General features: G+C 72.2%; 50 protein-coding genes, 1 tRNA gene and 1 pseudogene. 16 read left to right on the top strand and 36 right to left on the bottom strand.

The genetic code is table 11. The annotated features are described in order from the left end of the window. Positions 1–226: 226 nt before the first annotated feature. A complete protein-coding gene (locus tag ACGFYY_RS10600) occupies positions 227–1,990 on the bottom strand; it encodes a biotin carboxylase N-terminal domain-containing protein (RefSeq protein ID WP_365267458.1) in 1,764 nt (587 codons plus the stop codon). Positions 1,991–2,597: 607 nt separating this feature from the next. Here ACGFYY_RS10600 and ACGFYY_RS10605 point away from each other — a divergent pair. Both ACGFYY_RS10605 and ACGFYY_RS10610 read left to right on the top strand, forming a co-directional pair. Further along, positions 2,598–4,169 (top strand): MFS transporter, encoded by a 1,572-nt coding sequence (locus ACGFYY_RS10605; RefSeq protein ID WP_393708191.1) that lies wholly within the window; start codon positions 2,598–2,600, stop codon positions 4,167–4,169. A gap of 132 nt (positions 4,170–4,301) precedes the next feature. Next, positions 4,302–4,790, top strand: a complete 489-nt coding sequence (locus ACGFYY_RS10610) for a hypothetical protein (RefSeq protein ID WP_365267454.1) — start codon at positions 4,302–4,304, stop codon at positions 4,788–4,790. On the opposite strand, the gene ACGFYY_RS10615 is transcribed toward ACGFYY_RS10610, so the two are convergent. The 4 genes from ACGFYY_RS10615 to ACGFYY_RS10630 form a co-directional block, all read right to left on the bottom strand. Next, a complete protein-coding gene (locus tag ACGFYY_RS10615; RefSeq protein ID WP_365267452.1) occupies positions 4,771–5,394 on the bottom strand; it encodes a nucleoside triphosphate pyrophosphatase in 624 nt (207 codons plus the stop codon). The genes ACGFYY_RS10610 and ACGFYY_RS10615 overlap by 20 nt on opposite strands. Positions 5,395–5,435: 41 nt before the next feature. Beyond that, positions 5,436–5,570 (bottom strand): morphogenic membrane protein MmpB, encoded by a 135-nt coding sequence (gene mmpB / locus ACGFYY_RS10620; protein WP_266353118.1) that lies wholly within the window; start codon positions 5,568–5,570, stop codon positions 5,436–5,438. A gap of 80 nt (positions 5,571–5,650) precedes the next feature. After that, a complete protein-coding gene (locus ACGFYY_RS10625) occupies positions 5,651–5,857 on the bottom strand; it encodes an acyl-CoA carboxylase epsilon subunit (protein ID WP_393708537.1) in 207 nt (68 codons plus the stop codon). 21 nt (positions 5,858–5,878) lie between these two features. After that, positions 5,879–7,471 (bottom strand): acyl-CoA carboxylase subunit beta, encoded by a 1,593-nt coding sequence (locus ACGFYY_RS10630; RefSeq protein ID WP_365267450.1) that lies wholly within the window; start codon positions 7,469–7,471, stop codon positions 5,879–5,881. Positions 7,472–7,602: 131 nt separating this feature from the next. Here ACGFYY_RS10630 and ACGFYY_RS10635 point away from each other — a divergent pair, with 131 nt between their 5' ends. From ACGFYY_RS10635 to hutH, 5 genes are all read left to right on the top strand, one after another. Next, positions 7,603–8,469: a biotin--[acetyl-CoA-carboxylase] ligase gene (locus tag ACGFYY_RS10635; RefSeq protein ID WP_365267449.1), complete on the top strand. Its 867-nt coding sequence runs from the start codon at positions 7,603–7,605 to the stop codon at positions 8,467–8,469. A 196-nt stretch (positions 8,470–8,665) separates the two neighbouring features. Continuing rightward, the gene (locus ACGFYY_RS10640) at positions 8,666–9,829 is read left to right on the top strand and encodes an adenylate/guanylate cyclase domain-containing protein (protein ID WP_365267447.1); all 1,164 of its coding nucleotides are present in this window, start codon (positions 8,666–8,668) and stop codon (positions 9,827–9,829) included. Between the two features lie 139 nt (positions 9,830–9,968). Beyond that, positions 9,969–10,772 (top strand): enoyl-CoA hydratase/isomerase family protein, encoded by an 804-nt coding sequence (locus ACGFYY_RS10645; RefSeq protein ID WP_393708196.1) that lies wholly within the window; start codon positions 9,969–9,971, stop codon positions 10,770–10,772. Positions 10,773–10,892: 120 nt separating this feature from the next. Then, positions 10,893–12,008, top strand: coding sequence for a GGDEF domain-containing protein (locus tag ACGFYY_RS10650; RefSeq protein ID WP_365267443.1), 1,116 nt, complete (start codon positions 10,893–10,895; stop codon positions 12,006–12,008). A gap of 107 nt (positions 12,009–12,115) precedes the next feature. Then, positions 12,116–13,657, top strand: coding sequence for a histidine ammonia-lyase (gene hutH, locus ACGFYY_RS10655; RefSeq protein WP_393708539.1), 1,542 nt, complete (start codon positions 12,116–12,118; stop codon positions 13,655–13,657). Positions 13,658–13,720: 63 nt separating this feature from the next. On the opposite strand, the gene ACGFYY_RS10660 is transcribed toward hutH, so the two are convergent. Next, entirely contained in the window at positions 13,721–14,089 is a 369-nt protein-coding gene (locus tag ACGFYY_RS10660) for a hypothetical protein (RefSeq protein ID WP_393708199.1), read from the bottom strand. Positions 14,090–14,196: 107 nt separating this feature from the next. Between ACGFYY_RS10660 and ACGFYY_RS10665 the strand changes: the two genes are divergently transcribed. The 3 genes from ACGFYY_RS10665 (at position 14,197) to ACGFYY_RS10675 (ending at position 17,026) form a co-directional block, all read left to right on the top strand. Next, positions 14,197–14,538 (top strand): hypothetical protein, encoded by a 342-nt coding sequence (locus ACGFYY_RS10665; protein WP_052873263.1) that lies wholly within the window; start codon positions 14,197–14,199, stop codon positions 14,536–14,538. Between the two features lie 134 nt (positions 14,539–14,672). Continuing rightward, on the top strand, positions 14,673–15,941 hold the full coding sequence (locus ACGFYY_RS10670) for an Ig-like domain-containing protein (protein WP_393708202.1): 1,269 nt from the start codon (positions 14,673–14,675) through the stop codon (positions 15,939–15,941). A gap of 116 nt (positions 15,942–16,057) precedes the next feature. Then, positions 16,058–17,026, top strand: coding sequence for a GNAT family N-acetyltransferase (locus ACGFYY_RS10675; RefSeq protein WP_393708204.1), 969 nt, complete (start codon positions 16,058–16,060; stop codon positions 17,024–17,026). Here the strand turns inward: ACGFYY_RS10675 and ACGFYY_RS10680 are convergent. Further along, positions 17,016–17,900: a helix-turn-helix transcriptional regulator gene (locus ACGFYY_RS10680; RefSeq protein WP_365267435.1), complete on the bottom strand. Its 885-nt coding sequence runs from the start codon at positions 17,898–17,900 to the stop codon at positions 17,016–17,018. The genes ACGFYY_RS10675 and ACGFYY_RS10680 overlap by 11 nt on opposite strands. Positions 17,901–18,062: 162 nt before the next feature. Here ACGFYY_RS10680 and ACGFYY_RS10685 point away from each other — a divergent pair, with 162 nt between their 5' ends. Further along, entirely contained in the window at positions 18,063–19,163 is a 1,101-nt protein-coding gene (locus ACGFYY_RS10685) for an NAD(P)-dependent alcohol dehydrogenase (RefSeq protein WP_393708207.1), read from the top strand. A gap of 39 nt (positions 19,164–19,202) precedes the next feature. On the opposite strand, the gene ACGFYY_RS10690 is transcribed toward ACGFYY_RS10685, so the two are convergent. The 5 genes from ACGFYY_RS10690 to ACGFYY_RS10710 form a co-directional block, all read right to left on the bottom strand. After that, positions 19,203–19,817: a hypothetical protein gene (locus tag ACGFYY_RS10690; RefSeq protein WP_393708209.1), complete on the bottom strand. Its 615-nt coding sequence runs from the start codon at positions 19,815–19,817 to the stop codon at positions 19,203–19,205. Beyond that, positions 19,814–20,482 (bottom strand): peptide-methionine (S)-S-oxide reductase MsrA, encoded by a 669-nt coding sequence (gene msrA, locus ACGFYY_RS10695; protein WP_393708211.1) that lies wholly within the window; start codon positions 20,480–20,482, stop codon positions 19,814–19,816. The genes ACGFYY_RS10690 and msrA overlap by 4 nt, the downstream gene beginning before the upstream one ends. Before the next feature lie 79 nt (positions 20,483–20,561). Beyond that, positions 20,562–21,722, bottom strand: a complete 1,161-nt coding sequence (locus ACGFYY_RS10700; RefSeq protein WP_393708213.1) for a hypothetical protein — start codon at positions 21,720–21,722, stop codon at positions 20,562–20,564. After that, positions 21,719–23,317, bottom strand: coding sequence for a M48 family metallopeptidase (locus tag ACGFYY_RS10705; RefSeq protein WP_393708215.1), 1,599 nt, complete (start codon positions 23,315–23,317; stop codon positions 21,719–21,721). The genes ACGFYY_RS10700 and ACGFYY_RS10705 overlap by 4 nt, the downstream gene beginning before the upstream one ends. A gap of 163 nt (positions 23,318–23,480) precedes the next feature. Further along, the gene (locus ACGFYY_RS10710) at positions 23,481–24,587 is read right to left on the bottom strand and encodes a hypothetical protein (RefSeq protein ID WP_393708217.1); all 1,107 of its coding nucleotides are present in this window, start codon (positions 24,585–24,587) and stop codon (positions 23,481–23,483) included. A gap of 74 nt (positions 24,588–24,661) precedes the next feature. Here ACGFYY_RS10710 and ACGFYY_RS10715 point away from each other — a divergent pair, with 74 nt between their 5' ends. Beyond that, on the top strand, positions 24,662–25,819 hold the full coding sequence (locus ACGFYY_RS10715; RefSeq protein ID WP_030765172.1) for a cystathionine gamma-synthase: 1,158 nt from the start codon (positions 24,662–24,664) through the stop codon (positions 25,817–25,819). Between the two features lie 337 nt (positions 25,820–26,156). On the opposite strand, the gene ACGFYY_RS10720 is transcribed toward ACGFYY_RS10715, so the two are convergent. The 12 genes from ACGFYY_RS10720 to hrcA all read right to left on the bottom strand — a co-directional run bounded on the left by ACGFYY_RS10720 (position 26,157) and on the right by hrcA (position 36,780). Further along, complete coding sequence (locus tag ACGFYY_RS10720) at positions 26,157–26,513, bottom strand: cytidine deaminase (protein ID WP_030957667.1); 357 nt, start codon at positions 26,511–26,513, stop codon at positions 26,157–26,159. A 59-nt stretch (positions 26,514–26,572) separates the two neighbouring features. After that, complete coding sequence (locus ACGFYY_RS10725; protein ID WP_393708220.1) at positions 26,573–26,926, bottom strand: MmcQ/YjbR family DNA-binding protein; 354 nt, start codon at positions 26,924–26,926, stop codon at positions 26,573–26,575. After that, positions 26,923–28,227, bottom strand: coding sequence for a hemolysin family protein (locus tag ACGFYY_RS10730; RefSeq protein ID WP_030011941.1), 1,305 nt, complete (start codon positions 28,225–28,227; stop codon positions 26,923–26,925). The genes ACGFYY_RS10725 and ACGFYY_RS10730 overlap by 4 nt, the downstream gene beginning before the upstream one ends. After that, positions 28,224–28,721 carry an rRNA maturation RNase YbeY gene (gene ybeY / locus ACGFYY_RS10735; RefSeq protein WP_030715653.1) on the bottom strand — a complete coding sequence of 166 codons (498 nt, stop codon included), beginning with the start codon at positions 28,719–28,721 and terminating at the stop codon, positions 28,224–28,226. The genes ACGFYY_RS10730 and ybeY overlap by 4 nt, the downstream gene beginning before the upstream one ends. Before the next feature lie 13 nt (positions 28,722–28,734). Further along, a complete protein-coding gene (locus ACGFYY_RS10740) occupies positions 28,735–29,784 on the bottom strand; it encodes a PhoH family protein (protein ID WP_365281471.1) in 1,050 nt (349 codons plus the stop codon). Between the two features lie 135 nt (positions 29,785–29,919). Continuing rightward, positions 29,920–31,089: a carbohydrate kinase family protein gene (locus ACGFYY_RS10745; protein ID WP_393708225.1), complete on the bottom strand. Its 1,170-nt coding sequence runs from the start codon at positions 31,087–31,089 to the stop codon at positions 29,920–29,922. A 137-nt stretch (positions 31,090–31,226) separates the two neighbouring features. Further along, positions 31,227–32,132 carry a ribonuclease Z gene (locus ACGFYY_RS10750; RefSeq protein WP_393708227.1) on the bottom strand — a complete coding sequence of 302 codons (906 nt, stop codon included), beginning with the start codon at positions 32,130–32,132 and terminating at the stop codon, positions 31,227–31,229. 3 nt (positions 32,133–32,135) lie between these two features. Beyond that, positions 32,136–32,495: a histidine triad nucleotide-binding protein gene (locus ACGFYY_RS10755; RefSeq protein WP_365277902.1), complete on the bottom strand. Its 360-nt coding sequence runs from the start codon at positions 32,493–32,495 to the stop codon at positions 32,136–32,138. 137 nt (positions 32,496–32,632) lie between these two features. Then, complete coding sequence (locus tag ACGFYY_RS10760; RefSeq protein ID WP_365277905.1) at positions 32,633–33,379, bottom strand: 16S rRNA (uracil(1498)-N(3))-methyltransferase; 747 nt, start codon at positions 33,377–33,379, stop codon at positions 32,633–32,635. Next, positions 33,376–34,467 (bottom strand): nitronate monooxygenase, encoded by a 1,092-nt coding sequence (locus ACGFYY_RS10765; RefSeq protein WP_365277908.1) that lies wholly within the window; start codon positions 34,465–34,467, stop codon positions 33,376–33,378. The genes ACGFYY_RS10760 and ACGFYY_RS10765 overlap by 4 nt, the downstream gene beginning before the upstream one ends. 156 nt (positions 34,468–34,623) lie before the next feature. Continuing rightward, on the bottom strand, positions 34,624–35,763 hold the full coding sequence (dnaJ, locus tag ACGFYY_RS10770; protein ID WP_030010180.1) for a molecular chaperone DnaJ: 1,140 nt from the start codon (positions 35,761–35,763) through the stop codon (positions 34,624–34,626). Next, positions 35,764–36,780: a heat-inducible transcriptional repressor HrcA gene (gene hrcA, locus ACGFYY_RS10775; protein ID WP_030715666.1), complete on the bottom strand. Its 1,017-nt coding sequence runs from the start codon at positions 36,778–36,780 to the stop codon at positions 35,764–35,766. It abuts the gene before it with no gap. A gap of 148 nt (positions 36,781–36,928) precedes the next feature. On the opposite strand from hrcA, the gene ACGFYY_RS10780 reads away from it, so the two are divergent. Further along, the gene (locus tag ACGFYY_RS10780) at positions 36,929–37,654 is read left to right on the top strand and encodes an MBL fold metallo-hydrolase (RefSeq protein ID WP_365277911.1); all 726 of its coding nucleotides are present in this window, start codon (positions 36,929–36,931) and stop codon (positions 37,652–37,654) included. A gap of 28 nt (positions 37,655–37,682) precedes the next feature. Then, the gene (locus ACGFYY_RS10785; protein WP_393708232.1) at positions 37,683–38,480 is read left to right on the top strand and encodes a DUF3097 domain-containing protein; all 798 of its coding nucleotides are present in this window, start codon (positions 37,683–37,685) and stop codon (positions 38,478–38,480) included. Between the two features lie 108 nt (positions 38,481–38,588). On the opposite strand, the gene hemW is transcribed toward ACGFYY_RS10785, so the two are convergent. The 3 genes from hemW to lepA form a co-directional block, all read right to left on the bottom strand. Next, a complete protein-coding gene (hemW, locus tag ACGFYY_RS10790) occupies positions 38,589–39,821 on the bottom strand; it encodes a radical SAM family heme chaperone HemW (RefSeq protein WP_365277916.1) in 1,233 nt (410 codons plus the stop codon). A gap of 91 nt (positions 39,822–39,912) precedes the next feature. Continuing rightward, positions 39,913–41,805, bottom strand: coding sequence for an AMP-dependent synthetase/ligase (locus tag ACGFYY_RS10795; protein ID WP_393708235.1), 1,893 nt, complete (start codon positions 41,803–41,805; stop codon positions 39,913–39,915). Between the two features lie 236 nt (positions 41,806–42,041). After that, positions 42,042–43,907, bottom strand: coding sequence for a translation elongation factor 4 (gene lepA, locus ACGFYY_RS10800; protein ID WP_365277922.1), 1,866 nt, complete (start codon positions 43,905–43,907; stop codon positions 42,042–42,044). A 255-nt stretch (positions 43,908–44,162) separates the two neighbouring features. On the opposite strand from lepA, the gene rpsT reads away from it, so the two are divergent. Then, positions 44,163–44,429, top strand: a complete 267-nt coding sequence (gene rpsT / locus ACGFYY_RS10805) for a 30S ribosomal protein S20 (protein WP_030010251.1) — start codon at positions 44,163–44,165, stop codon at positions 44,427–44,429. A gap of 262 nt (positions 44,430–44,691) precedes the next feature. Here the strand turns inward: rpsT and holA are convergent, their stop codons facing one another. Further along, positions 44,692–45,687, bottom strand: coding sequence for a DNA polymerase III subunit delta (gene holA / locus ACGFYY_RS10810; RefSeq protein ID WP_365277924.1), 996 nt, complete (start codon positions 45,685–45,687; stop codon positions 44,692–44,694). Positions 45,688–45,748: 61 nt separating this feature from the next. Here holA and ACGFYY_RS10815 point away from each other — a divergent pair, with 61 nt between their 5' ends. Continuing rightward, a complete protein-coding gene (locus ACGFYY_RS10815; protein WP_033224017.1) occupies positions 45,749–45,991 on the top strand; it encodes a hypothetical protein in 243 nt (80 codons plus the stop codon). Positions 45,992–46,011: 20 nt separating this feature from the next. Here ACGFYY_RS10815 and ACGFYY_RS10820 read toward each other — a convergent pair whose 3' ends face one another. The 8 genes and pseudogenes from ACGFYY_RS10820 to ACGFYY_RS10855 all read right to left on the bottom strand — a co-directional run bounded on the left by ACGFYY_RS10820 (position 46,012) and on the right by ACGFYY_RS10855 (position 56,249). Beyond that, positions 46,012–46,893, bottom strand: a complete 882-nt coding sequence (locus ACGFYY_RS10820) for a YceI family protein (protein WP_393708239.1) — start codon at positions 46,891–46,893, stop codon at positions 46,012–46,014. Between the two features lie 136 nt (positions 46,894–47,029). After that, positions 47,030–49,255 (bottom strand): annotated as a pseudogene (locus ACGFYY_RS10825) (ComEC/Rec2 family competence protein); the annotation flags it as partial. 146 nt (positions 49,256–49,401) lie between these two features. Then, positions 49,402–50,211 carry a helix-hairpin-helix domain-containing protein gene (locus tag ACGFYY_RS10830; protein ID WP_393708241.1) on the bottom strand — a complete coding sequence of 270 codons (810 nt, stop codon included), beginning with the start codon at positions 50,209–50,211 and terminating at the stop codon, positions 49,402–49,404. A gap of 347 nt (positions 50,212–50,558) precedes the next feature. Further along, positions 50,559–51,404, bottom strand: coding sequence for a DegV family protein (locus tag ACGFYY_RS10835; RefSeq protein ID WP_393708243.1), 846 nt, complete (start codon positions 51,402–51,404; stop codon positions 50,559–50,561). A gap of 353 nt (positions 51,405–51,757) precedes the next feature. Further along, a complete protein-coding gene (locus ACGFYY_RS10840) occupies positions 51,758–52,534 on the bottom strand; it encodes a hypothetical protein (protein WP_393708245.1) in 777 nt (258 codons plus the stop codon). Positions 52,535–52,656: 122 nt separating this feature from the next. Next, a complete protein-coding gene (leuS, locus tag ACGFYY_RS10845) occupies positions 52,657–55,527 on the bottom strand; it encodes a leucine--tRNA ligase (protein WP_393708247.1) in 2,871 nt (956 codons plus the stop codon). 284 nt (positions 55,528–55,811) lie between these two features. Further along, positions 55,812–55,884 (bottom strand) — tRNA-Ala (locus ACGFYY_RS10850). 131 nt (positions 55,885–56,015) lie between these two features. After that, positions 56,016–56,249 carry a hypothetical protein gene (locus tag ACGFYY_RS10855; RefSeq protein WP_008738908.1) on the bottom strand — a complete coding sequence of 78 codons (234 nt, stop codon included), beginning with the start codon at positions 56,247–56,249 and terminating at the stop codon, positions 56,016–56,018. Between the last annotated feature and the right edge of the window lie 106 nt (positions 56,250–56,355).

Below are 56,355 nucleotides of genomic sequence, written 5' to 3' on the forward strand. Positions count from 1 at the left end.
GGACGGTTCGGTGTCGTACTGCCGTCGGGTGGGTGCGGGTGATCAGGTGTTGTGCGATCGGTTCGACGGAACGGCGTGGACCTCGTCGATGTCGCCGCACTACGACCTCGGCTACCCGGACACGTTCGCGTAACCGGGCGGGGTCCGCATCGCGGACCTGAAAACGAGGAACGCCGGCGGGGCTGGATCTCTCCAGCCCCGCCGGCGTTCAAGGTGCTGCGGGACGTCAGTCCTTGATCTCGCAGATCGTCGCGCCCGAGGTGACCGACGCGCCGACCTCGGCGGTGAGGCCGACGACGGTGCCGGAGCGGTGCGCGTTCAGCGGCTGCTCCATCTTCATGGCCTCGAGTACGACGACCAGGTCGCCCTCGTTGACCTGCTGGCCCTCCTCGACCGCGACCTTGACGATCGTGCCCTGCATCGGGGAGGCGAGGGTGTCGCCGGAGGCGGCGGGCCCGGACTTCTTGGCCGCGCGGCGCTTCGGCTTCGCGCCGCCGGCGGCGGCGGTGCGGGCCAGGGTCATGCCCAGCGACGAGGGGAGCGAGACCTCGAGGCGCTTGCCGCCGACCTCGACGACGACCGTCTCACGGCCCGGCTCGTCCTCGGTGTCGTCCGCCGCCGGGGCCGAGAACGCAGGGATCTCGTTGACGAACTCGGTCTCGATCCACCGGGTGAAGACGGTGAACGGGGTGCCGTCGGTGGGGGCGAACGCCGGGTCGGCGACGACCGCACGGTGGAAGGGGATGGCCGTGGCCATGCCCTCGACCTCGAACTCGGCGAGCGCGCGGGCGGCACGCTGCAGGGCCTGCTCGCGGGTGGCGCCGGTGACGATCAGCTTGGCCAGGAGCGAGTCCCAGGCCGGGCCGATCACGGAGCCGGACTCGACGCCCGCGTCGAGGCGGACGCCCGGGCCCGAGGGCGCGGCGAACTTCGTCACCGTGCCGGGCGCCGGGAGGAAGCCGCGACCCGGGTCCTCGCCGTTGATGCGGAACTCGATGGAGTGACCGCGCAGGACCGGGTCGCCGTAGCCGAGCTCCTCGCCGTCGGCGATGCGGAACATCTCGCGGACCAGGTCGATGCCGGAGACCTCTTCGGTGACCGGGTGCTCGACCTGGAGGCGGGTGTTGACCTCGAGGAAGGAGATCAGGCCGTCGGCGGAGACCAGGAACTCGACGGTGCCGGCGCCGACGTAGCCGGCCTCCTTCAGGATCGCCTTGGACGCGGCGTACAGCTCCGCGTTCTGAGCGTCGCTCAGGAACGGGGCCGGGGCCTCCTCCACGAGCTTCTGGTGGCGGCGCTGGAGCGAGCAGTCACGGGTCGAGACGACGACGACGTTGCCGTGCGAGTCGGCCAGGCACTGGGTCTCGACGTGGCGGGGCTTGTCGAGGTAGCGCTCGACGAAGCACTCGCCGCGCCCGAAGGCGGCGACGGCCTCACGGACGGCCGATTCGTAGAGCTCCGGCACCTCTTCGAGGGTGCGGGCGACCTTCAGACCGCGACCGCCACCACCGAAGGCGGCCTTGATGGCGATCGGCAGGCCGTGCTCCTTGGCGAAGGCGACGACCTCCTCGGCCCCGGAGACCGGGTCCGGCGTGCCGGCGACCAGCGGCGCCCCGGCGCGCTGGGCGATGTGACGGGCGGCCACCTTGTCGCCGAGGTCACGGATGGCCTGCGGCGGCGGACCGATCCAGGTCAGGCCGGCGTCGATCACGGCCTGGGCGAAGTCGGCGTTCTCGGACAGGAAGCCGTATCCGGGATGGATGGCGTCCGCACCGGAGTCGGCGGCGGCCTGGAGGACCTTGGAGATGTCCAGGTAGCTGGCGGCCGGGGTGTCACCGCCCAACGCGAAAGCTTCGTCGGCCGCGCGGACGTGCAGAGCGTCCCGGTCCGGATCGGCGTAGACGGCTACGCTCCCGATCCCGGCGTCCCGGCAGGCCCGAGCAACGCGGACAGCGATTTCGCCACGGTTGGCGATGAGCACCTTGCGCACGATGGCTCCCTCCTTGAAACAAGCTGAGTTTAGGGACAGCCCACACGGCCTTTCGACCCTTCCCCGGTGGTGACCTTGCCCACACAGAGTGTGATGCGAGGGTCGAACCGGCGGAGAACCCTTGTGGCGCCCCAGGTCAGGGGGATCCCCGACTGCACAGTAACCCCGTCATGTATCCAAGGTCTCTGTCCCCCCGGTCAGCGGCCCCGGGTGATTCTTTGTCGAGTCCCTACGAACGGCCCAGAGTTTCTTTGCGGTCGTGAGAGGAGTTGTCCCCTTGTTTACTGATTGGTAGCCCGGTCGTCCCGCAGGGCGAACAGGGACAACACCGTACCCACAGCGAGGTGGCGCGGACGGGCCCGGGCGGGCGGCAGCGCGCCGGGCGTGTCCTACGGATGGACGACAGCGGGCCCGCGATCGGCCGACGCCGGGGACACCGGCGAGTTGGCAACCCGGGCGGTCCGAACGGCGTCCTCCACACGGCGTGGAAAAGGGACGACCAGCGAGACGAGGACGAGGAGATGGCCTTGGCAGGCTACTTACCGGGGCTCCTTCCCGGCCGATCCGACGCGGCCGGGGTCGGGCGGCGCCCACCGGCCGTCGCGGCGTGAGCGCCGGGACGAAGTCGCCCGCGGATCCGGCCGGGCGCCGCGTCCTGTCGGCGGCGCTGTGCGCGAGCGCCCCGGCGGAGGTGCTCGATTTCCTGCTGCCGCTGTGGGCGGGGTCGACGCTGCGCGCCGGGGCCTCCGTGGTCGGCGCGCTGATCGCCTTCGAGGCGGTGGTCTCGCTGGTCGTGCGCCCGCTCGCCGGGGAGCTGGCCGACCGCTTCGACCAACGCCGGGTGGCCGCGGCCGGCGCGGGTCTGTACGCCCTCTCGTTCGCGGGCTTCGCGCTCGCCGACTCACTGGCGCCGGCCTTCGTCGCGGCGGGCCTGGGCGGCGCCGGCGGGGCCCTGTTCTGGGTCGCGCTGCGGGCCTGGACCGGGCAGCGGTCGCGGGAGGGCGACGGCACCTCCGCCTACGGCAGATTGCTGTCCGCGGAGGGTCAGGGCGCCTTCGTCGGCTACCTGGTGGCGTTCTCCCTGCTGGAACGGGGTGGCTATCCGCTGCTGTTCTGGCTGGGCGCCGCTGCCTGCCTGGTGGCCATGGCCTCGCTGCTGCGCGGGCCCCGCCAGGAGCGGGCCGGGGCGGTGACCGGGCGCCGGGAGCGGTGGGGCGCCGCGGAGCGCCGGCTGCTGCCGCTGATGGTCGTGTCGGCGGTGACGGCCGCGGCCGAGGCGGGGCTGTGGATGCTCCTGTTGCTCCGGCTCCAGGCGGATCTGGAGCTGTCCCCGAACGAGATCGCGCTGGTCTTCACCCCCGGCTTCGTGGTGTTCGTCCTGCTCCCGGCGCACGCGCACCACCTCACCGGCCGGCTGGGCCGTACGCCGACCGTGGTCGCCTCGTTCGCGGCGAGCGCGCTGTTCGCAGCGGGGCTCGCGGTGGTCTCCACGCCGCCCGCCGTCGCCGTCCTCTGGACCGTGGCCGCCGCCTGCTTCGCCGCGCAGATCCCGGTGGAGCAGGCGACCGTGGCCGCCGCCTCCGGAGGGCGGATCGGTCGGGCCATGGGTCTGTACGAGAGCGCCCGGCTGGCCGGTGTGGTGGTCGGCCCGCTGGTGATGGGTGTGCTCTACGAGGGGGCCGGCTGGGTCGCCGCCTGCGTGGCGGCCGCGGCCACCTCGGCCCTGGGGGCGCTCGTGGCGCCGTACGCGATCCGCACCCTGGGCCTGCCGCCGGAGCGCGGGCACCCGTCGGGCCGGACCGACGACGAGACCGACATCAAGACCGACAGCGCCATCGACAGCGACATCGACAGGGGGAGGAGCACCGACATGAGTGAGCGGGAGACGGCGGGGCAGCCGTCGGCGGGGACCGTTCCCGGGCCGAAGGCCCACGCCCGCAAGGAGCGGCGGGACTGGTACATCCACACGGCGGCGTTCGCGCTGGGGCAACTGGTCCTGTGGGCCCTGGACTCCAGCTGGCTCGTCTGGCAGATCACGGACGGCGCCGTGCCCGACGAGCAGCGCGGACCGCTGGTCTGGTTCGGCCGGATCTGGCTGACCGTCTGGGTGATCGACACCATCTGGTCCTGGTCGTACACCCTCTGGCCGCGGGAGAAGAAGCCCAAGTCGTCTTCGTAGCGGCGCCGTACGGCGGTCCGTGGGCCGCGAGGCGTCCGCAACCCGGGTGTGCGCATGTCTTGCCCGCCGAGCTACCCGTTAGTAGCCTCCAGGCGTCGAACGGGCTTGTGACACGTGGGGGGTGGCGGCATCGTGCTGCGAAGACTCGTGGCCGGACTGGCCGCGATCGTGCTCGTCGCGGAAGCGGCGCTGCTCGTGCTCGTCCACATCGTGCTGGGCCGGACCACGGCGAACCAGTCGATGTCGATAGCGGGCAGCGACCCTGACGTCATGTCCAAGGCGACCTACGGCATGGGGGCGGCCATGGGCGCCTTCCTCGTCCTGTGCGCCGTGATCGCCGCCGTCACCGCGATCCGCGACCGCGCGCCGGGCCGCTTCGGCCGCGTCGTGCTCATCAGCGGCGCCGTCACCCACGGGGTGCTCGGCATGCTCTCCGTCGCGCTGGTCGGCTGGGCCGCCTTCGCGACGCTGATGCTGATCCTGTGCCTGCTCGTGCTGACCCTGATGTCCTACGCCGCCCGGCCCGGCGGCGGTGCCGGCGCCGAGGGCGACGCGGGCGAGGACGGCCCGCCGCTGCCGCCCACGCCGCCGTACGGGGAGCTCAAGCCCACAAGTCCGTGATGGACACGTCCAGTTCGCCCAGCAGGGAACGCAGCAGCGGCAGCGACAGGCCGATGACGTTGCTGTGGTCCCCGTCGATGCCGTCGACGAACGGCGCCGACAGCCCGTCCAGGGTGAACGCCCCAGCCACGTGCAGGGGCTCCCCGCTCGCCACGTACGCGGCCACCTCCGCGTCCGTGGGCTCGCCGAACCGGACCGTCGTCGAGGCCGTGGCCGAGACCTGACGGCCGTCCGCCGTGTCGATCACACAGTGCCCGGTGCGCAGCACGCCCGACCGCCCGCGCATCGACTTCCAGCGCGCGGTGGCCTCCTCGGCGTCCGCCGGCTTGCCCAGCGCCTCGCCGTCCAGCTCCAGCACCGAGTCGCAGCCGATCACCAGGGCGCCCGCGGCCTCGTCCAGCCCCGCCACGACGGCGGCCTTCGCCTCGGCCAGCGCCAGCGCCAGGGCGGCCGGCTCGTCGTGGTTCAGGGTGTCCTCGTCGAAACCGCTGACGATCACGTGCGGGGCGAGCCCGGCCTGCCGCAGCAGGTTCAGCCGGGCGGGGGAGGCGGAGGCGAGGACGAGCTTGCGCCCGGTCGTCGAGGGCTCAGGTGTCGCAGTCATGGGGGCCATCGTAGGCGCGGCCCGCACCCCCGTCACCGGGCCTAGAAGTGGCCCACACCCAGGACGTACACCACCACGAGCATGGCGAGGGCGAGCACCACGGTCAGCCGCCGGATCATCGCCTGCGCGTCGCGCATGTCCTTGGGCGGCTCGTTCTTCGGGTCGGACCAGAGCATGCCCTGATCCTGGCCCGGAAAAGGGGTGTGGCGCCTGAGTACGGGTACTCAGGCGCCACCGTCCGTTCACCCCGGTTCGGCTACGCGGGCCAGTACGTACGGCCCCACGCCCGCGGCCCCGGATGCGGAACCCGCCGCCGGGCCACCCTGGCCGGCGCCGACCACTCGTCCGCGACCGTGGGGGCGAGCGACGGTGCCATGGCCAGCATCGCCGCCCGCGCCTGGACCACCGCCAACGCGGCGGCCAGCTCCTCCGGGGTCGGATTGCCCTTGACGACCTTGATCACCACAGAGTCCTCCTGGAGGGGCTAGAGCGGAATGTTGCCGTGCTTCTTCGGCGGCAGGGACTCCCGCTTGGTACGCAGCTGCCGCAGCCCCTTCACCACGTGCGCCCGGGTCTCGGACGGCATGGTCACCGCGTCGATGTAGCCGCGCTCGGCCGCCGTGTACGGGTTGAGCAGCGCGTCCTCGTACTCGGCGATGAGCCGGGCCCGGGTCTCCTCCACCTCCTCGGGAGCGGCCTCCGCGATGGTGCGGCGGTGCAGGATGTTCACGGCGCCCTGCGCACCCATGACGGCGATCTGCGCGGTCGGCCAGGCCAGGTTCAGGTCGGCGCCGAGGTGCTTGGAGCCCATGACGTCGTACGCGCCGCCGAAGGCCTTGCGGGTGATGACGGTGATCAGCGGAACGGTGGCCTCGGCGTACGCGTAGATCAGCTTCGCGCCGCGTCGGATGATTCCGTTGTACTCCTGGTCGGTGCCCGGAAGGAAGCCCGGGACGTCCACGAAGGTCAGCACCGGGATGTTGAAGGCGTCGCAGGTCCGCACGAACCGCGCCGCCTTCTCGGAGGCGTCGATGTCCAGGCAGCCGGCGAACTGCATCGGCTGGTTGGCGACGACGCCCACCGGGTGGCCCTCGACCCGGCCGAAGCCGGTCAGGATGTTCGGCGCGAAGAGCGACTGGGTCTCCAGGAACTCCGCGTCGTCGAGCACGTGCTCGATCACGGTGTGCATGTCGTACGGCTGGTTGGCGCTGTCCGGGATCAGTACGTCGAGCTCCCGGTCGGCGTCGGAGACCTCGGTGTCCGACTCCTCCGGGAAGGAGGGCGGCTCGGAGAGGTTGTTCGACGGCAGGTACGCGAGCAGTGACTTCACGTACTCGATGGCGTCCTTCTCGTCACCCGCCATGTGGTGGGCGACGCCGGACGTGCTGTTGTGCGTGCGCGCCCCGCCCAGCTCCTCGAAGCCGACGTCCTCGCCGGTGACCGTCTTGATGACGTCCGGGCCGGTGATGAACATGTGCGAGGTCTGGTCGACCATGACCGTGAAGTCGGTGATGGCCGGGGAGTACACGGCGCCGCCCGCGCAGGGCCCGACGACGAGGCTGATCTGCGGGATCACGCCGGACGCGTGGACGTTGCGGCGGAAGATCTCGCCGTACATGCCGAGGGCGCTGACGCCCTCCTGGATCCGGGCGCCGCCGGAGTCGTTGATGCCGACGAGGGGGCATCCGGTCTTCAGCGCGAAGTCCATGACCTTCATGATCTTCTGGCCGTAGGTCTCGCCGAGGGCTCCGCCGAAGACGGTGAAGTCCTGCGAGAACACGGCGACCGGGCGGCCGTCCACCGTGCCGTAGCCGGTGACGACGCCGTCGCCGTAGGGGCGGGTCTTCTCCAGCCCGAAGTTGGTGGACCGGTGCCGGGCGAACTCGTCGAGCTCGACGAAGGATCCCTCGTCCAGCAGGAGGGCAACCCGCTCACGCGCCGTCAGCTTGCCCTTGGCGTGCTGCTTCTCCACGGCGCGGGCGGAGCCGGCGTGGGTGGCTTCGTCGATGCGGCGCTGCAGATCCGCGATCTTGCCCGCGGTGGTGTGCATGTCGATCGGCTCTGACGGATGTGACATCGGGGTCGCGGCTCCCTGCGTGGTGTCAACTGCCTGGTCAATTGATTGACTACTGCTGGCTACTGGTGCGTAGCGTATCGGCGGGCATGGCGCTCGGCAGTGCGGCGTTTGACACACCTACATTGGGTTGCATGACGCCATCAGATGCCTCAGCAGGAGCTTCCGCCGGTCGCTGGTCGAGCCTGGACCGGCCGCCGCTCAACGCCGCCGCCCTTCAGAGGGCCCTCGTCACCGAGGGCGCGCTGTGGACCTCCGTGGAGGTCGTTCCCACCACCGGGTCCACCAATACCGACCTTGCCACGCGGGCGGCGCGGTTGCCCGAGGGGGCCGTACTCGTCGCCGAGGAGCAGAGCGCCGGACGCGGGCGGCTGGACCGGAACTGGGTGGCGCCCGCCCGGTCGGGGCTGTTCTTCTCCGTCCTGCTCAAGCCGGGCGACGCGGTACCGCAGGAGCGGTGGGGCTGGCTGACCCTGCTGGCGGGGGTGGCCACCGCGACCGGCCTGTCCCGGGCGGCGGGCGTGGACACCGCCCTCAAGTGGCCCAACGACCTGCTGGTCAGCGTGGACGGCGAGGAGCGCAAGACCGGCGGGATCCTCGCCGAGCGGGTCGAGGACGGCGTGGTCCTGGGGATCGGGCTCAACGTCACCCTGACCGAGGACGAGCTGCCGGTACCGGCCGCGGGGTCGCTGGCGCTGGCCAAGGCCTCCGTGACCGACCGGGACCCGCTGCTGCGGACCGTCCTGCGGTCCCTGGAGGAGTGGTACGGGCGCTGGCGCGAGGCGGCGGGCGACCCCGCGGCCAGCGGCCTCCAGGAGACCTACGCGGCGGGCTGCGCGACCCTGGGCCGGCACGTCCGCGCGGAGCTGCCCGGCGGGCGCACCCTCACCGGAACGGCCGAAGCGGTGGACACCGATGGTCGCCTGGTGATCCGTACGGCCGAGGGCAGGCACGAGACGGTGGGCGCGGGCGACGTCATCCACCTGCGTTCCGTGCACTGACACGGGCCGGGGCCGCCGGGTGCGGCGCCGCACCGGGGTCGCGGCCCCGGACCCCGCACCCAGGTCGCGGGCCGGCGGGAAGTGGGGAGGGGGAGTGAGCTACGGCACACCTGCCGTATGGTTTAGGCGATCCCGGTGCTCGTGGTGATCAACCGGTTCGCAGGGCAGTGCGCACGGAATGGACAGGAGGCGGCCCTTGACCGTCGACGACCCTACGTCCGGCGCGTCCGCCGGTGGCGGCTCCGCGTCCGGCCCGGGCACCCCGATCGGCCGTGACCAGCACACCCCGCACCACGAGGTCGATCACACGGCCCAGCCGACGGCGGATCCCCTCGCCATCCGGCTGGAGCAGCTGATCCTCGGTGCCGAGCGGCGGTACACGCCGTTCCAGGCCGCCCGGAGCGCGGGCGTGTCCATGGAGCTGGCCTCGCGCTTCTGGCGGGCCATGGGCTTCGCCGACATCGGGCAGGCCCGGGCGCTGACCGAGGCCGACGTGCTGGCCCTGCGCCGGCTGGCCGGTCTGGTGGAGGCCGGGCTGCTGTCCGAGCCGATGGCCGTGCAGGTCGCGCGGTCCACCGGGCAGACCACCGCCCGGCTGGCGGAGTGGCAGATCGACTCGTTCCTGGAGGGGCTGACGGAGCCGCCGGAGCCGGGCATGACCCGTACGGAGGTCACGTACCCGCTGGTGGAGCTGCTGCTGCCCGAGCTGGAGGAGTTCCTCGTCTACGTGTGGCGGCGCCAGCTGGCGGCCGCGACCGGGCGCGTGGTGCAGGTGGCCGACGACGACGAGATGGTCGACCGGCGGCTAGCGGTGGGCTTCGCCGACCTGGTGGGCTTCACCCGTCTGACGCGGCGGCTGGAGGAGGAGGAGCTCGGCGAGCTGGTCGAGTCCTTCGAGACGACGGCGGCGGACCTGGTGGCGGCGCACGGCGGCCGGCTGATCAAGACCCTCGGTGACGAGGTGCTGTACTGCGCCGACGACGCGGGGACGGCGGCGGAGATCGCGCTGCGGCTGATCGAGACGATGGAGCTCGACGCGCAGATGCCCGAGCTGCGGGTCGGGATCGCCTTCGGCACGGTGACCACCCGCATGGGCGATGTCTTCGGGACCACGGTGAACCTGGCCAGCCGGCTGACCTCCATAGCCCCCAAGGACGCGGTCCTGGTGGACGGGGCGATGGCCGAGGAACTCTCCCGGACCGGGGCCGCCCCGGTGTCGGAGAAGGAGGCCGAGACGGCCCCCGACGAGGGCGCGTCCTACCGCTTCGCGCTGCAGCCGATGTGGCAGCGGCCCGTGCGTGGACTCGGGGTCGTGGAGCCCTGGTCGCTGACGCGGCGCAAGCGAGCGGGTACCGGCTAGCCGGGCCGGACGCGGTACCGGACACCGCCGGGCCCGCCCGTCGACACCGGCGGGCCGACCGTCGCTGCTGGCGGGCCTGCCGCCGGCGGCCGACACCCCCTAGGATCCCGGGTAACGTTCGTTAACCGGGAGGGTTCCTATGGCGTCCGAGGCCGTGTCCGAGTCGGAGTTCGTGGCGGTACGCCGCCACGAGGGCGGGGTCGCCGAGTTGGTCCTGGACCGCCCCAAGGCGATGAACGCGGTGTCGACCGCGATGGCCCGGGCCCTCGGCGCGGCCTGTGCCGAGCTGTCCGCCGACCGGTCCGTACGCGTGGTCGTGCTCTCCTCGACGTCGGAGCGGGCCTTCTGCGTCGGGGCGGACCTCAAGGAGCGGAACTCCTTCTCGGACGTCGAGCTGGTCCGGCAGCGGCCGACCACGCGGGGCGCGTACGGGGGCGTGCTGGCACTGCCGATGCCCACGATCGCGGCGGTGCACGGGTTCGCGCTGGGCGGCGGCTTCGAGCTGGCCCTGGCCTGTGACGTGATCGTCGCCGATGAGACCTCGGTGGTCGGCCTGCCCGAGGTGTCGGTGGGTGTCATCCCCGGCGGTGGCGGTACGCAGCTGCTGCCGCGCCGGGTGGGTGCGGCGCGGGCCGCGGAGCTGATCTTCACGGCGCGCCGGGTGGAGGCGGCCGAGGCGCTGTCCCTGGGGCTGGTGGACTCGGTGGTCCCGGCCGGTCAGGACACGGCGGAGGCGCTGGCGCTGGCGTCCCGGATGGCGGCGAACTCCCCGGTGGGTCTGCGGGCGGCCAAGCGGGCGCTGCGGCTGGGCCACGGGATGGACCTGGAGGCCGGTCTGGAGATCGAGGACGCGGCCTGGCGGACGGTGGCCTTCTCCGGTGACCGGGTGGAGGGCGTCGCGGCGTTCAACGAGAAGCGCAAGCCGAACTGGCCGGGGGAGTAGCCGGACGGGCGCTTCCGCGGGCCACCCACCCCCTAGCGTCGATCGCTCTTGGTGATCTTGGTGGTACCGAATGTCGCGCTCATTGTCCCCAAATCGGACAAAAGTCCCTAACCTGGGGTGATGGGAGTTGACGGGCGGCTACGGGCCGTGGTGGAACTCGCCCAGGCGATGGCCGCGGCGTGCGCGCCCCGGGACAGCGTGCGGGCGGCCGCGCGGGGCGCGCGCGTGGCGCTGGACGGCTCGTTCGCCGCGATCTCCGCGTGGGAGCGGGAGCGGGGGCGTCTGCGGGTCCTCGTGAACGAGGGAGAGCGGCGGGCGGGCGAGGAGGAGTTCCCCGAGGACGAGTCCTACCCGGTGCACGACTTCCCCGAGATCACCGAGTTCCTGCACGAGCTCTGGGTGGGCGGCGGCGGCCCGCACGCCTGGGTGGAGAGCGCCGTCGGTGACCGGCCGGGACGCCGCGGGGACGCCCTGCGCCGCCGTGGCCGCGGGACCTGTGTGGTCGCGCCCATCGTGCTGAGCGGCCGCGCCTGGGGCGAGCTGTACGTCGCCCGGGACGAGGGGCTGCCCGACTTCGACGAGGGCGACGCCGACTTCGCCACCGTGCTCGCCGCGGTGGTCGCGGCCGGCCTCGCGCAGAACGAGCGGCTGGAGGAGGCCCGGCGGCTCGCCTTCACCGACCCGCTGACCGGGCTCGCGAACCGGCGGGCGGTCGACATGCGCCTCGACGAGGCCCTGGAGGAGCACCGGCGGACCGGTGTGGTGGTCAGCCTCGTCGTCTGCGACCTGAACGGGCTGAAGAAGGTCAACGACACCCTCGGGCACGCCACGGGCGACCGCCTCCTGGAACGGTTCGGATCGGTCCTCAGTCTGTGCGGGGCGATGCTGCCCGGATCGCTGGTGGCCCGCCTCGGCGGCGACGAGTTCTGCCTGGTCGGGGTCGGCCCGACGGCGGACGAGGTCGTGCGCGTCACCGAGGAGGTGTGTACCCGGGCGGCCGAGCTGGAGCTCGGTGAGGGGGTGGCCTGCGGGGTGGCTTCCACCGGGGACCCGATCGGGCTGGTGAAGTCCTCCCGGCGGCTGTTCCGGCTGGCGGACGCAGCCCAGTACAAGGCGAAGGCGGCGCGCTCGCCGAAGCCCGTCGTGGCGGGCCGGGACACCGCGGTGGTCCGGCTCGCGGACGCCGCCGCCGAGGAGGCCCCCGGGGAGCGCCGCCGGTTCCGGGGCCGCCAGTGACCGGTCGCCCGCGGCGTCGACCCGTAAGGGGTCCAGCCGCGTCGCGATCGTGACAGTTCCTCCTAGTGACATGAAGCGATTCAATCCGTAGGGTGCTGAATATGGATATGCACACTGTCGTGGTGGGGACGTCCGGGACCACCGCCGAGGACGTCATCGCCGTAGCCCGCGGCAACGCGCGCGTCGAGCTCTCCGCGGAAGCCCAGGACGCCCTCGCCCGGGCCCGCGAGATCGTCGATGCCCTCGCCGCCAAGCCCGAGCCCGTCTACGGCGTGTCCACCGGGTTCGGTGCGCTCGCCTCCCGGCACATCAGCCCCGAGCTGCGTGCCCAGCTCCAGCGCAACATCGTCCGCTCGCACGCCGCCGGCATGGGCCCGCGCGTCGAGCGGGAGGTCGTCCGCGCGCTGATGTTCCTCCGCCTCAAGACCGTCGCCTCCGGTCACACCGGCGTCCGCCCCTCCGTCGCGCAGACCATGGCCGACGTGCTCAACGCCGGGATCACCCCCGTCGTCCACGAGTACGGCTCCCTGGGCTGCTCCGGCGACCTCGCGCCGCTGTCCCACTGTGCGCTCGCCCTCATGGGCGAGGGCGACGCCGAGGGTCCCGACGGCACCGTCCGCCCCGCCGGCGAGCTGCTCGCCGAAGCCGGCATCGAGCCCGTCGTGCTCCGCGAGAAGGAGGGCCTCGCGCTCCTCAACGGCACCGACGGCATGCTCGGCATGCTGGTCATGGCCCTCGCCGACCTCGGCAAGCTCTACACCTCCGCCGACATCACCGCCGCGCTGACGCTGGAGGCGCTGCTCGGCACGGAGAAGGTGCTCCAGCCCGAGCTGCACGCCATCCGTCCGCACCCGGGGCAGGGTGCCTCCGCCGCGAACATGGCCGCCGTCCTGAAGGGTTCCGGGCTCGTCCGGCATTACCAGGAGGAGACCGCCCCGCGCGTGCAGGACGCCTACTCCGTGCGCTGCGCCCCTCAGGTCGCCGGCGCGGGCCGCGACACCATGGCGCACGCCGCCCTGGTGGCCTCCCGCGAGCTGGCCGCCGCCGTCGACAACCCGGTGGTGCTGCCCGACGGGCGCGTGGAGTCCAACGGCAACTTCCACGGGGCCCCGGTCGCCTACGTGCTGGACTTCCTCGCCATCGCGGCCGCCGACCTCGGTTCCATCGCCGAGCGCCGTACCGACCGGCTGCTCGACAAGAACCGCTCGCACGGCCTGCCGCCGTTCCTCGCGGACGACGCCGGCGTCGACTCCGGTCTGATGATCGCCCAGTACACGCAGGCCGCCCTGGTCAGCGAGATGAAGCGGCTCGCGGTGCCGGCCTCGGCCGACTCGATCCCCTCCTCCGCCATGCAGGAGGACCACGTCTCGATGGGCTGGTCGGCCGCGCGCAAGCTCCGTACCGCCGTCGACAACCTGACGCGGATCATCGCCATCGAGCTCTACGCCGCCACCCGCGCCATCGAGCTGCGCCACGGGCTGACCCCGGCCCCGGCCAGCCAGGCCGCCATCGCGGGCGCCCGTGCGGCGGGTGTGCAGGGTCCTGGGCCGGATCGTTTCCTCGCCCCTGACCTGGCCGCCGCCGACGAGTTCATCCGTACGGGCGGCCTGCTGGCCGCGGTGGAGCCGGTGACGGGTCCGCTCGCCTGACACCAGGCCGCGTACGCCGAAGGGCCGCCCCGGGATCCGTTCCCGGGGCGGCCCTTCGCGTGTCTACAGGGCGTGCGAGCGGCGGATCGAGAAGGCCACGAAGCCCGCCCCGACACCGAGGAAGAGGGTGCCGCCCAGGAGGTAGGGGGTGGTGTCCACGGATCCGGTGTCGGCGAGCAGCGACTGCGGGCGCGAGGCCGGCCCGGAGGTCGTTCCGGTGACCGCCCCGGGAGCGTCGGAGTCGGAATCGGAGGCGGAGTCGGCGGATCCGGTCGCTTCGGTGGCCGTCCCGGCGGCGTTCGCGCCCGCGGGCACACCGGAACGGGACTCCTCGACACCGGCCGAGGTGGCACCCGCCGAGGGTACGAACCACAGGGCGGCGAGGAGGGTGGTCGCTCCGAGAGCGGTGAGCAGCGGTCGGCGTGCGGACACGGTGCGATCCCCCTTGTGGCAGCAGCGAATTGGCCGTGTGCGGTGATGCTACGGAAAGGGGCGGGTCGTGGGAAAGTCGGGGCTTCCGCGGGCTTACTCTCCGTCGTATGAACTCTTCTGAGACATCACGTTACGTACGACTTCGGGTGGATTTGGTGCTGGAGGTGCCCGACGTCCAGGCACTCACCGGAGCCGCGCTCGCGCACATCAAGGCCGACGAGTTCATGCCGGACGAGGAGCGCGGCCACGCCGAGTCCGCCGTCCGCGAGGACGAGTCGGAGGCCCTCGCCTACCTCGTCGACCCCACCGACCTGGTCGCGGACATCCCCGGCGTGGAGCTCGCGCAGGCCTCCTGGAGCAGCGAGCCCGTCGAATACGACCCCGAGTCGATGGAGTGGGACCTGGACGAGGAAGATGGGGACTTCGACGAGGAACCCGACAACGCCTGACCGTGTGGTGGACCACATCCGAACGGAATGTGGAACCGGCCGGCGCCGTTAACGCGTTGTCAGGACCAGGCAGGGGGTGTGCCCCCTGCCCGGCCAACCCCGGGGACGGCCAGCCTCCGGGGTATCCGGCAACGATGGAGTGGCGTGTGAGGACGGACAGTAAGCGGCGGAGGCGGTCCCTGGTGGCCATATCCGCCGTTCTCGGTGGGGTACTGATGCTCACGGCGTGCGGCGGCGGAGACGACGCGAAGCCCAAGGGCGGCGAGTCGGGCAAGGCCCAGGCGGACGTCGACGCGGCAGCGGCCAAGGACGCCTCGAAGGCGAAGATAACCATCACGCCGAAGGACGGCGCCACGAACGTCGGCCTGAACGACGCGGCCAATGTGGCGGTCGCCGACGGCACGCTCACCCTGGTCGAGCTGAAGACCAGCGAGGGCACGGCCGTGGCCGGCAAGATCGCCGCCGACGGCAAGAGCTGGAAGCCCGACGCGGCCCTGAAGCGCTCCACGAAGTACGCCCTGGCGGCGACCGCCAAGGACGCCGACGGCAAGGAGGCGCACGAGAACGCCTCCTTCACCACCGTCTCCCCGGAGAACAGCTTCATCGGCTCGTTCCTCCCCGACGACGGTCAGACGGTCGGCGTGGGCATGCCGGTCTCGATCACCTTCAACAAGCCGATCCAGGACAAGAAGGCCGTCCAGGCGGCGATCTCGGTCACCTCCACCAGCAACCAGGAGGTCGTCGGACACTGGTTCGGCGCGCAGCGCCTGGACTTCCGTCCGGAGAAGTACTGGGACGCGAACTCCACCGTCACGATGAAGCTGGCGCTGGAGGGTGTCCAGGGCGCTCCCGGTATCCAGGGCGTCCAGAACAAGACCGTCACCTTCAAGATCGGCCGCAGCCAGGTCTCGCAGGTCGACGTGAAGAGCAAGAAGATGACGGTCACCCGGGACGGCGCGGTCCTCAAGACCATCCCGATCTCGGCGGGCTCCCCGGAGAACCCGACCTACAACGGTCAGATGGTGATCTCCGAGAAGTTCAAGGAGACCCGGATGGACGGCTCCACCGTCGGCTTCAAGGACAGTGAGGGCAAGGGCGAGTACGACATCAAGGACGTCCCGCACGCCATGCGGCTGTCCCAGTCCGGCACCTTCATCCACGGCAACTACTGGGGAGCCGACTCGGTCTTCGGCAGCGCCAACACCAGCCACGGCTGTGTCGGCCTGAACGACGCCAAGGGCGCGGGCGACCCGAACCAGCCCGCCGCGTGGTTCTTCGACAACTCGCTCATCGGCGACGTGGTCGAGGTGATCAACTCCCCGGACAAGGTCATCAAGCCCGAGAACGGCCTCAACGGCTGGAACATGGCCTGGGCGGAGTGGAAGGCCGGCTCGGCCGCCTGACATCCCGAACCACCGCACGCGACGACGGCGGGGATCCCTCACGGGGTCCCCGCCGTCGGGCGTTCGGCCGGAAAACGGCGGGATGCGGCCCGAGTGGATCATCTAGGGTCCCCGGTATGACCATCCGCGCCCTGTCGCTGCCCCCGACCGACACCGAGATCGACGACTGGATCGCGGTCCTCGCCGCCGCCCGGGCCGCCGACCTGCCGCAGGGGCCCCCTCCCACCCGGGCGGAGGTGGCCGGACGGCTGCGCGTCACGCCGGCGCGCGGACGCGCCGCCCTCTGGACCGCGGACGAGGCGACGGGCGTGGCGGCCCTGATCCTGTTCACGGACGAGGCCAACGCGCACACCGCCTTCCTCGACGTGCTCGCCGTACGCCCGGACGCCCGGCGCCGGGGCCTGGGCCAGGCCCTGTGGGAGCGGGTCCGGGACGAGTTGCTCGCCCACGGCCGGACCTCGGTCTCGACCCTGGTGGACCTGGGCGGCCCCGGCCAGGCCTTCGCGGAGTCCCTCGGCTTCGAGAACGTCCTGCCCATGGCCTGGTACGAGCAGGACGTCACGCGGCAGCAGCCCTCGGCGGGCACCCCCGCCGGCGCCTCTCCCGGGTACGAACTGCGCGCCTGGCACGGCCTGGTGCCGGACGACTGGGCCGCGCCGCTCGCCACGGCCCACGGGGCGATGGAGGACGCGCCCATGGGGGACATCGACGAGAAGATCGAGGCCTGGACCCCGCAGCGGCTGCACGCCGCGCACCGGCTCGTCCTGGACCGGGGCGGCGAGATCACCACGGCCGCCGCGGTGACCCCGCAGGGCGAGGTGGCCGCGTACACGGAACTGGTCCTGCCCGACCCGGCCGGCCCGCGCGCCCTCCAGTACGACACCGTGGTCGCCCCCGCCCACCGGGGCCACGGACTGGGCCGCGCGGTCAAACTGCACATGCTGGAGCTGGCCCGCCACCGGTACCCCGCCCTGCGCCGCATCGCCACCACGGTGGCGGACGAGAACACCCCGATGCGGGCGGTGAACGAGAGCCTCGGCTACCGCCTCGACCGGCCCGCGGCGTACTACCAGCTCACCCTGTAGCCGCCGGGTTCCGCGCCCCGGCCCCCTCCGACGGGGCCGACCACGACGCCAGCAGACGCAGGGCGTCCGCCGACGGGGAGCCGGGGGCAGCGTGGAAGGTGACCAGGGACTGCGCCGGGTCGTCCGGCAGCTTCAGCGTCTCGAAGGACAGCCGCAGTTCACCCACGATCGGGTGCCGCAGCAGCTTTTCCCCGTGCGTCTTGTCCGCCACCGTGTGCGCCGCCCACAGCCGCCGGAACTCCTCGTTCTTCACCGACAGTTCCCCGACCAGCGCCGACAGCTGCGGGTCGTCCGGGTGCTGACCCGCGTACATCCGCAGGTTGCTCACCACCTCACACGCCCGGCACTCCCACTCCCCGTACAGCTCCGCCGTCGCCGGATCCAGGAACACCAGCCGCACCAGGTTCCGCTCGGCGGCCGGCAGCGCCCCGAAGTCCCCGAAGACCGCGGCCGCCAGCCGGTTCCAGCCGATGACGTCCTGCCGGTGCCCCACCAGGTACGCCGGCACCCCGCACATCGCGTCCATCAGCGTGCGCAGCTCCGGACGTACCTGCTGCGGGCGCCGGCTGTGACGGCGCCGGTGCGCCTTCGGCCGCGCCAGGTCCATCAGGTGCGCCCGCTCGCTCCCGTCGAGGCGCAGGGCCCGCGCGAGGGCCTCCAGGACCTCCACCGACACGTTGTGCCCGTCGCGCTGTTCCAGCCGCGTGTAGTACGCGACCGACACCCCCGCCAGCTGCGCCAGTTCCTCCCGGCGCAGCCCCGGTACGCGCCGGCGGCGCCCGTGGTCGGGCAGGCCCACGTCCTCGGGGCGCAGCCGCGCGCGGCGGGAGCGGAGGAACTCGCCGAGGCAGGCTCGCTGATCAAGCTGGTCCATCCGGTAAGTATCCCCGGCCGGTGCGCCGCCGTGCAGGCGTGAGCCTGACCCCACCAGGCGTAGGTTCGCCGGTCGTAGGCAGGACAGGTGGATGGTTGTCCGCCCGGCGAGGCGGCAGCGTGGGGGTCACCACAGACCCACGCCGATGCGAGGAGCACCCCCATGTCCGTCACCCAGAGCACCCAGAGCACCCAGAGCACCCAGGGCACCCAGAGCACCCAGGGCACCCAGGTCGCCGCCTACGCCGCCCCCGCGGCCAAGGCCCCGCTGGAGCGCACCACCATCACGCGTCGCCCCGTCGGCGAGCACGACGTCCTCATCGACATCAAGTACTCCGGCATCTGCCACTCCGACATCCACCAGGTGCGTGACGGCTGGGGCGAGGGCATCTACCCGATGGTCCCCGGCCACGAGATCGCCGGTGTCGTCTCCCAGGTCGGCCCCGCCGTCACCCGGTTCTCCGTCGGGGACCGGGTGGGCGTCGGCTGCTTCGTCGACTCCTGCCGCAGTTGCGCGTACTGCCTGCGCGGCCAGGAGCAGTTCTGCGTCGAGGGCATGACGGGCACCTACAACTCCCTGGACCGTGCCGGCGAGCCCACGTACGGCGGCTACTCCACCCACCTCGTCGTCGACGAGAAGTACACCGTCCGCATCCCCGACGGCCTCGGCCTCGACGTCGCCGCCCCGCTGCTGTGCGCGGGCATCACCCTCTACTCGCCGCTGAAGCACTGGCAGGCGGGCCCCGGCAAGCAGGTCGCGGTCGTCGGCCTCGGCGGCCTCGGCCACCTCGGCGTGAAGATCGCGCACGCGCTCGGCGCCGAGGTCACCGTCCTGTCGCAGACCCTGCGCAAGCGTGAGGACGGCCTGAAGCTGGGTGCCTCCCACTTCCACGCCACCGGGGACGAGGCCACCTTCGAGGAGCTGGCCGGCCGCTTCGACCTGATCCTCTCCACCGTCTCCGCACCGATCGGGCTGGACGCGTACCTGGGCCTGCTGAAGGTCGACGGCGCGCTGGTGAACGTCGGCGCCCCGGAGGAGCCCGTCGCGCTCAACCTCTTCTCCGTCATCGGCGGCCGCAAGACCCTCGCCGGATCGATGATCGGCGGGATCGCCGAGACCCAGGAGATGCTGGACTTCTGCGCCGAGCACGGACTGGGCTCGGAGATCGAGCTGATCGCCGCCGGGCAGATCAACGAGGCGTACGAGCGGGTGCTGGCGAGCGACGTGCGCTACCGCTTCGTGATCGACGCGGCGACGATCTGAGGGCCGCCCGCCCCGCGCCCCGCCCTGCCCCGGCCCGCCTCAGTACCCCTTGGGGTGCGCGGACAGCCACTCCGTGTGCCGCTCGCGCATCCGGTCCCGCTCCTGCCGCGTGGGGAGGACGACGTCGGCGCCTCCGTCGTACGCGTGGTGGAACCGGGTGAGCCCGGGGTCCGTGACGAAGACGCCGGGCAGCGCGTCGTCGGCCGCCGCGCGCAGCAACGGATCGATGCAGCCCCGCCGCCACCGGCGGCGATCGGCGTAGTGGTACCAGCGCGTGTGGAACGCCGGATCCGGGTCGTCGGTCTCGTCCGCGGTGGTCCACAGCGTGCCCTCCGTGTGGAGGGCACGGCGCAGCGGCGGCCGGTCCGTGCGGTCGGAGATCTCGGACCAGCCGGTGGTCACCACATACACCTCCTCGCCGGCGAAGAGCTCGTCCAGGACCGTGTTGTACCGGTCCAGGAGCACCGCGTACTCGGCCTCGTCGTCCGGGTGGCGCTTCGATTCCGGCAGGCTGTGGAACCGCACCCACCGCTCGCGGTACACCGTCTTCAGCTCGTACGGCAGCAGGGGGCCGGGAGGCCTGTGCTGCCGCCACAGGCGGGTCAGCCCCTCGTGCGCGGGGTCGACGACGGGTACGACGACGGGGTCGGTCACGCCCCGGGGGCCTTGGCCACGCCGATCGGGCAGGACACTCCCGTGCCGCCGATGCCGCAGTAGCCGCCCGGGTTCTTGTCCAAGTACTGCTGGTGGTGTGCTTCGGCGGGCCAGAAGGGGCGTTCCGCCGCCGGCAGCACCGCCGTGGTGATCGGGCCGTAGCCCGAGGAGGCCAGGACCTGCTGGTAGGCCGTGCGGGAGGCCTCCGCCGTCTCCTGCTGCTCGGGGGAGTGGGTGTAGACCGCCGAGCGGTACTGGGTGCCCACGTCGTTGCCCTGGCGGAATCCCTGGGTGGGGTCGTGGGACTCCCAGAACAGCTTCAGCAGCGTGGCGTAGGAGACCTGGGACGGGTCGAAGACCACGCGGACCACCTCGGTGTGGCCGGTCAGCCCCGAGCAGACCTCCTCGTAGGTCGGATTCTCGGTGAAGCCGCCCTGGTAGCCGGCCAGCGTGGTCCACACCCCGGGGGTCTGCCAGAACTTGCGCTCCGCACCCCAGAAACAGCCCAGACCGAAATCGGCGACTTCCAGGTGCGCGGGGTAGGGGCCGGACAGCGGGTTGCCCAGCACGGTGTGCCGGTCGGGCACGGCGAACAGCGGCTCCGCGCGGCCCGTCAGGGCCTCCTCGCGGGTGGGGAGCTCGGGCGTACGGCGGTACGAGAACATGGAATTCCCTCCTTGTGGGAGTGACAACGTGCGGAGGGCGGGCCGGGATTCCCCGACCCGCCCTCCGTGGCCCCACCGGTCAGAGACCCGGCGTGGTCACGCCCACCGCCCAGTCCCGGGCGTACAGGTACCGGCTCTTCGGCGAGCCCGCGTAGGACCACGGCAGGGCGCCGATGTACCCGTCGATGTACCGGAACTGTTCGACGGCCTCCGCGTCGCGGTCCTGCCAGAACAGCAGGTACGCCAGGATGTGCCGCATGCCCACCGTGCCCGGGTGGTCGTCGCCCGCCGCCGCCAGGTCCAGCAGCGCCGCGTCCACCGCGGCGACGATCTCCGGCTCCTTGAAGAACGTCTCCGCGGCCAGGTCGGCCTCGTACGTCTCCTGCTCGAAGTACGCGATCAGCGGCAGCCGCGAGAACAGCTCACCGGGCGCCCCGACCGCCGCCGACTCGCGGGCGAAGGCCAGCGCCAGCTCGTGCGAGCCGCGCCACTTCCGGCACCAGTACTGCAGGGCGCTGACGTGCGCGCACAACACCTTCGGGTCACGCTCGACGATCTGCGCCCACAGCTCGCGGTACCGCTCGTGCGAGTAGCCCAGGCCCTGCCCGATCGGCTGCTCCACGATGTACGGGGTCGGGTCCGCCGGGTCGGCGAGGCGCTGGGCCGCGTGGGCGGCCTCCTGCGCCTTGACCAGCAGATCGCGGAAGAGCCGGAACTGCTCCTGCGTGGTGCGGCTGCCCGACTGGGAGCCGCGTACGTTCCACGCCACCTGGATCGCGGTGTCGGCGTCGACCAGAGCCGCCGTCGGGTCCGTGGGCCGGGCCGCGCGCCAGGCCAGCAGCCACGCGTCGTCCTCGGCGGCCGCCTCGGCCAGCGGGCGGACCCGCTCCATGCGCTCGTGCCAGTTCTTGCCGGCCGCCTCGACGTACGCGGCCGCGGCCTGCCAGTCGCCCGAGCCGACCGCTTCCAGGACGGCGGTCCGCTCCGGCGGTACCGGAGCGGGGTTCTCGGTGTCGAGGTCGGCCTCGGCCACGAATCCCAGCGCGACGACCGCCGCCGCCTTCTCGGCCTTCTGCGCGGCCTTGACGGCCGCGGTGTCGGCGTTCAGGGACTCGGTGCGGCCCTCGATGACGGCGATCTCCGCCTCCAGCCGCTTCGCCTTGCGGATGTAGTACACGCCGCGCAGGAACTTGAACGCGCCGAACAGCAGCACGGCGCCCAGGATGTAGAGGCCGATCACGGGGCGAGCACCAGCTTCCGCAGGGGTTCGGTGTCGGGCAGATCGGCGACGGCCGAGTCCAGGGCCGCGCGCAGGCGCTCCTCGAAGCCGTCCGCCGGGTAGCGCAGGGAGGCCGAGTCGGACCACGACAGCTGCCAGCGGGCGGCGCCACGGGCCGTCAGCTCGACGGTGACCAGCTGGTTCAGGGCGCGCCGGACGACCGGGCGGGCGAACTCGCGGGCCGTGCGACCGGTGGCGGCCTGCGCCTCCTCGGACTTCGGGAACCGGTCGGCGATGCGCCAACGCACCGCCGGGTCGGCGTCGAACGCGTCGAGCACGGCGTCGAGCCCGGGGCCCGCGCCCTCGGCGGCGAAGGCCTCGCGGATGTCCTCCGCGCCCTGGCCGACGTACACGGTCATGGACGCGTGGACGAGGTCCTCCCAGTCGACCCGCTTCAGCGCGAGCGCCTCCGGGGTGAGGACGACCTGCTCCAGCGCGGCCAGCGCGGCGTCGGCGTCGGACAGCAGCTCCAGGGCCGGCCGGGCGGCCTGCCCGCCGCGGCCGTCGTCGGGCAGGGCCTCGATACGGGCCACGCGCTCGGCGAGCGCCGGGTGGGAGTCGTAGGGGGAGGTGGGCTCGGTCGACAGTTCCTGGCGGAGGTCGTCCAGGTCGGCCGAGCGCGCGTCCAGGAGCCGGCGCAGGCCGCCGAAGACCTCGCCGGGCTGGGGCAGCAAGCCGGCGTTGACGCCGAGGGTGGCGTACGAGCCCATGTAGAAGTCGTGCGCCGAGTCGAGGGCGTTCAGCTCGCGCAGCGCGGACGCGGCCGAGTCGCGGCCCGCGACCCGGACCGAGGCGAGGTCGGCGGCGAGCTCCTGGCGGCGGGAGGTGGAGCGGGTGGCGCGCATGTAGAAGTTGCCGTACGCGATGTAGATCTTGGCCATGGCGCGGTACATCGCACCCTCGCCCGCGGTGTCCACGCCCTTGGCCTTCTTGCCCTTGGCGATCCGCTTCTCGTCCTTGCGCTCCTGCTTCGCGCGCTCCTTGGCGACCTTCTTGTCGGCGCGGTCGTGGAAGTAGCCGATGGTGCGGATCAGCTGGGCCCGGCCGCGGGCGATCAGCGGCGTGAGACGGGTGTCGAAGTTGGCGTAGTGACCCATCTCGTGGGCGAGCACCGCGCGCATCTGCATCTCGTCCAGGCCCGTCATCAGCGGCAGGCCCAGGTAGAGGCGGCGGGTGCCGGGCCGCAGGCCCAGCAGCTTCGCGTCCTCGGCGACGGCCGCGTTCACCTCGTCGATCAGCACGATCTCGTCGGGGGCGCGGGTGCCGACCTGCTGCGCGATGTCCCGCACGACCGCCCACAGCTCGGGCTCCTGCGCCTCGCCGACGGTGACACCGGCCAGGGGCTCGCCCTTGGGGGTGCGCAGCATGAACATGCCGCGCACGATCGGGACGGTGAGGACGATCGAGGCGAGGAGCAGCTTGGCCACGATCGGGCCGTGCAGCGTGGTGACGACGGCGTAGTCGATGCCACCGAGGGCGGCCAGCAGGAACACGCCGAGCAGGTAGAAGCCTGCGAGCAGGACGAGAGCGCGCAAGGCGCGCAGTGAAGCGCCCATATGGACAGATCCCCCCACGGGAACGAAAAGGAATGGGTGGCACGGCAGAACGCCGCCACCGCCGCATCATGCGGCCTGCGATTACTTACAGCAACCTTATTCGTCGGGGATCCGCCCTGGCCGGCGGGGTGGGGGCCGTGGATCGGGCGAGCCGCCCGGAGGGCTACGGCCTCAGCGTCGCCGGCGACCCGCCGTTCGCCTCGTACCCCGCCACCGCCATCGCCCGGTACATCGCGTACGCCGCCGCCGGGTCCCGCGACTCCGTCCACGGCAGCGCGCCCACGTAGCCGTCCACGTGCCGCACCTGCTCCAGCGCCTCCGCCCAGCGCTCCATGCAGACCAGGAACATCAACAGCAGATGCCGTACGTGCGCCACCACCGGGTCGTCCTGCCGCGCCGTGTGCACCGCGTACAGCGCGCCCTCCACCGCCCGAGTGACGACCGCGCCGCGGTAGAAGCTCGGGCTCAGCACGATGTCCGGCTGGTTCTCCCGCAGCGCGAACAGCGGCAGGGCCGCCAGCAGCGAGCCCTGCGGAGCGCGCGCCGCGGCCGCGTGCGCGAAGGCGTCGGCCTTCTCCCGCGAGCCGTGCCACTGCGCGCCCCAGTAGTGCAACGCCGCGAGATGGGCCCCCATGTGCTCCGGGGCCCGGTCGATGACCTTCGCCCACAGCTGGTCGAACTCCGCCTCCGGGTAGGCCAGTCCACGCGCGATCGCCAGTTCGGTGAGGTACGGGACCGGGTCCTCCGGAGCCAGCAGCGCGGCCTTGCGGCACGCGTCCCGGGCCTCTTCCAGGATGATCCGGTGGTCCGCGGAGCCGACGCCGCCCGATTGCCGCCACGCCTGCTGCACCAGCAGCTCCGCGTGCACCTGCGCGCCGCCCGGGTCCTGCTCCGCCTCCGACCGCCACGCCTTCAGCCACTGCGCGCCCGTCCCGGGCTGCGCCATCAGTTCCAGGGCCGCGGCCCCGCCGAAGGCCTGCACGCGCTGCCAGCGCCGCTCACCCTCCCGCGGGGTCCCGGCGAGCAGCTGCGAGGCCGCCCGCCACTGGCCGGTGAGCCGCACGTTGTCGAGGGCGTCCATCAGGTCCTGGTCGGGTCCGGGGACGCGGACGTCGAGCTCTTCCTGCCGGTCGAATCCGTAGTTCGCCGGGTCGGCGGCGTCCGGGCTCTCCGGCGAGACCAGGCGGATGTCGCCGCGCCGGCGCCGGATGTACGGACCGAGAATGAACACGATCATGAGCATCGCGAACACGAACCACAGAATCTCCATGCCTCCAGCGAACCAGACCGAGGGGGGAGCGGGCCAATAGGGGTCCATGCCGCGGGCGGGCATAGCATCGGACCATGAGCGACGACAGCCACGAGCACCAGAGCTTCGAGACCCGCGCGATCCACGCGGGCAATACGGCGGACCCGCTGACGGGCGCGGTCGTACCCCCGATCTACCAGGTTTCCACCTACAAGCAGGACGGCGTCGGAGGGCTCCGCGGCGGCTACGAGTACAGCCGCAGCGCCAACCCGACCCGCACCGCGCTGGAGGAGAACCTCGCGGCCCTGGAGGGCGGCCGGCGCGGTCTCGCCTTCGCGTCCGGGCTCGCCGCCGAGGACTGCCTGCTGCGTACGCTGCTCGCCCCGGGCGACCACGTGGTCATCCCGAACGACGCGTACGGCGGCACCTTCCGCCTCTTCGCGAAGGTCGTCTCCCGCTGGGGCGTGGAGTGGTCGGTGGCCGACACCTCGGACCCCGAGTCGGTACGGGCGGCCCTCACTCCGAAGACGAAGGTCATCTGGGTCGAGACCCCCTCCAACCCGCTGCTCGGCATCACCGACATCGCCGTCGTCGCCGACATCGCGCGGTCGGCCGGTGCCAAGCTGGTCGTCGACAACACCTTCGCCTCGCCGTACCTCCAGCAGCCGCTGGCGCTGGGTGCGGACGTGGTCGTGCACTCGCTGACCAAGTACATGGGTGGGCACTCCGACGTGGTCGGCGGCGCGCTGGTCGCCGCGGACGCGGCGCTGGGCGAGGAACTGGCCTACCACCAGAACGCGATGGGCGCGGTGGCCGGTCCGTTCGACTCCTGGGTCGTGCTGCGGGGCATCAAGACCCTGGCCGTGCGCATGGACCGGCACGCGGAGAACGCGGGCAAGGTCGTCGAGCTGCTCCAGCGGCACCCGAAGGTCACCAAGGTCCTGTACCCGGGCCTGCCCGAGCACCCGGGGCACGAGGTCGCCGCCAAGCAGATGCGGAACTTCGGCGGCATGATCTCCTTCCAGGTCGCCGGTGGCGAGGAAGAGGCGGTCGCGGTCTGCGGACGCACCAAGATCTTCACCCTGGCCGAGTCCCTGGGTGGCGTCGAGTCCCTGATCGAGCACCCGGGCCGTATGACGCACGCGTCGGTGGCCGGTTCGGCGCTGGAGGTCCCGGCGGACCTGATCCGCCTGTCGGTCGGCATCGAGAACGCCGACGACCTCGTCGCGGACCTGACCCAGGCCCTGGGCTAGCCCCGGACCCCCGCTCGGCCCCGCCGGTCCCTCCGGGCAGGCGAGGCCGAGCTGTCCCGCCCCGGCCCCGCCGGCCCCTCAGGCTCGGCCCGCCATATCCAGCCTCGGCTCGCCACATCCAGCCTTGGCCGGGCACATCCAGCCTTGGCCGGCCACATCCAGCCTCGCCGGCGTTTGAGGCAGGGGGCACCTCCCAGCGGTAGCTGGGGGAGGGTCCGGGCGGAGCCCGGTGCCCGGCGGAGCCGGGTTCCCTGGGGCTCCACCCCAGACCCCGCGCCTCAAACGCCGGCGAGGATGAACTTGCCCGGCCGGGGTTGTCGGCGGCTCCGCCGGGAGGCTACGGGCCGGCCGGGGTGGTGGACTTCAGGGTGCCGTCCGGGGCGGCGAGGAGGACCGGGGTGTCCGGGCCGCCGAGGTCGCGGACCGCCGCGCGGTCGGCCTCGGCCGGGGCGTCGGCGGCGCTGACGACGGCCGCCGCCTCCAGCGACCGCGCCCCGCTCGCCACCGCCATCGCGACCGCGGTCTGCAGCGCGCTCAGCTTCAGGGAGTCGAGCTCCACCGTCCCGGCGACGTACGTGCGGCCCGTCTCGTCCCGCACCGCCGCCCCCTCGGGCACCCCGTTACGGGCCCGGGCGCTGCGCGCCAGCGTGATGATCTTGCTGTCCTCGGGGTCGATCCCGGTGCTCTCCGTCATGGTCGAAAGCATAGGGAGCGCCACGGACCGGCCGTGCAACGACCCCGCCGGGGCCCCGGTCAGGGCCGGTCGAGCTTCAGCCGCTCCGCCCGCGGCAGCCCCGCCACCACCAGGTCGTAGGAGTCCTCGACGAGCTCACGCAGCATCGTGTCGGGGACGCCGCCCACCGTGACCGTGTTCCAGTGCCGCTTGTTCATGTGATAGCCCGGCGCGATCGCCTCGTGCTCCTCGCGCAGCCGCACCGCCAGCTCCGGGTCGCACTTCAGGTTGACCTTGAGCGGCTCCGCGTCCAGCGCCGACAGCGCGAACACCTTGCCCAGCACCTTGAACACCGAGGTCTCCGGCGTGAAGGGGAACTCCTCCACCGCCGCGTTGAAGCCCAGGCAGAACGCGCGCAGTTGCTCCGGGGTCATTCCCCCTCCTCCCCCGCGGCCTCCGCCGCGGCGACCGGCTCCACCAGTACCGTCACGATCTTGTTCCGGCGGCCCGCCGGGGACTCGGCGGTCAGCCGCAGCGGACGCCCGTCCGGCAGCTCCACCACCGACGAGGCGCCCGCGATCGGCACCCGCCCGAGGGCCTTCGCCAGCAGTCCGCCGACCGTCTCCACGTCCTCGTCGTCGAAGGCCTCGACCTTGAACAGCTCGCCGAGGTCGGTGATGTCGAGCCGCGCGGTGACGCGGTAGCGGTCCTCGCCCAGGTCCTCGACCGGCGGGAGTTCCCGGTCGTACTCGTCGGTGATCTCGCCGACGATCTCTTCGAGGATGTCCTCGATGGTGACGATGCCGGCCGTGCCGCCGTACTCGTCGATGACGACGGCCACGTGGTTGCGCACCTGCTGCATCTCGCGCAGCAGATCGCCCGCGTTCTTGGTGTCCGGCACGAAGACGGCCGGCCGCATCGCGGTCGAGACCAGGTCGGCCTCGGCCTCCCGGCTGATGTGCGTCTTGCGGACCAGGTCCTTCAGATAGACGATCCCGACTATGTCGTCCTCGTTCTCCCCGGTCACCGGGATGCGGGAGAAGCCGGACCGCAGCGCGAGCGTGGTCGCCTGACGGACCGTCTTGTACCGCTCGATGCAGACGAGGTCGGTGCGCGGCACCATCACCTCGCGCACCAGCGTGTCGCCGAGTTCGAAGACCTGGTGCACCATGCGGCGCTCGTCGTCCTCGATCAGCGATTCCTTCTCGGCGAGGTCCACCATCGCGCGCAGCTCGGCCTCGGAGGCGAAGGGCCCCTTGCGGAAGCCCTTGCCGGGCGTGAGCGCGTTGCCGATGAGGATCAGCAACTGCGGGATCGGCCCCATGATCCGGGCCAGCGGTACGAGGACGTACGCGGCCGCCGTCGCCGTGTTCAGCGGGTGCTGGCGGCCGATCGTGCGCGGGGAGACGCCCACGGCGACGAAGGAGACGAGCACCATGACGGCGATGGCCACGAGCAGCGCGGTCCAGTTCTCACCGAACTCGTCGAGGCACACGTAGGTGACGAGCACCCCGGCCGCCATCTCGCAGGTGACCCGGACCAGCAGGGCCACATTGAGGTAGCGGGTGGGGTCGCCGGCGACCTGGGCGAGCTTCTCGCTCCCGCGCCGGCCCTCCCGTACGGCCTGCTCGGCCCGGAAGCTGGAGATACGGGCGATGCCGGACTCGGCGCAGGCCGCGAACCAGGCCACCACCACCAGCAGGACCGCTCCGGTGATCAGCTGGGGGGCGTTCACGAGACGGTCGGTGCCGGGGACGGACCGGTGATGCCGCGCTCGCCGCGCCAACCGTCGACGATGGCCGCCTGGAGGCCGAACATCTCGGCCTTCTCGTCCGGCTCCTCGTGGTCGTAGCCGAGCAGGTGCAGCACCCCGTGGACGGTCAGGAGCTGGAGCTCCTCGTCCATGGAGTGCTGCGTCGGGGCTTCCTCGCCCTGCCTCTTGGCCACCTCGGGGCAGAGCACGATGTCGCCGAGGAGCCCCTGCGGGGGCTCCTCCTCGTCCTTGGACGGCGGACGGAGCTCGTCCATCGGGAAGGACATGACGTCGGTCGGACCGGGCAGATCCATCCACTGGATGTGGAGCTGCTCCATGGCGTCCTCGTCGATGACGATGACGGAGAGCTCGGAGAGCGGGTGGATCCGCATCCGGGTGAGCGCGTAGCGGGCGATGTCGAGGATCGCCTGCTCGTCGACCTCGGTTCCGGACTCGTTGTTGACGTCGATCGACATGGTGCGCTGAGTTCTACTTCCGCTGGTGGCCGTTCGCGGCCTGCTGGCCGTCGTCGTACTTCTCGTACGCGTCGACGATACGGCCGACCAGCTTGTGCCGGACGACATCCTCGGACGTGAGCCGCGAGAAGTGGATGTCCGGGACCCCTTCGAGGATCTTCTGGACCTCCCGCAGACCGCTCTTGGCGCCACCCGGCAGGTCGATCTGCGTGACGTCACCGGTGACGACGATCTTCGAGTCGAAGCCGAGCCGGGTCAGGAACATCTTCATCTGCTCGGCGGTCGTGTTCTGCGCCTCGTCGAGGACGACGAACGCCTCGTTGAGCGTGCGACCCCGCATGTACGCCAGGGGCGCCACCTCGATCGTGCCCGCCGCCATCAGGCGCGGGATCGAGTCGGGGTCGATCATGTCGTGCAGCGCGTCGTAGAGCGGGCGCAGGTACGGGTCGATCTTGTCGAAGAGGGTGCCCGGCAGGAAGCCGAGCCGCTCCCCCGCCTCGACGGCCGGCCTGGTCAGGATGATCCGGCTGACCTGCTTGGACTGGAGGGCCTGGACCGCCTTGGCCATGGCGAGGTAGGTCTTGCCGGTACCGGCGGGGCCGATGCCGAAGACGATCGTGTTCTTGTCGATCGCGTCGACGTACCGCTTCTGGTTGAGGGTCTTGGGTCGGATGGTGCGACCGCGGCTGGAGAGGATGTTCTGGGTGAGCACCTCCGCGGGCGTCTCGGCAGAGACGTCGCCGTCGCCGTTGCCGTTGCCGCTCGCCTTGAGCATGGCGATCGAGCGTTCCACTGCGTCCTCCGTCATCGGCTGCCCGGTGCGGAGCACCAGCATCATCTCGTCGAAAAGCCGCTGGATCAGGGCGACTTCCGCCGCTGCACCGATCGCGCTGACCTGATTGCCCCGAACATGGATGTCGGCCTTCGGGAAGGCCTTCTCGATCACGCGCAACAGGGCGTCGCCCGAGCCGAGCACGGTCACCATCGGGTGCGTGGCCGGAACGGTGAAGTGGGCTCGCGCCTGCCCTGGCGCGGGGATGTGGGCTGTCGGTGTCTGAGTCATGGGCCGGCACTGTGGCCTGCGCATACCTCCCGCTGAGGGGCCGCGCCGATCGACGACCTCCGGAGTACCAAGGGTACGTCTCCGCCGCTGCTTCCCCGAGGGGTTTTATCGCCGGATCGCGCCGCGGGCCGATGCCTACGCGGGATGCCGGAAACCGATCGTGGGTACGGCCCTGCGCCGTGCCGCCGGGGCCCCGGCCTGCGGGATCAGGTCGTCCAGGAAGCCGTACCGGCCGCGCAGCTCCTGCGGGGCCGCCTGCCACCAGTGGGCCACCTCCGGCCAGCCGGGGGCCGAAAGCGAGCCACCGAACTCCTGCACCGACAGGGCCGCCGTCAGCCCGGCGAAGGCGAGGCGGTCCGCGAGCGGCCAGCCCGCCAGGGTGCCGGTCACGAAGCCCGCCACGTAGACGTCGCCCGCGCCCGTCGGGTCCAGCTCGTCCACCGTGATCCCGGGGACGTGCGCGGTCTCCCCGGTGCGCCCGTCCACCGCGTACGAGCCCTCGGCGCCCATCGTCACCACCGCGATCGGCACCTTCTCGGCCAGCGCCCTGGCCGCGGCTCTCGGACAGTCGGTGCGGGTGTAGCGCATCGCCTCGCCCGCGTTCGGCAGGAAGGCCTCGCAGTGCTCCAGGTCGGCCAGGGCCCCCAGGTCCCAGCGGCCGCTCTCGTCCCATCCCACGTCCGCGAAGATCCGCGAGCCGCGCCGGGCGGCCTCGGCGATCCACTCCTCGCCGCGGCCGGGTCCCAGCGCCGCCACGGCCGCGCGGGCGCGGGGCGGGCACTGCGGGAAGGGCCCGGGACCCGCCGGCGGCGGGGCCTCGTGGCCGTGCGAGACCATCGTGCGCTCGCCCTCGTAGGCCATCGAGACCGTGACCGGGCTGTGCCAGCCGGGGATGGTGTGCGACATGGACAGATCGATGCCCTCGCCCTGCTCCAGGGCGTCCCAGCAGTACTCGCCGTAGTGGTCGTCCCCGAAGGCGGCGGCCAGCGAGGTGCGCAGGCCGAGCCGGGCCAGGGCCGTGGCCATGTTGGCGACGCCGCCGGGGCTGGAGCCCATGCCGCGCGCCCAGGACTCCGTACCGCGCACCGGGGCCGAGTCGAGACCGGTGAAGATGATGTCGAGGAAGACGGTTCCGGTCAGGAAGACGTCACAGCCGGATTCCTGCGGGTCACGCAGCGGACCGAGCGGGTCCACCGCTGCTGCGCGGATTTCGTAGTCGCGACCGGTCACGGCGATCTCCCCGTTGTTTCTCGAAGGCCCGTTTCTGCATGATGTTTTCCGTGGAAAGCTGCCGGTCCTGCCCATCCCGGGCAGAACCAAAACCCAGTGTGGCGCAGATCATCCTCGGAAGGGCCTTCGTCACTCGGACCACTCGACGAACACGGCCCCTGCGCGGCCCCCGCCCCGGCAGAGGCCGAGCGGGGGCCGGGCAGGGCCTGTCGTCAGCCCCGCTTGGGCAGGGGCACCCGCATCAGGTCCGCGGCCACCGTGAGCTCGCCCTCGAAGCCGACCGCGCGAGCCTGGCGCTCGAACTCGCTCGGGTCGGTGTAGCGCTGCGAGAAGTGCGTCAGCACGAGGTGCCGTACGCCCGCGTCGCGTGCCACCCGTGCCGCCTGGCCGGCGGTCAGGTGCCCGTGGTCGGTAGCCAGCCGTTCGTCCTCGTCGAGGAAGGTCGACTCGATCACCAGCATGTCGCAGCCCTCGGCGAGCGCGTCCACGCCGGGGCAGAGCCGGGTGTCCATGACGAACGCGAACCGCTGTCCCGGCCTGGGCTCGCTGACCTCGTCCAGGGTGACCGCGCCGAGCCGCCCCTCGCGCTGGATCCGGCCCACGTCCGGCCCCTTGATCCCGTGCCGCGCGAGCAGCTCGGGCACCATGCGGCGCCCGTCGGGTTCGGTGATCCGGTAGCCGAAGGACTCCACGGGGTGCGAGAGCAGCCGGGCCTCCAGGGTGTACGAGGCCCCCTGGCCGAGGGTGCCGTCCACGGAGACGGGTTCCTCGCGGAGCGCGACGGTCTCCCGGTAGGCCGTCGCGTAGCGCAGCCGGTCGAAGAACTTCTGTCCCGAGGCCGGGTAGTGCGCGGTGACGGGGTGCGGGACCTGGTCGAGGTTGATCCGCTGGATCACCCCGGCCAGGCCGAGGCTGTGGTCACCGTGGAAGTGGGTGACGCAGATCCGGTTGATGTCGTGCGCGGCCACCCCGGCACGCAGCATCTGGCGCTGGGTGCCCTCGCCGGGGTCGAAGAGGATGCCCTCGCCGTCCCAGCGCAGCAGGTAGCCGTTGTGGTTGCGGTGGCGGGTGGGCACCTGGCTGGCCGTGCCCAGCACCACGAACTCTCGTACGGACACGCGCTATCCGGGGGGCCACTGGAGGCCGCGGCCGCCGAGGACGTGCGCGTGGGCGTGGAAGACGGTCTGACCGGCGCCGGAGCCGGTGTTGAACACGACCCGGTAGCCGTGTTCGACGATCTTCTCGTCGAGGGCGACCTGGCCGGCGTCGCGCAGTATGTCGGCGGCCACGCCCGGCTCGGCCGCGGCGAGGGAGGCCGCGTCGGGGTAGTGCACCTTGGGGATGACGAGCACGTGCGTGGGCGCCTGCGGGTTGATGTCCCGGAAGGCGACCGTGGTCTCGGTCTCCCGTACCACGGTCGCGGGGATCTGCCCCGCGACGATCTTGCAGAACAGGCAGTCGGCCTGCGGTTCCCCGGCCATTGCTTCGCCTCCTGTGACGGTGATCGGTCCGGGCATCGTATCCAGCCGGACGCCTGCCACGGGCGGGCATTTCGGCCCGTCGGGCCGAAGCCCGTGGGCCGGACGGGCCGGACGGGCCGTACCGGCCGATCAGGCCGTCAGGACCAGCGGCCCGTGCGGGCCAGCAGGACGGCGACCGCGGCCGTACCCGCCGTGGAGGTGCGCAGCACGGAGCGCCCCAGGCGGTAGGGGTGGGCGCCGGCCTCGGCGAAGACCGCCAGTTCCTCCGGGGAGACCCCGCCCTCCGGGCCCACCACCAGCACCACGGAACCGGCCTTCGGGAGCTCCGCCGTGGCCAGCGCCTGCGAGGGGGTGTCGCGGTCCTCGTGGAGCACCATCGCCAGGTCGGCGCCGGCCAGCAGTGTCGCCACCTGCTTGGTGGACAGGGCCTCGGCCACCTCCGGGAAGCGCACCCGGCGGGACTGCTTGCCCGCCTCCCGGGCCGTGGCCCGCCACTTGGCCAGGGACTTGGCCCCGCGGTCGCCGCGCCACTGCGTGATGCAGCGCGAGGCCTGCCAGGGCACGATCGCGTCCACGCCGGTCTCGGTCATCGTCTCGACGGCCAGCTCGCCCCGGTCCCCCTTGGGCAGGGCCTGCACCACGGTGATGCGGACCTCCGGTTCCGGCTCCTCCGCGACGGTGTGCAGGTCCATGACGACCAGCCGGTCCTTGCCCTCGGCGGCCTTGACCACGCCCTCCGCCCAGTGGCCGCGTCCGTCGGTGAGGACCACGTCCTCGCCCGGGTTCAGCCGTTTCACGGACACGGCGTGCCGGCCCTCCGGGCCGTCCAGGACGAACTCCGGCCCCGCGGGGACCTCTTCCACCACGAAAACCGGGGCGGTCATGACGCACTCCTCATCTGCATTGCGTTCAACGTGCTGTGTGCCTGGGCCAGTTCGGCCGCAAGCACCTCCACCAGCTCCCCCGCCGGCAGCGGCCGCGCCAGTCGGTGCCCCTGGCCCGCCCACAGGGCCATGCCCTGGGCGTCCCCGGCCGCGGCCGCGGCCTTGCGCAGCCCGGAGGTCAGGTGGTGGACCTGCGGGTACGCGGCCGGGGCGTAGGGCCCGTGCTCACGCACGAAGCGGTTCACCAGTCCGCGCCCCGGCCGCCCGGAGAAGGCCCGGGTCAACTCGGTACGGACGAACAGCGGGTCCGTCAGCGCCTTCTTGTGCACCGGGTCCGCCCCGGACTCCGGGCAGGCCAGGAAGGCCGTCCCGAGCTGCGCCGACTCCGCGCCCGCCGCCAGCAGGGCCGCGATCTGCGCGCCCCGCATGACCCCGCCCGCCGCGATGATCGGGAGCGCCACCGCCTCCCGTACCTGCGCCACCAGCGCGAGGAGGCCCACGGTCGCCGTGCCGTCGATCTGCGGGTCGTCCCGGTGGGTGCCCTGGTGGCCGCCGGCCTCGGCGCCCTGGACGCAGACCGCGTCGGCGCCCGCGTGCTGGGCGGTGCGGGCCTCCTCGGCGGAGGTCACCGTGACGACGGTGTACGTACCGACCTTGCGCAGGGCGGCGAGGGCCGCGAAGGCGGGACAGCCGAAGGTGAACGAGACCACCGGGACCGGGTCTTCGAGGAGGATGGCGAGCTTGGCGTCGTAGCCGTCGTCGCTGGTGCCGATGATGTCCTCGTCGGCGAGCGAGATCTCGTACCAGCTCGCCTCGCCTGCCAGCTGCCCGCGGTAGGCCTCCACGGCGGCCGGATCGACGTAACCGGTCTGCGGCATGAAGAGGTTGACCCCGAAGCGGCGCCGGGTCAGCGCGCGCACCTGCTTGATCTCCTGGTACATCCCGTCGGCGGTCTTGTAGCCCCCGGCCAGGAAGCCCAGTCCGCCCGCCTCGCACACGGCGGCGACGAGGACGGGGCAGGAGACGCCGCCCGCCATGGGAGCCTGCACGATCGGATACGGGGAGAGACCGTTCGGTGCCGAGGACATGGACTGCATCGTGCCACGTCCGGCGCATGGGGCCGAATCATGGCATTCGCCTGGCATAGTCCGCTTCCCGACCGGCCGGGAGCCGCCGTCCGCCTCGTGCGACGAGCCCGGCCGGGGAATCCCCAGGCCGGGCTCGTGACGGTGGTGCGCGGTCGATCAGCGACCGTTGAAAGCGTCCTTCAGCCGGCTGAACAGCCCCTGCTGACCCGGCGCGAACTGACCCATCGGCCGCTCCTCGCCGCGCAGCTTCGCCAGCTGGCGGAGCAGGTCCTCCTGCTGGGCGTCCAGCTTGCCCGGGGTGGTGACCTCGACGTGCACGATCAGGTCGCCGCGCCCGCCACCGCGCAGGTGGGTGACGCCGCGCCCGTGCAGCGGGATCGCCTGGCCGGACCCGGTGCCGGGCCGGATGTCGATCTCCTCCAGCCCGTCCAACGTCTCCAGCGGACACTTGGTGCCCAACGCGGCCGCGGTCATCGGGATGGTGACCGTGCAGTGCAGGTCGTCCCCGCGCCGCTGGAAGGTCGGGTGCGCCAGCTCGTGGATCTCCACGTACAGGTCGCCGGCCGGGCCGCCGCCGGGGCCGACCTCGCCCTCGCCCGCGAGCTGGATCCGGGTGCCGTTCTCGACACCCGCCGGGATCTTGACCGTGAGACTGCGACGGGAGCGGACCCGGCCGTCGCCCGCGCACTCGTGGCACGGGGTCGGGACCACGGTGCCGAAGCCCTGGCACTGCGGGCAGGGGCGCGAGGTCATGACCTGGCCCAGGAAGGACCGGGTGACCTGCGAGACCTCACCGCGGCCGCGGCACATGTCACACGTCTGCGCCGAGGTGCCGGGAGCGGCGCCCTCACCGGAGCAGGTGTTGCAGACGACGGCCGTGTCGACCTGGATGTCCTTGGTGGTCCCGAAGGCCGCCTCGTCCAGCTCCAGGTCCAGGCGGATCATCGCGTCCTGGCCGCGCCGGGTCCGCGAGCGCGGGCCGCGCTGCGAGGCCTGGCCGAAGAAGGCGTCCATGATGTCGGAGAAGTTGCCGAAGCCACCCGCTCCGAAGCCGCCCGCGCCGCCGCCACCGCCCGAGGAGGACAGCGGGTCGCCACCCAGGTCGTAGACCTGCTTCTTCTGCGGGTCCGAGAGGACCTCGTAGGCGGCGTTGATCTCCTTGAAACGCTCTTGCGTCTTGGGATCAGGGTTCACATCCGGGTGCAGCTCGCGTGCAAGCCGCCGGAATGCCTTCTTGATCTCGTCCTGCGATGCGTCGCGGCGCACGCCGAGAACGGCGTAGTAGTCCGTGGCCACTTACGACTCCGCCAGGATCTGTCCGACGTAACGTGCCACTGCGCGTACCGCTCCCATCGTTCCGGGGTAGTCCATGCGGGTCGGTCCGACCACGCCGAGTTTGGCGACTGCTTCGCCGCCCGAACCGTAACCGACCGAGACGACCGACGTGGAGTTCAGTCCCTCGTAGGCGTTCTCGTGCCCGATCCGTACGGCCATTCCCGACTCGTTGGCCTCGCCCAGCAGCTTGAGGAGCACGACCTGCTCCTCCAGCGCTTCGAGCACCGGCCTGATCGTCAGGGGAAAATCGTGTCCGAAGCGGGTGAGATTGGCGGTTCCGCCGATCATCAGCCGTTCTTCGGCTTCCTCGACCAGGGTTTCGAGGAGTGTCGCGAGCACGGTGGAGACGGTGCCGCGGTCCTCGGCCTCGAAGGATTCGGGGAGGTCCTGGACGAGCGGGGGCACATCGGTGAAGCGGCGCCCGACGACCCGGCTGTTGAGCCGGGCCCGCAGGTCCGCGAGCGAGGTCTCCCCGAAGGGGCTCGGGCAGTCGATGAGTCGCTGCTCGACCCGCCCGGTGTCCGTGATCAGTACGAGCATCAGGCGCGCGGGAGCGAGCGAGAGCAGCTCCACGTGCCGGACGGTCGACCGGGTCAGGCTCGGGTACTGGACGACGGCGACCTGCCGGGTGAGCTGCGCGAGCAGCCGCACCGTACGGCCGACCACGTCGTCGAGGTCGACGGCGCCGTCGAGGAAGTTCTGGATGGCCCGGCGCTCGGGCGACGACAGCGGTTTGACCCCCGCCAGCTTGTCGACGAAGAGGCGGTAGCCCTTGTCGGTGGGGATCCGGCCGGCGCTGGTGTGGGGCTGGGCGATGTACCCCTCCTCCTCCAGCACGGCCATGTCGTTGCGCACGGTGGCGGGCGAGACGCCGAGCCGGTGCCGCTCCGTGAGCGCCTTGGAGCCGACCGGCTCCTCCGTCCCGACGTAGTCCTGGACGATGGCGCGCAGCACTTCGAGTCTGCGTTCGCTGAGCATCGCGCGCACACCTCCAGCTGTGGTCCGTTGCCGTGTTCTGCCGTGTTTGTTGGCACTCTGATCGTTCGAGTGCCAGAGAGCCCCCGCTCAGTGTACGGCCGGGCGGTAAGCCCCTGGCAAGGGAGGCCCGCCAGGGTAGCGTCGCCGTATGGACGTGCGTTGGGAAGAGTCCGGCTGGGAACGGCTGACCGGACGGGTCGGCCGGCGGCGACTGCCGGTGTGGGACTGCACCGTGGGGCTGGTGGTGGGCCAGGATTCGGTGCTTCTGATCGACCCCGGTTCGTGTGTGCGCGAGGGCGTGCGGGTACGGGCCGAGGCGGAGCGGCTGACGGGCCGGCGCGTGACCCATATCGCATTCACGCACGGTCATTTCGATCACGTGCTGGGCGGAGCCGCCTTCGCCGGGGCCGAGGTGTTCGGGGCGGTCGGGCTGGCCGCGCTGCTGTCGACGGGTCGTGAGGAACTGCGCGAGGACGCGGTACGGCACGGGCTCGCGGCGGCGGAGGCGGCGGAGGCCGTGGACCTGCTGGTGCCGCCCCGGCACGAGGTATCGGGCGAGTGGACGCTGGAACTGGGCGGCGTACAGGTGCTGCTGGCCAATGTGGGGCCCGGACACACCGGGCACGACCTGGCCGTCTTCGTGCCGGGCGAGCGCGAGGTCGTCTTCTGCGGGGACCTGGTCGAGGAGTCGGGCGAGCCCTCGGTGGGCCCGGACGCCGTCGTGGGGCAGTGGCCCGCCGCCCTGGACCGGCTGCTGTCGTGGGGCGGGGACGACGCACTGTACGTGCCCGGTCACGGAGCGGTGGTCGGGGCGGAGTTCGTCCGTGCCCAACGCGCCACACTGGCGGCCCGTTGCGGCGTGTCGGAGGCGTGACGCGCGCGGCTCTCCTACCCTCGGCCGGATGCGCGAGTACTCCCCCGACCTGACCCCGCAGTGGAAGCGACCCAAGGCCGTGCCGGAGGTGGCGGCGGATCCGGACCTGGTGGTCGAGGTGGCGGGTACGGACTTCTGCGGCGCGGTGGTGGCCTGCGAGGCGGGCACGGTGACCCTGGAGGACCGCTTCGGCAAGCGGCGGGTGTTCCCGATGGAGCCGCGCGGGTTCCTGCTGGACGGCGCGGTGGTCACCCTGGTCCGTCCGTCCCGGGGCCCGGCGGCACCGGCCCGTACGGCCTCGGGGTCGATCGCCGTTCCCGGCGCGCGGGCGCGGGTGGCGCGGGCGGGCCGGATCTACGTGGAGGGCCGGCACGACGCCGAACTGGTGGAACGGGTCTGGGGCGACGACCTGCGGATCGAGGGCGTGGTGGTGGAGTACCTGGAGGGCATCGACGACCTCCCGGCGATCGTCGCCGACTTCGCCCCGGCCCCGGACGCCCGCCTCGGCATCCTGGTGGACCACCTCGTCCCGGGCTCGAAGGAGTCCCGCATCGCGGCGTCGGTGACCTCGCCGGACGTCCTGATCGTGGGCCACCCGTACGTGGACGTCTGGCAGGCGGTGAAACCGTCCGCGCTGGGCATCCCGGCGTGGCCGGTCGTCCCGCCCGGCCAGGACTGGAAGACGGGCATCTGCAGGGCCCTGGGCTGGCCGGAGAACACGGGCGCCGCCTGGCAGCACATCCTGTCCCGGGTGAGCTCCTACAAGGACCTGGAACCGACCCTCCTGGGCTCGGTGGAACACCTCATCGACCACGTCACGGCATAATGGCCGCGCCATTTCCAGCCCCGCCGGCGCTCGAGGCGATCCCCCAGCCCCGCCGGCGCTCGAGGCGCGGGGGTCCGGGGGCAGCGCCCCCGGCAACGGCGCCGCGGGCTAGTCCACCAGGTCCCGCACCACCGCGTCGGCCAGCAACCGCCCGCGCAGCGTCAGCACGGCCCGCCCGCCCTCGTACGGCCCCGGCTCCAGCAGCCCGTCCGCGAGGGCCTTGCGGGAGGCCGTGAGCCCGGCCGGAGCCAGCAGGGACAGCGGCACCCCGTCCACCAGCCGGAGCTCCAGCAGGATCCGCTCCACCCGCCGGTCCTCCTCCGACAGGAGCTCCCGTCCCGCCCCGGGCGACCGCCCCTCCGCCAGCGCCGCGGCATACGCGCCCGGGTGCTTCACGTTCCACCACCGCACCCCGCCCACGTGCGAGTGCGCGCCCGGCCCCGCGCCCCACCAGTCGGCGCCGCGCCAGTACAGCTCGTTGTGCAGGCAGCGCCCGGCCTCCGAGGTGGCCCAGTTCGAGACCTCGTACCAGGAGTACCCGGCCTCGGCCATGACCGAGTCCGCGATCAGGTACCGGTCGGCGTGGACGTCGTCGTCCGTCATCGGGACCTCGCCCCGGCGGATCCGCCGCGCCAGCTGCGTGCCCTCCTCCACGATCAGCGCGTAGGCGCTGATGTGGTCCGGTCCGGCCCCCAGCGCCGCCGAGAGCGTCGCCCGCCAGTCCTCGTCCGACTCTCCGGGGGTCCCGTAGATCAGGTCGAGGTTGACGTGCTCGAAGCCGGCCGCCCGCGCCTCCGCGACGCACGCCTCGGGGCGCCCCGGCGTATGGGTGCGGTCGAGCACCTTCAGGACGTGCTGCTTGGCGCTCTGCATGCCGAAGGAGACCCGGTTGAAGCCCCCCTCGCGCAGCTCGGCCAGGTACCGCGGGTCCACCGACTCCGGATTGGCCTCGGTGGTGATCTCGGCGTCGTCGGCCAGACCGAACTCGTCCCGGATCGCCGCGAGCATGCGGACGAGGTCGGCGGCGGGCAGCAGCGTGGGCGTGCCGCCGCCGACGAAGACGGTCCGGACCTGGCGCGGGTCGTCGCCGAGCACCTTCCGCGCCAGCCGGACCTCGTCGATCAGGGTGTCGGCGTAGTTCTCCCGGGAGGCGAGCACACCGCCGGTGCCCCGCAGCTCGGTGGCCGTGTAGGTGTTGAAGTCGCAGTACCCGCAGCGCGTGGCGCAGTAGGGGACGTGCAGGTAGAAACCGAGCGGCCGCTCCCCGGCGCCCGCCAGGGCGTGCGACGGCAGCGAGCCGTCTTCGGGCATGGGTTCACCGTCGGGGAGTGCGGAAGGCATACCCCCATCATCCCGCACCGGCGCACACCCCGGCCCCGCCGGCGTCGACGGGGCGGTCGACCACCCCGCCCCGCCGGGCCCGCGGCAGGCGTCACGCCTCGCGGGAGCCCTCGTACATCTCCTCGATCAGGTGCTTGAACTCACGCTCGACCACCGGCCGCTTCAGCTTCAGGCTGGGCGTGAGGTCGCCGTGCTCGACGTCGAGGTCGCGCGGCAGCACCCGGAACTTCTTGATCGTCTGCCAGCGCTGCAGGCCCTCGTTCAGGGTCTGCACGTACGTCTCGATCAGGCGGTTGGTCTCCGGCGCGGCCAGGACCTGCTGGTACGTCTTGCCCTCCAGCCCGTTCTCGGCCGCCCAGGTCAGGATGGAGGGCTCGTCGAGGGCGATCAGCGCGGAGCAGAAGTTCCGGTCGGCGCCGTGCACGACGATCGTCGACACGTACGGGCAGATGGCCTTGAACTGGCCCTCGATCTCGGCCGGGGCGACGTACTTGCCGCCCGAGGTCTTGATCAGGTCCTTCTTGCGGTCGGTGATGCGCAGGTAGCCGTCGGGCGAGAGCTCGCCGATGTCGCCCGTGTGCAGCCAGCCGTCGGACTCGAGGACCTCGGCGGTCTTGTCCGGCTGCCGGTGGTAGCCCTGCATGATGCCGGGGCCGCGCAGCAGGACCTCGCCGTCGTCGGCGATGCGTACCTCGGTGCCGGGGAGCGGCTTGCCGACCGTGCCGGTGCGGTAGGCCTCGCCCGGGTTGACGAAGGAGGCGGCGCTGGACTCGGTCAGGCCGTAGCCCTCCAGGATGTGGACACCCGCGCCGGAGAAGAAGAAGCCGATCTCGGGGGCCAGGGCGGAGGCGCCGGAGACGGCGGCCCGCAGCTTCCCGCCGAAGGCCTCGCGGAGCTTGGAGTAGACGAGCGCGTCGGCGATCTTGTGCTTCGTGGTGAGGCCGAAGGGGGCGGTCGCCTGCCCGGTGCGGCGGTAGTTGTCCTGCGTGACCTTGGCGTACTCGCGGGCGACGCCGACCGACCACTGGAAGATCTTGTACTTGGCTCCGCCGGCGGCGCGGGCCTTGGCGGCCACACCGTTGTAGACCTTCTCGAAGATGCGCGGGACGGCGGCCATGTAGGTCGGCTGCACCACCGGCAGGTTCTCGATGATCTTGTCGATCCGGCCGTCGACGGCGGTCACGTGCCCGGCCTCGATCTGCCCGGAGGTCAGCACCTTGCCGAAGACGTGGGCCAGCGGCAGCCACAGGTACTGGACGTCCTCCTTGCCGATCAGCCCGGTGGCGACCATGGCCTTCGCCAGGTAGGACCAGTTGTCGTGCAGCAGCCGCACGCCCTTGGGGCGGCCGGTGGTGCCGGAGGTGTAGATCAGGGTGGCGAGCTGGTCGGAGGTGATCCCCGCGATCCGCTCGTCGACCGCCTCGGGGTGCTTGGCGAGGTACTCCTTGCCGCGCGCCTCCAGCTCCGCGAGGGAGAGCACCCAGCCTTCGGGGTCGCCCTCGGCGGCGACCGCGTCGGCGGCCTCCAGCACCACGACGTGGGCGAGGTTCGGCAGGTCGGCGCGGCGCTCGCGCGCCTTCGCCACCTGCGCCGCGTCCTCGGCGATGAGCACCCGGCTGTCGGAGTCGGCGAGGATGAACGCCGACTCGTCCGCGTTGGTGCTGGGGTAGATCGTGGTGACCGCGCCGCCGGCGCACATGACGCCGAGGTCGGAGAGGATCCAGTCGACCCGGGTGTTGGAGGCGAGCGCGACGCGCTGCTCCGTTTCCAGGCCGAGGGAGATCAGCCCGGCGGCGATGGCGAAGACCCGCTCGGCCGCCTGGCCCCAGCTGAGTGACTTCCAGTCGTCGGCGCCGCCCGGGCCGCCGGCCGCCGGTACCGGGTACCGGTAGGCCTCGTCGTTCGGCGTCGCTGCGACGCGCTCAAGGAAGAGCACCGCCACGGTCGGCGGGCGGTTCTCGAGATAGGTCTGTGTGTCGCTCACGACATCCTCCGGACCGATCCACGCGGTAGTGCGTGGGCGTGGGGCGCTGGGGGGCGCTGGGGACTGGCGGGTTTAGCAGCCTTTGACTTTTTAAACTGGCGAGTAACCGTCGAGCAGTGATCAGACTAGAGCGCGACCGCCGCGCGCGTAAGAGCCCGCGAGCGGCCGCTTCATAACGAAACAGGCCCCCGCACCGGAGTGCGGGGGCCTGTGTGTGTCGGGTGACGGCGGGACTACTACTTCTTCTTGCCGCCGGACTCGTCACTGGAGAGGACGGCGATGAAGGCCTCCTGCGGGACCTCGACCGAGCCGACCATCTTCATCCGCTTCTTGCCTTCCTTCTGCTTCTCCAGCAGCTTCCGCTTACGGGAGATGTCACCGCCGTAGCACTTGGCGAGGACGTCCTTGCGGATGGCGCGGATGGTCTCGCGGGCGATGACGCGGGAGCCGATCGCGGCCTGGATCGGCACCTCGAAGGCCTGCCGGGGGATGAGCTCGCGCAGCTTGGCGACGAGGCGCACGCCGTAGGCGTAGGCGGCGTCCTTGTGCGTGACGGCGGAGAAGGCGTCGACCTTGTCGCCGTGCAGCAGGATGTCGACCTTGACCAGGCTGCCGGACTGCTCGCCCGTGGGTTCGTAGTCCAGGGAGGCGTAACCGCGCGTCTTGGACTTCAGCTGGTCGAAGAAGTCGAAGACGATCTCCGCGAGCGGCAGGGTGTAGCGGATCTCGACCCGGTCCTCGGAGAGGTAGTCCATGCCGAGGAGGGTGCCGCGACGCTGCTGGCACAGCTCCATGATCGCGCCGATGAACTCGGTGGGCGCGAGCACGGTGGCCTTGACGACCGGCTCGAAGACGTCCGAGATCTTGCCCTCGGGGAACTCGCTCGGGTTGGTGACGGTGACTTCCTTGCCGTCCTCCATGACCACCCGGTAGACCACGTTGGGCGCGGTGGCGATCAGGTCGAGGCCGAACTCGCGCTCCAGGCGCTCACGGACCACGTCCAGGTGGAGCAGGCCGAGGAAGCCGACGCGGAAGCCGAAGCCGAGCGCCGCCGAGGTCTCCGGTTCGTAGACCAGCGCGGCGTCGTTGAGCTGGAGCTTGTCCAGGGCCTCGCGCAGGTCCGGGTAGTCGGAGCCGTCGAGCGGGTACAGGCCCGAGAAGACCATCGGCCGCGGGTCCTTGTAGCCGCCGAGCGCCTCGGTGGCACCGTTGTTCAGGCTGGTGATGGTGTCACCGACCTTGGACTGACGGACGTCCTTCACGCCGGTGATGATGTAGCCCACCTCGCCGACGCCGATGCCGTCGGAGGGGGTCATCTCCGGGGAGGAGACACCGATCTCCAGCAGTTCGTGGGTGGCGCCGGTGGACATCATCCGGATGCGCTCGCGCTTGTTGAGCTGCCCGTCGACCACACGGACGTACGTGACGACGCCACGGTACGAGTCGTAGACCGAGTCGAAGATCATGGCGCGGGCCGGGGCGTCCTTGACGCCGACCGGGGCCGGAACCGTGGCGACGACCTTGTCGAGCAGCGCCTCGACGCCGAGACCGGTCTTCGCCGAGACGCGCAGCACGTCCTCGGGCTGGCAGCCGATCAGGTTCGCCAGTTCCTCGGCGAACTTCTCCGGCTGGGCGGCCGGCAGGTCGATCTTGTTCAGGACGGGGACGATCGCGAGGTCGTTCTCCATCGCCAGGTACAGGTTGGCGAGGGTCTGCGCCTCGATGCCCTGGGCGGCGTCCACCAGGAGGACGGTGCCCTCGCACGCGGCGAGGGAGCGCGAGACCTCGTAGGTGAAGTCGACGTGCCCGGGGGTGTCGATCATGTTGAGGATGTGGGTGTTGCCCTGGCCCTCGCCCGTGGTGGGCGCCCAGGGCAGCCGGACCGCCTGGGACTTGATCGTGATGCCGCGCTCACGCTCGATGTCCATGCGGTCGAGGTACTGGGCGCGCATCTGCCGCTGGTCGACCACACCGGTGATCTGGAGCATCCGGTCGGCAAGGGTCGACTTGCCGTGGTCGATGTGCGCGATGATGCAGAAGTTGCGGATCAGCGCCGAGTCGGTACGGCTCGGCTCGGGCACGTGGCTGGGGATCGCGGGCACGCAGTGTCCTGATTCTCGGTCGCAGTCGGAAGCGTTTGCGGAGCGTCGGTCGGAGCGAAAGTCCGGCTCCCGTCGCCGTCGGCGGCGCGATGTCGGATCTGTACGCAGACTCCCATGGTCCCATGGACGGGGCAGTGCGCTCGGTTTGGGCCGCCCCTAGCGTGCCTGGTAGCCTGGGCAGCTGTGTCTCGTATGCCCTCTCAGCTGTCGAGGCACAATCCGAAGATCAAACTCTGAACCTGAAAAGGCTCTTTCGTGGCGAACATCAAGTCCCAGATCAAGCGGAACAAGACGAACGAGAAGGCGCGCCTGCGCAACAAGGCCGTCAAGTCCTCGCTCAAGACCGCGATCCGCAAGGCCCGCGAGGCCGTCCTCGCCGGTGACGTCGAGAAGGCCACCGTGGCTTCTCGCGCTGCCGCGCGTGCGCTCGACAAGGCTGTCTCGAAGGGTGTCATCCACAAGAACGCCGCCGCCAACAAGAAGTCGGCGCTGGCCACCAAGGTTGCCTCCCTGCAGGGCTGAAGCTCCCTGATGTGATCGCCGGAAGGGACCCAGTGGGCCCTCTCTCCCGCTCCTGACCGGCACCCCGCTCCGCACACGAAGCGTTCGCCACGCGGGTGCGGCGCAACCAGAAGTGCCGAAGGCCCCGACCACCACCCTTCCCCAGGGTGAGGGTCGGGGCCTTCGTGCTGCCCGGCGGGGTCTCGGCGGTCGGCCGCGAGGGCGGCCGGCAGCCTCATGACACACCGCTACCAGGGGTGACCGTCGCCACCGCCGTACGGCGTCACTGCCTGCGCTGGGGGCGGGCCGCGCGCGCCACCGCGACGACGGCCTTCTCCAGGGCGTACTCGGGGTCGTCGCCGCCGCCCTTGACCCCGGCGTCGGCGTCGGCCACGGCGCGCAGGGCGTCCGAGACCGCGTCCGCCGACCAGCCCCGCATCTGCTGGCGGACCCGGTCGATCTTCCACGGGGGCATGCCCAGGTCCCGGGCGAGGTCGCCGGGGCGGGCCCCGCGGGGGGCCGAGGCGAGCTTGCCGATCGCACGGACCGCCTGGGCCAGGGCGCTGGTGATCAGGACCGGTGCCACCCCGGTGGACAGGGACCAGCGCAGGGCCTCCAGGGCCTCGGCCGCCCGGCCCTCGACCGCCCGGTCGGCGACCGTGAAGCTGGAGGCCTCGGCCCGGCCCGTGTAGTAGCGGGCGACGACGGCCTCGTCGATGGTGCCTTCCACGTCGGCGCACAGCTGCGCGGCGGCGCTCGCCAGCTCCCGCAGGTCGCTGCCGATGGCGTCCACCAGGTTCTGGCAGGCCTCCGGGGTCGCCGACCGGCCCAACGCGCGGAATTCGCCCCGCACGAACGACAGCCGGTCCGCCGCCTTCGTCATCTTCGGGCAGGCGATCTCCCGCGCGCCCGCCTTGCGGGCCGCGTCCAGCAGGCCCTTGCCCTTGACCCCGCCCGCGTGCAGGAGGACCAGGATGATCTCCTCGTAGGGCGCGGCGAGGTAGGCCTTGACCTCCTTGACCGAGTCCGCGGACAGGTCCTGCGCGCCCCGCACGACGAGCACCTTGCGCTCGGAGAAGAGCGAGGGGCTCGTCAGCTCGGCGAGCGTGCCGGGCTGGAGCTGCTCGGAGGCGAGGTCGCGGACGTCCGTGTCGGCGTCGGCGGCGCGGGCGGCCGCCACCACCTCGCGCACGGCACGGTCGAGCAGCAGCTCCTCCTGCCCCACGGCGAGGGTGAGCGGGGCAAGCGGATCGTCGGTGGAATTCTTCCTGGTGGCCATCGGCTCCAGCATCCCACGCCGCACCGACAGCGCTCCGCCCCGCGTGCCCGAGAATGGTCGCGTGAATGTGCGACATGTACTCGTCCTGCCCGACCGTGACGCCGCCGAGGAGGTGGCCCAGGAGGCCGTCGACCGCTTCGGCCTCCCGGAGGAACCGCAGTTGGTCCGCGACGCGCTGGCCGGCGAGGACGACGCCGAGGACGCCCAGTGGCTGGTGGTCGTCGAGGACCCGCAGGAACGGCTCGACACCGGCACGCTGGACGACCTCGCCGCCGAGTACGAGGGTTGGCTGGAAGCCCCGTAGGGGGTTCGGCAGCCCTCGCGTCAGGCCTTGCGCACGGCCTGGACGTCCAGGGTCACGTCCACGCTCGACCCGATGGCCGCGATCCCGTGCGCCAGCATCGACTGCCAGTTGAGGGTGAAGTCCTCGCGGTGCAGTTCGGCGGTGGCCCGGCAGGCCGCCCGGAGCTCCCCCTCCATGCCGGTGCCCAGGCCCAGGTACTGGGTGTCCAGGGTCACGGACCGGCTCACCCCGTGAAGGGTCAGCGCCCCGGCGACGGCCCAGCCGCTGCCGCTGCGGTGGATGAACCGCTCGCTGTAGAACTCCACCGTCGGGTGGCGGACCGCGTCCAGGAAGTCCCCCGACCTCAGGTGGTCGTCGCGCAGGCGTACCCCGGTGTCGATGCTCGCCGCGTCGATGATCACGTGCATGGAGGAGTCCTCCATGCGCTCGGCTATCCGTACCGCCCCGGCGAACGTGGTGAACCGGCCGCGGATCCGGGCCAGACCGATGTGGCGGGCGGTGAAGCCGATGGACGAGTGCGTCGGGTCGAGCTCCCAGTGGCCGGGCTGCGGCAGCAGCGGCGGCTCCACCGTGTCGAGGATGACCTCCGCGGTGCCGGGCTGCCCCGGGTCCCCCACGATCGTGACCCCGTGGAACGGCGCGTACCCCTCCGCGGTCACCGAGAGTCGGTACTCCCCCTCCGGTACGGCCACGGCGAAGCCGCCGTACGGGTCGGTCTCGCCGCTGACGATGCGTCGGCCGATCGGGTCGGTCACCTCGAACGTGGCCTGCCGGACGGGCCGGTGAACCGTGTCGAGAACCCGGCAGCTGAGCAGACGCGCCGTCGGCGGCAGCGTCAGAGTCGCGGTGGTGGGCGGGCTGGAGTTTCCGGTCGTCTCCATCCCCCGTCTGCGACCGAACATGGCTGATGCACCCCCGTGCTGTGTGGACTTGGACCGTTCTGGCGAAGACGCATTCGATCATGCTGTCGGGTTGTGGGCAAACAGAGTGGTCGCGCCCGGTATGGCCGCGCCGATCCCGCCGCCGCCTGGCCGGAAATGACCGTAGCCGAACTCCGCTCCCGGCCACGGCGATCGAGCCGTCGAGATCGGTCCGCAGCACGGTCGCACCCAGCTCCCGGAGGCGGGCGAGCGTACGCGGAGCGGGGTGTCCGTAGCGGTTGCCCACGCCGACGGGAACCAGTGCGAGCCGTGGCCGGATCCGGGCGTACAGCTCCGGGTCCTGGTGCGCGGAGCCGTGGTGGGCGACTTTGAGGACGTCCACCGGGCCGAGGTCCGGACGAGCCCTCAGGAGGGCCTGCTGCGCGTCCGGTTCGAGGTCGCCGAGCAGGAGCAGGGTCAGCCCCGCGCCGCGCACCAGCAGGGCGACGCTCGCGTCGTTGGGGCTCTCGGGCGGCGGTCCGTCCGGCGGAGGCCAGAGCACCTGCCATTCGAACGCCCCCGCCCGACGCCGCTCCCCCTGCACCGCCCGCACGATCGGCACCCCGGCGGCCGCCGCGGTCCGCCGGACGAACTCGGCCTGCCCCCGCGGCTCTTCCAGCGCGGTGGCCTGGATCACCCCCACGGACCGGCCGCGCAGCACCCCCGACAGGCCCCCGACGTGGTCGGCGTGAAAGTGCGTCAGCAGGAGCAGCGGCACCCGCCGCACCCCCAGCGCGCGCAGACAGTCGTCCACCGGTCCGGGCTCCGGGCCGGCGTCCACCACCAGGGCCTCACCAGGGCCGACGGCGAGCACGGCGGCGTCCCCCTGCCCCACGGCGCACTGGACGTAGCTCCAGTCGGGCGGCGGCCATCCGGAGAGCGTACGGGTGAGCTGCGGCGGCCGCAGTACGGCCAGGAGCAGCAGCGCCGCCAGGGCGGAACACAGCCACCCGCGCCCGCGGAACCGGGCCCCGCAGATCACGACGACGGCCAGGGTGGCGGCGGCCAGCAGGACACCGCCGGCGAGCCCGCCCGGCCACGGCAGCTCCGCGCCCGGGACCCGGGCCCCGGCCCGGGCCACGCCGGCGATCCACCCGGCCGGCACCCCCGCGCACCGGGCGAGCAGCTCCGCGGCGGGCATCCACACCGGAGCCACCGCGAGGGCGGCGAAGCCGAGGACCGTCGCGGGACCGGCCGCCAGCTCGGCCAGCAGGTTGCAGGGCACCGCCACCAGGCTGACCCGGGCGGCCAGCACGGCCACCACGGGCGCGCACACCGCCTGCGCGGCCGCGGCGGCCCCCAGCGCCTCGGCCGACCGCGGCCCCACCCCACGGCGCCGCAGGGCATCGCTCCACCGGGGAGCGAGGGTGAGCAGCGACCCGGTGGCCAGGACGGAGAGCAGGAAGCCGGGGCTGCGGGCCAGCCAGGGGTCGTAGAGCACCAGCAGCAGCACCGCGGCGCCCAGGGCCGGGATCAGGGACCTGCGCCGCCCCGTGGCGATGGCCAGCAGGGTGACCGCCCCGCAGGCAGCGGCCCGCAGCACGCTCGGCTCCGGACGGCACACCACGACGAACGCCAGCGTCAGGGCCGCCCCGCACAGGGCGGTGACCCGCAGCGAGAGTCCGAGGCGGGGAGCCAGCCCGCGCCGTTCGGCCTGCTGCGCGCGGGCCGGGGGCCCGATGAGCAGGAACAGCACCACGGTCAGGTTGGCCCCCGAGACGGCCAGCAGGTGCAGCAGGTCGGTGGCCCGGAACGCCTCGTGCAGATCGGGCGGAACCCTGGAGGTGTCCCCGACGACCAGTCCCGGCAGCAGGGCCCTGGCGTCCGGCGCGAGCCCCTCGGTGGCCTCGCGCAGCCCGGCCCGCAACCGCCCCGCCGACCGCTGGACGGCATCGGGGCCGCCGGCCACCCGGGGCGGGGTGTCACCGGCCGGGCGCAGCAGCGCCACGGCCCGCTCCCCACCCCGCGCCGGAGCCAGCCGGGCGACCACCGCCACCCGGGTGGAAGGTTGCAGCCGAGCCCATCCCGGATGCCCGGCCAGCACCCGCACCGGGGTCTCGACCCGGGTACTCGACCCGTCGGGCCCGGTCACCCGGGTCACCACCGCGTCCAGGACCACCACGGGCGGCCCGTTCCCGCCACGGGCGGCTTCCGGGTCGGAGCCGACGGTCAGTTCCACGAGGACGCGGGCGTGCTCCCGGGCCAGCCCGGCCACCGGCCCGGCCCGCGCCTCGGCCCGCTGGAGCCCCGCCACTCCCGCTCCGGCGGCCGCGCACAGCAGGGCCGCCGCCGCGGCCGGGGCGAGCCGCCACAGCGGTCCCGGACGCCGGCACGCGCCCAGCATCAGCAGGCCCGCGCAGACCATCCCCAGGCCCACCCCGAGGGCGGTCCGGCGGAGGGGCGCGTCCAGGGCGAGCGCGGCCGCCGCCCAAACGGCCGCGGCGGGTACCGCGAGGCGGAGGTCCGACGGGACCGGACCCGCCGGGCGGTTCACGGCCGTACCAGCGAGCGCAGGTCGGCGAAGCGTCGCTCGCCGATGCCGTCGACCTGGCGGAGCTCCTCCACGGAGCGGAAGCCGCCGCGGGCGGTACGGAAGTCGACGATGTGCTGCGCGAGCACCGGCCCGACCCCCGGCAGGCCGTCGAGCTGCGCGACCGTGGCCGTCCCCAGGCTCAGCGGGTCGGTGCCGGTGCCGGACCCGAAGCCGGAGCCGGAACCGGAGCCGGAGCCTCCGACCACGCCGGCCGGTGGCGGTTGCGCCGGGGCTCCGACCACCACCTGCTCGCCGTCCACCAGCACGCGGGCCCGGTTCAGCCCGGTGGTGTCGGTGCCGGGCCGCACACCCCCGGCGGCGGCCAGCGCGTCCTCCACCCGCGAACCGGCGGGCAGCCGCCGCACCCCGGGATCCCGGACCTTGCCGCTGACGTCGACGACGATCCGCGCGGGCATCCCGCCGGCCCCCGCCGCGCCTCCCGGCCCCGGAGCCGCCGCGGGTGCCGTGGCCGCCGCCGGTAGGGCCTCCGGGGCGACCACCGCGGGCACGGTCACCGCCCGTGGCCGGGCCGACCAGTACTGCTGCCCGGCGAAGCCGACGGCGCCGATCAGCACCACCCCGACGGCGGCCACCGCCCGCGCCCGCACCGCGATGCGGTCCTGCAGCCACAGCGGCAGCCGCTCCCGCACGGATGCCCTCAGCACGGCCCCTGAGGGCAGCCCGGACGCGTCATCGGGCGGCGCCGCGACATCCTGGGCGTCCGCCCCGTCCGAGCCCGCCGGCGGCACCTGGAACGCCTCGGGCACCGGGGGGCGCGGAGGCGGGGGCGCGGGCGGGACCTGCGGCGGTCCGCTGTCCCCCAACAAGGCCTCGGCCCGCAGGCGCACCGCACCCGGCTCCGGCTGAGGAACCCCTCGGCCACGAAGCGCCGTACGACGACGCCGCAGGAGGCGGTCGGAAACCCGACCGCCCGAAAGACGGCCGTCGGAAAGGCGGGAACGGCCCGGGCCACTGGTGGCACCCGACGGATACGGAGCACGCGTTCGAAGAGTCATGCCACGACCGTAGAGGCCGATCCCGCCCCCGGTTCTGAACACTCAATTCCGGTGGAAAAAACGCCCGTTGTGGATAACCGGGCCACCCGTTCCGGTGATCAGCGGGGTGAGACGACCGCCGCCAGCAGCCCCGGGCCGGTGTGCGCCCCGATCACCGCGCCGACCTCGCTGACGTGCAGCTCGACCAGCCCGGGGATGCGCTCGCGCAGCCGCTCGGCGAGCTTCTCCGCCCGCTCCGGAGCCGCGAGGTGGTGCACCGCCACATCGACGGCGGCGGACCCGGCGCGCTCGACGGCCAGCTCTTCCAGGCGGGCGATGGCCTTGGCCGACGTACGGACCTTCTCCAGCATCTCGATCCGCCCGCCGTCCAGCGTCAGCAGGGGCTTCACCGCGAGGGCCGAGCCGAGCAGGGCCTGGGCGGCCCCGATCCGGCCGCCGCGGCGGAGGTAGTCGAGGGTGTCGACGTAGAAGTACGCGGCCATGTCCGCCGCCCTCTTCTCGGCCGCCGCCACGGCCTCGTCCACGGATCCATCCGCCTCGGCCACCTCTGCGGCGGCCAACGCGCAGAAGCCGAGGGCCATCGCGACCATGCCGGTGTCCAGGACCCGGACCGGTACGGGCGCGGTCCTGGCGGCGACCACGGCCGCGTCGTAGGTGCCGGAGAACTCGGCGGACAGGTGCAGGCTGACGATGCCGGTGGCACCGGCGTCCGCCGCCGCCCGGTAGGCCCGGACGAACTCCTCGGGGCCGGGACGCGAGGTGGTGACCGAGCGGCGCTTCTGCAGGGCCGCGGCCAGGCTGCGCGCCGAGATCTCGGTGCCTTCCTCCAAGGCCTCGCCACCGAGGACCACGGTGAGCGGGACGGCGGTGATTCCGTGCCGCGCCATGGCCGGTCGAGGCAGGTAGGCCGTGGAATCGGTGACGATGGCGACATGGCGGGACATGAGCCGGAGGTTACCGCCAGTGGAGGCTCGACGGCAGCCCCGGGCCCCCGACCCGGGCGGGACAGGGTCCGCGCCAGGTACGGGTGCGGTCCGAGCCGGGTGCCGTCCTGCGGGCTCGCGACGGACATCCGGCAGGCTTCCGCCGGGCTCGCGACGGGCACCCGGCAGGCTCCCACCGGGCTCGCGACGCGCACCCGGCAGGCTCCCACCGGGCTCCCGCCGAGTTCCCCCCGGGGTGGTGGCCGGATCCTACGGAGCGCGGCGCGGCCGGTCCGCGGCGGGGTGCCGGGCCTCCTCGACCCGCACCTGCCGGAACTCTTCGCTCCGCGCCCGCTCCCGGACGGAGGAGGATGTCAGCCGGCGCTCTCCGGGCGCGGGGTCTTCTGCCACGGGTACTGCACCGTCGGCGTCGGCGGGTTCAAAGCGGCAGGCGGGGCCGTGGGCGTCCGGGTCGGGTTCGGCTGAGGCGTCGGGGTCGACTTCGGCTTCGGCTTCGACGTCTGCTTCGGCGTCTGCTGCGACGCCGGTGCCGCGGCCTGGGCGGCGTCCCACTCGGCGGCCGCGGCCGCCAGGTCGTCCACCGGTTCGCGGGACCAGTCGCGCAGCGCGCCCGACTCCATCTCGATCTGCTCCGACAAGAGGGACAGGTCGTCCGCCGCGAAGCGCCGGGCCCGGTCGCGGGCCGCCCACCGCAGGGAGTCCGCGGCCTTGATGATCTGCGCCGCGCGCTCGCGCAGGTCAGGGAGGAGCTCGGCGGTGCGTCGCCGGTCGGGCTCCTGCTCCAGCCGCTTCAGCTCACCGTCGAGCTCGTGCCCGTGCGCGCTCAGCTGCTCGAACAGCCCGAGGGACTCCCGCAGCGAGGCGTCCACCTGGACCCCGTCGGCCAGCGCCTGCTGGGTGGCGCGCATCGAGGTCCGCAGGTCCAGCCGTACCTGTGCCAGCGCCCCCACCACTCCGACCTGGCCGAAGCTCTTGGCCCGCAGCGTGGTGTCCTCGACCGTGCGCCGCGCCTGGACGACCGTGCGCTCCACACCCCGCTTTGCCGCTCCCACCGCCTTGACCGTGAGGTACGCGCCGAGGCCGACGACAGCCAGCAGCATCAGCGCGAAGATGATCAACGCGACCTCCATGACGGCCCCTTTCCCCAAGCGTCGGCTCTTCTCCTCCACGGTAAACGCCGCGGGCAGGCCAGGGGTTCCAATCGAACCCCCAACCTGCCCGTACGGGATTCCCCCTATCCGGGGGCGCGCCCTCAGATGACGATGTTCACCAGCTTCGGCGCGCGCACGATCACCTTGCGGATCTCCGCGCCGCCCAGCGCCGCCACGACACCCCCATCGTTCACGGCCAGCTGCTCCAGCTCCGCCTCGGAGATCGTCGGCGACACCTCCAGCCGCGCCTTGACCTTGCCCTTGACCTGCACCACGCAGGTCACGCTCTCGTCCACGACGTATGCCGGGTCCGCGACCGGGAAGTCCTGGTGGACGACCGACTCGCTGTGGCCCAGGCGGTGCCACAGCTCCTCCGCGATGTGCGGGGCCAGCGGGGCGACCAGCAGCACCAGGGCCTCGGCGACCGAGCGCTCCAGCGGGCGGCCGGCCTTCGTCAGCGCGTTGTTCAGCTCGGTGATCTTCGCGATGGCGGTGTTGAAGCGCAGGCCCGCCAGGTCGGCGCCGGCGCCGTCGATCGCCTTGTGCAGCGCGCGCAGCGTGGCTTCGTCCGGCTCGCCGTCGACGACGGTGACGGCGCCCGTCTCCTCGTCCACGATGTTGCGCCACAGGCGCTGCAGCAGCCGGTACTGGCCCACCACGGCCCGGGTGTCCCACGGACGGGAGACGTCCAGCGGACCCATCGCCATCTCGTACAGGCGCAGGGTGTCCGCGCCGTACTCCTCGCAGATCTCGTCGGGCGTGACGGCGTTCTTCAGGGACTTGCCCATCTTGCCCAGCTCGCGCTTGACCGGCTCGCCCTCGAAGAAGAACTTGCCGTCGCGCTCCTCGATCTCGGTGGCCGTGACCGGGAAGCCGCGCTCGTCGCGGTAGACGTAGGCCTGGATCATGCCCTGGTTGAACAGCTTGTGGAACGGCTCGACCGAGGAGACGTGGCCCAGGTCGAACAGGACCTTGGACCAGAAGCGGGCGTACAGCAGGTGCAGCACCGCGTGCTCCGCACCGCCCACGTACAGGTCGACACCGCCGTGCGGGGCGCCCTCGCGGGGGCCCATCCAGTACTGCTCGATCTCCGGGTCCACCAGGGCCGAGGAGTTGTTCGGGTCCAGGTAGCGCAGCTCGTACCAGCAGGAACCGGCCCAGTTGGGCATGGTGTTGGTCTCGCGGCGGAAGGAGCGCACGCCCCGGCCGTCGCCCAGGTCCAGCTCCACGTTCACCCACTCGCCGTTGCGCGACAGCGGGGTCTCCGGCTTCGACGCGGCGTCGTCCGGCTCGAAGGTGCGCGGCGAGTAGTCCTCGACCTCCGGCAGCTCCAGCGGCAGCATCGACTCGGGCAGCGAGTGTGCGACGCCGTCCTCGTCGTAGACGATCGGGAAGGGCTCGCCCCAGTACCGCTGGCGGCTGAACAGCCAGTCGCGCAGGCGGAAGTTGACGGTGCCCTCGCCGATACCGCGCTCGGTCAGCCAGTCGGTGATCGCGGCCTTCGCCTCGGCGACGCCCAGGCCGTCCAGGGCGATGCCCTCGCCCGTCGAGTTGACCAGCTTCGCGTCGTAGGAGACGAAGGCGTCGTCCCACTCGGCCGGGTCGGTGCCGCGCCCGTCCGACGGCTCCACGACACAGCGCATCGGCAGCTCGAAAGCGCGCGCGAACTCGAAGTCGCGGCCGTCGTGCGCCGGGACGGCCATGATCGCGCCGGTGCCGTAGCCCATCAGCACGTAGTCGGCGATGAAGACCGGGACCTTGTCGCCGCTGACCGGGTTGATCGCGTACTCGCCGGTGAAGACACCGGTCTTGTCCTTGGCCTCGGCCTGCCGCTCGACGTCCGACTTCGAGGCGGCCTGCTTGCGGTAGGCGCTGACGGCCTCGGCCGGCGTGGCGTGCCCGCCGGTCCAGATGTCGTGGGTGCCCTCGGGCCAGGCGGCCGGGATGAACTTCTCGACCAGCGGGTGCTCGGGCGCCAGCACCATGTAGGTGGCGCCGAACAGGGTGTCCGGACGGGTGGTGAAGACGGTGATGGCCTCGTCGCCCAGCGCGAAGTCGACACGCGCGCCCTCGCTGCGGCCGATCCAGTTCCGCTGCTGCAGCTTGATGGCCTCGGGCCAGTCCAGCGCGTCCAGGTCGTCGATCAGCCGGTCGGCGTAGGCGGTGATCCGCATGTTCCACTGGCTCAGCCGGGACTTGAAGACGGGGAAGTTGCCGCGCTCGGAACGGCCGTCGGCGGTGACCTCCTCGTTGGCCAGTACGGTGCCCAGCCCGGGGCACCAGTTCACCGGCGCGTCCGATGAGTACGCCAGGCGGTACTCGTTCAGTACGTCGGCCCGCTCGGCCGCGGTCAGATCGGCCCAGGCGCGGCCACCGGAGACCTCACGGGAGCCGTCCTCGAAGGAGGCGACCAGCTCGGTGATCGGGCGGGCCGTCTTCGCGTCGGCGTCGTACCAGGAGTTGTAGATCTGCAGGAAGATCCACTGGGTCCACTTGTAGTAGTCCGGGTCGATCGTGGCGAACGACCGGCGCTTGTCGTGGCCCAGGCCCAGCCGGCGCAGCTGGACCTTCATGTTCTCGATGTTGGCCTCGGTCGAGACGCGCGGGTGCGTGCCGGTCTGCACGGCGTACTGCTCGGCCGGCAGGCCGAAGGCGTCGAAGCCCAGGGTGTGCAGGACGTTGTGGCCGGTCATCCGCTGGTGGCGGGCGAAGACGTCGGTGGCGATGTACCCGAGCGGGTGACCGACGTGCAGGCCCGCACCGGACGGGTACGGGAACATGTCCATGATGAACTTCTTGGGCCGCGCGACCACCGCGGGGTCCCCGGCCAGGTCACCGGTCGGATTCGGGGCCTCGTACGTGCCCTGCTCGTCCCAGACGTCCTGCCAGCGTGCCTCGATGTCGGCGGCCATGGCGGCCGTGTAGCGGTGCGCCTCGGCCGCCTCGGGGGCCGGGGTGTTCGTCTCGCTCATGATTTCTGAAGCTCCATCGATCGTCTCTGCCGTCTCTGCCTGCCCAAACGAAAAAACCCCTCGCACAGGAGGGGGCGCCGCGCCGGGTCCGACCATCTCGAAGGGTCGGCACTGATCAGCGCGGCTCGGTAAGCAGAAGGCGTACGGCACGCATGGCGTCAGGGTACCGCAGCGGCCCCTTCCGACGCTCGGCCGTTCCACCCGTCGACACGGCGTCCGACGGACAGGGGACAGGGGACAACGAGAAGCGGGCCACCCGATCCGGGTGGCCCGCTTCTTCACTGTGGAGCTAAGGAGAATTGAACTCCTGACCTCCTGCATGCCATGCAGGCGCTCTACCAACTGAGCTATAGCCCCTTGTTGTGCTTGCCGCTTCGGTTTCCCTTGCCGGTTCCCCTTGGCGACGTCCCAAACATTACACGGTCATGGCCCTGGTCCAAAAATCGGTTTCCACCGACCAGAGGCCATGTCCGATTTGAGTCAACTTGTCACGCTCGCGCGAACTGGTAGAACCGCTTGAGCGTGCAGTGCTCGTCGAGCAGCCGCCCGTAGATCGGCTCCCCTTCCAGCTCACGGTACGTCTCGATCGGGTCGCCTTTTATGATCAGCGCCCGAGCGCATTCCTCGCACCAGTACTGGTAGTCGGGGTTGACCGGGTCCATGTCCCGCACGATCGGCGTGCCGTTGTTGCACCAGTCGCACCGGCGCCGGTGTGCACCCATCCGTCAGCGACTCCCTCCCGCGTCGGGCCGTCGTCTCCCCCTCCGGCGGTCACGATTCTGCCATGCCGGTGCGGGCCAGGTCAGCAAACGCAAAGGGTACAAAAGC

It is taken from the genome of Streptomyces sp. NPDC048331, assembly GCF_043201215.1.
Taxonomy (GTDB): Bacteria; Actinomycetota; Actinomycetes; order Streptomycetales; family Streptomycetaceae; genus Streptomyces.

Excerpts from the sequence above, each read along its gene's own strand:
- ACGFYY_RS10615 (WP_365267452.1), bottom strand. The coding sequence starts at position 5,394 with ATGACTGCGACACCTGAGCCCTCGACGACCGGGCGCAAGCTCGTCCTC.
- mmpB (WP_266353118.1), bottom strand. The coding sequence starts at position 5,570 with ATGCTCTGGTCCGACCCGAAGAACGAGCCGCCCAAGGACATGCGCGAC.
- ACGFYY_RS10630 (WP_365267450.1), bottom strand. The coding sequence starts at position 7,471 with ATGTCACATCCGTCAGAGCCGATCGACATGCACACCACCGCGGGCAAG.
- ACGFYY_RS10635 (WP_365267449.1), top strand. The coding sequence starts at position 7,603 with ATGACGCCATCAGATGCCTCAGCAGGAGCTTCCGCCGGTCGCTGGTCG.
- ACGFYY_RS10645 (WP_393708196.1), top strand. The coding sequence starts at position 9,969 with ATGGCGTCCGAGGCCGTGTCCGAGTCGGAGTTCGTGGCGGTACGCCGC.
- ACGFYY_RS10650 (WP_365267443.1), top strand. The coding sequence starts at position 10,893 with ATGGGAGTTGACGGGCGGCTACGGGCCGTGGTGGAACTCGCCCAGGCG.
- hutH (WP_393708539.1), top strand. The coding sequence starts at position 12,116 with ATGCACACTGTCGTGGTGGGGACGTCCGGGACCACCGCCGAGGACGTC.
- ACGFYY_RS10665 (WP_052873263.1), top strand. The coding sequence starts at position 14,197 with ATGAACTCTTCTGAGACATCACGTTACGTACGACTTCGGGTGGATTTG.
- ACGFYY_RS10670 (WP_393708202.1), top strand. The coding sequence starts at position 14,673 with ATGGAGTGGCGTGTGAGGACGGACAGTAAGCGGCGGAGGCGGTCCCTG.
- ACGFYY_RS10675 (WP_393708204.1), top strand. The coding sequence starts at position 16,058 with ATGACCATCCGCGCCCTGTCGCTGCCCCCGACCGACACCGAGATCGAC.
- ACGFYY_RS10680 (WP_365267435.1), bottom strand. The coding sequence starts at position 17,900 with ATGGACCAGCTTGATCAGCGAGCCTGCCTCGGCGAGTTCCTCCGCTCC.
- ACGFYY_RS10685 (WP_393708207.1), top strand. The coding sequence starts at position 18,063 with ATGTCCGTCACCCAGAGCACCCAGAGCACCCAGAGCACCCAGGGCACC.
- msrA (WP_393708211.1), bottom strand. The coding sequence starts at position 20,482 with ATGTTCTCGTACCGCCGTACGCCCGAGCTCCCCACCCGCGAGGAGGCC.
- ACGFYY_RS10705 (WP_393708215.1), bottom strand. The coding sequence starts at position 23,317 with ATGGGCGCTTCACTGCGCGCCTTGCGCGCTCTCGTCCTGCTCGCAGGC.
- ACGFYY_RS10710 (WP_393708217.1), bottom strand. The coding sequence starts at position 24,587 with ATGGAGATTCTGTGGTTCGTGTTCGCGATGCTCATGATCGTGTTCATT.
- ACGFYY_RS10715 (WP_030765172.1), top strand. The coding sequence starts at position 24,662 with ATGAGCGACGACAGCCACGAGCACCAGAGCTTCGAGACCCGCGCGATC.
- ACGFYY_RS10720 (WP_030957667.1), bottom strand. The coding sequence starts at position 26,513 with ATGACGGAGAGCACCGGGATCGACCCCGAGGACAGCAAGATCATCACG.
- ACGFYY_RS10725 (WP_393708220.1), bottom strand. The coding sequence starts at position 26,926 with ATGACCCCGGAGCAACTGCGCGCGTTCTGCCTGGGCTTCAACGCGGCG.
- ybeY (WP_030715653.1), bottom strand. The coding sequence starts at position 28,721 with ATGTCGATCGACGTCAACAACGAGTCCGGAACCGAGGTCGACGAGCAG.
- ACGFYY_RS10740 (WP_365281471.1), bottom strand. The coding sequence starts at position 29,784 with ATGACTCAGACACCGACAGCCCACATCCCCGCGCCAGGGCAGGCGCGA.
- ACGFYY_RS10745 (WP_393708225.1), bottom strand. The coding sequence starts at position 31,089 with ATGGGCAGGACCGGCAGCTTTCCACGGAAAACATCATGCAGAAACGGG.
- ACGFYY_RS10755 (WP_365277902.1), bottom strand. The coding sequence starts at position 32,495 with ATGGCCGGGGAACCGCAGGCCGACTGCCTGTTCTGCAAGATCGTCGCG.
- ACGFYY_RS10760 (WP_365277905.1), bottom strand. The coding sequence starts at position 33,379 with ATGACCGCCCCGGTTTTCGTGGTGGAAGAGGTCCCCGCGGGGCCGGAG.
- ACGFYY_RS10765 (WP_365277908.1), bottom strand. The coding sequence starts at position 34,467 with ATGTCCTCGGCACCGAACGGTCTCTCCCCGTATCCGATCGTGCAGGCT.
- hrcA (WP_030715666.1), bottom strand. The coding sequence starts at position 36,780 with ATGCTCAGCGAACGCAGACTCGAAGTGCTGCGCGCCATCGTCCAGGAC.
- ACGFYY_RS10780 (WP_365277911.1), top strand. The coding sequence starts at position 36,929 with ATGGACGTGCGTTGGGAAGAGTCCGGCTGGGAACGGCTGACCGGACGG.
- ACGFYY_RS10785 (WP_393708232.1), top strand. The coding sequence starts at position 37,683 with ATGCGCGAGTACTCCCCCGACCTGACCCCGCAGTGGAAGCGACCCAAG.
- hemW (WP_365277916.1), bottom strand. The coding sequence starts at position 39,821 with ATGCCTTCCGCACTCCCCGACGGTGAACCCATGCCCGAAGACGGCTCG.
- holA (WP_365277924.1), bottom strand. The coding sequence starts at position 45,687 with ATGGCCACCAGGAAGAATTCCACCGACGATCCGCTTGCCCCGCTCACC.
- ACGFYY_RS10820 (WP_393708239.1), bottom strand. The coding sequence starts at position 46,893 with ATGTTCGGTCGCAGACGGGGGATGGAGACGACCGGAAACTCCAGCCCG.
- ACGFYY_RS10835 (WP_393708243.1), bottom strand. The coding sequence starts at position 51,404 with ATGTCCCGCCATGTCGCCATCGTCACCGATTCCACGGCCTACCTGCCT.
- ACGFYY_RS10840 (WP_393708245.1), bottom strand. The coding sequence starts at position 52,534 with ATGGAGGTCGCGTTGATCATCTTCGCGCTGATGCTGCTGGCTGTCGTC.
- leuS (WP_393708247.1), bottom strand. The coding sequence starts at position 55,527 with ATGAGCGAGACGAACACCCCGGCCCCCGAGGCGGCCGAGGCGCACCGC.
- ACGFYY_RS10855 (WP_008738908.1), bottom strand. The coding sequence starts at position 56,249 with ATGGGTGCACACCGGCGCCGGTGCGACTGGTGCAACAACGGCACGCCG.